Genomic DNA, 57,671 nt, shown 5'->3' with positions numbered 1-57,671 from the left:
ACCAGGGAGAAACCCAGCGCCGCACCGAGTCCGTAAAGCACCGACTCGATGAAGTTGTTGTTGCGGTTGAGGTTCAGCAGCGCCACGCCCAGCACCGCGCAGTTGGTGGTGATCAGCGGCAGGAAAATACCCAGCACCCGATAAAGCAGCGGGCTCGTCTTGCGCACCACCATTTCAGTGAACTGGACAACGACGGCAATCACCAGAATAAACGTGATGGTCTTGAGGAACGCCAGATCCAGCGGTGCCAGGAGGTAGGTGTAGACCAGGTAGCTGCAGACCGACGAGAGCGTCAGCACGAAGGTGGTGGCCAGGGACATGCCCATGGCGGTCTCCAGCTTGTTCGAGACGCCCATAAACGGGCACAGGCCCAGGAACTGGACCAGTACGAAGTTGTTGACCAGAATCGTGCTGACCAGAATCAGCAGGTAGTCTGTCATGTGATCTCTCCGCGCCTGCAGCGCTATCCCGGACGCCTTTTCGGCGTTTTCTCATGGGGGATCGCCGTGCGATGCCCCCTTATTTGTGGTCCGGACGGGTTACATCACCCGCTGGCCCGGCTGGGCGCCGGAATCCGGTGACAGGATGAAGATGTCCTTGCCGCCGGGGCCAGCCGCCAGAACCATGCCTTCGGACAGGCCGAACTTCATCTTGCGCGGCTTCAGGTTGGCGACCATGACCGTCAGACGGCCTTCCAGCTCTTCCGGCTGATAGGCGGATTTGATGCCGGCGAAGACGTTGCGCTCATTGTCGCCGATATCCAGCGTCAGGCGCAGCAGCTTGTCGGCGCCGTCCACGTGCTCGGCCTTGACGATCTTCGCCACGCGCAGGTCGACCTTGGCAAAGGCGTCGAAATCAATCTCGTCGGCCAGTGGCTCGACCTTGTCCGCCTTGTTGTCCGCCGGTTTGGTGGTCTTGTCGCCGGTAGCTGCCGGGAGTTCCTCTTTGGAAGCTTCCAGCATGGCGTCGATCTGCTTCATCTCCACGCGGCTCATCAGCGGCTTGAACTTGTTGATGCCGTGATTTTCCATCAGCTGCTCGCGGCCGTTCCAGTCCAGCTTGGCGTTCAGGAACGCTTCGGCCGCTTCCGCGGTGGCCGGCAGGATCGGCGCCAGGTACGTCATCAGCAGTCGGAACATGTTGATGGCGTTGGTGGAGATGGCTTGTACATCCGCCGCTCGCTCGGCGTCCTTGATCAGGACCCAGGGCTCTTCGTCGTTGACGTACTGGTTGGCAATATCCGCCAATTCCATGATCCGACGCATGGCGCGACCGAATTCACGATTCTCGTAATGCTCGGCAATCTCGTCACCGGCCTGGATGAACTCGGCCAGCTTCTCGCTTTCGGTGACCTGCCCCAGCTGGCCGTCGAATTTCTTGGTGACGAACCCGGCGGTCCGGCTGGCAATGTTCACGACCTTGCCCACCAGGTCGGAGTTCACACGCTGTGCAAAGTCCTCGAGATTGAGGTCCATATCGTCCACGTTGCTGGTCAGCTTGGTGGCGAAGTAGTAGCGCAGGTATTCCGGATTCAGGTGATCCAGATAGGTCCGCGCCATGATGAAGGTGCCGCGGGACTTGGACATCTTCTTGCCGTTCACGGTGATGAAGCCGTGGGCGTAGACCGCAGACGGCGTGCGGTAGCCGGCGCTGTGCAGCATGGAGGGCCAGAACAGGGCGTGGAAGTTGATGATGTCCTTGCCGATGAAGTGGTACACCTCGGCGGTGGAGTCGGCCTTCCAGAAATGATCGAAGTCCAGGTCGTCGCGACGCTCGCACAGGTTCTTGAAGCTGGCGAGGTAGCCGATCGGCGCGTCCAGCCAGACGTAGAAATACTTGCCCGGCGCGTCGGGAATCTCGAAGCCGAAGTAGGGTGCATCGCGGCTGATGTCCCATTCCTGCAGGCCGGCGTCCAGCCATTCGGCCAGCTTGTTCGCCACCTGCGGCTGGAGGGTGCCGCTGCGGGTCCACTCGCGCAGGAAGTCGGCGAACTCCGGCAGGCGGAAAAAGTAGTGCTCGGACTCTTTCTCGATCGGTGTGGCGCCGGAAACGGCCGAGCGCGGGTTGATCAGCTCCGCCGGGGTGTAGGTGGCGCCGCAGACTTCGCAATTGTCGCCGTACTGGTCCTCGGACTTGCACTTCGGGCAGGTGCCCTTGATGAAGCGGTCCGCCAGGAACATTTCCTTTTCCGGATCGTAGGACTGGGTAATGTTCCGGGTCGCGATGTGATTGTTCTTCTTCAGCTGCTCGTAGATGTAGGAAGAGAACTCGCGGTTTTCAGGCGAATGGGTGCTGTAGTAGTTGTCGAAATGGATCAGGAACCCGCTGAAATCCTGCTGGTGCTCCTGGTTGATCCGGTCGATCAGCGCTTCCGGCGTAATACCTTCGCGCTCGGCCCTTAGCATGATGGCCGTGCCGTGGGCATCGTCGGCACACACATAGACGCAGTTGTTGCCCCGCATGTTCTGGTAGCGCACCCAGATATCGGTCTGGATATATTCCAGCAGGTGGCCCAGGTGGATCGGCCCGTTGGCATAGGGCAGGGCGCTCGTGACCAGGATGTCGCGCTTGGACTGTGCGTTGGCTTGCGTCATTTGATGTCCCAAACGTTGATCGGGTGTGATGTCGCTCCGGCAGATGCCGGAATTTCGGGCCCGAATAATACCGTTCCGGCCGATTTTTTTCATCCGTTTCTTGCAGGTTGTCTTTACGCGACAGGGCCATGCGTGATGGTTCAGTGTTTGTGGTGGCTGTGGTTAAATAGCGCTACCGTAATAACATAGTATTTTACTCAGGTAATGCCCGCTTGGAGACGGATATGAGCGAAATTTCCCGTGAAGCTGTCGATGCCGCGATCCGCGAGTATCGCGATCCCTACCTGGATCAGGATCTGTTTGCACTCGACGCGATTAAATCGGTCGCGATCGACGGGGGTAAGGTCACGGTTGATGTGGAGCTGGCTTATCCATCGGAGGGTATCGCCGGCGCACTGCGTCAACTGGTCGGCAATGCCATTGAAAATGTGTCCGGCGTCGGTGATGTAACGGTCAATACCCGCCAGGCGATCCGTGCCTATCAGGCCCAAAAGGATCTCCAGTCGATTGCCGGCGTTAAAAACATCATTGCCGTGGCTTCCGGCAAGGGTGGCGTGGGGAAGTCCACCACCGCCGTCAATCTGGCGCTGGCACTGAGTCAGGAAGGCTGCCGGGTGGGTATTCTGGATGCCGACATCTACGGCCCGAGCGTGGGTATGATGTTGGGACTGCCGGAAGGCACCCGCCCGCAAACCCGCGATAATAAGTGGTTTATCCCGGTCCCCGCTCACGGTATTGAGGCCATGTCCATGGCGTTCCTGGTCACCGACAAGACACCGATGGTCTGGCGCGGGCCGATGGTCAGCGGGGCCGTGCAGCAGTTGCTCACGCAGACCCAGTGGAATGATCTGGACTACCTGATCGTCGACATGCCGCCGGGCACCGGCGACATTCAGCTCACCATGGCGCAGAAGGTGCCCGTCACGGGCGCGGTGATCGTCACCACGCCGCAGGACATTGCGCTTCTGGACTGCAAGAAAGGCATTGAGATGTTCCGCAAGGTGGATATTCCGGTGCTGGGCGTGATCGAGAACATGAGCACGCACATCTGCAGCAACTGCGGTCACCATGAGCCGTTGTTCGGCGAGGGTGGCGGTCAGCGGGTGGCCGAAGAATACGACACCGAGTTGCTGGGTCAGTTGCCGCTGCACATGACCATCCGCGAGCAGACCGACAGCGGTCAGCCGTCGGTAGTCGCTGAACCGGATTCCGAGGTGGCCCGGACCTATCGCGACGCGGCCCGCCGCATGGGGGCGTTGTTGTCCCGCCGGGAGCGCAATCTGACGTCGCCGATTCCGAGCATTTCCATCAGTGACGACTGACCGGATCGGTCCGGTTAAAAGGCCCGCCGAATTGCCGGCGCTGCTTTGTCTTAAGTGGCGCCAGGCGTTACCATAGCGGCCTTTGTGATCGCGCGGCCCGGCCGGGTCCTGCGCACGCCCAGTTTCCCGCATGAGAATCAGACGATGACGATTAAATCCGACAAGTGGATCCGGCGCATGGCGCAGGAACATGGCATGATCGAGCCGTTCGAGCACGACCAGGTGCGCGAATCTTCCAAAGGCCGTGTCATTTCCTACGGCACCTCGAGCTATGGCTACGATGTCCGATGCAGCAACGAGTTCAAGATTTTCACCAACGTCCATTCGGCGACGGTGGATCCGAAGAACTTCGACGATGACAGCTTCGTCAATGTGACCAGCGACGTCTGCATTATCCCGCCCAACTCGTTTGCCCTGGCGCGGACGGTGGAATACTTTCGCATTCCCCGCAATGTCCTGACGGTTTGCCTGGGTAAATCCACGTACGCCCGCTGCGGTATCATCGTCAATGTCACCCCGCTGGAGCCGGAATGGGAAGGCCAGGTGACGCTGGAGTTTTCCAACACCACCAACCTGCCGGCGAAGATCTACGCCAACGAAGGCGTCGCCCAGATGCTGTTCTTCGAGTCCGACGAGGTTTGTGACACCAGCTATCGGGATCGGGGCGGCAAGTATCAGGGCCAGCGTGGCGTGACTCTGCCGCGGACCTGATCCGGCCCGGCGTGTTTCTGTTCCATTGTTGACGGAGAAACGCTCTTGAACGCGAATCAGTTTATCAAGGCGCTTGAACAGCTGCGGGGATGGCGCGAATTCGTTTTCATCCTGGCGCTGGCAGAGCGTGCGTTTCCCAATTACGTGCTGTTCGACGATGCCATCGGTGCCAAGCAGGCCGCCAAGATGCGGCTGCTGCTGGATCAGGCCTGGGACATGCTCCAGGAGAAAAACGCCGATGCCCGGGTCACCCAGGCGCTGGCTCGTCTGGAGAATCTGGCGCCGGACCCGGACGCCTACGACATGTACGGCGTCTACCCTGCCGACGATTTTTGCAAGCTGCTCGAGCAGGCGCTGCTGAATCGTCTGAACAGCACCAAACAACGCGCGCTGGAGGCATCCCAATGGGCCACCGCGACCGTCGCACAGTTTATCGAGATGGCCGAGGGTGAGGATCTGGATGAGGATGCCCTGGTCCGCCTCCTCGACAAGCACGAGCTGATGAAGGCAGACAAACTGTTCCAGCGGGATTTACTGCTCTCCCTGAAGAAACAGCGAGTGCCGACGGAAGCGTTTGTGGCCCAGATGAAAGAGGACGCTGCCAATGGCGGCGTGAGCAACCTCGGCATCGCGCTGGATGATGATGAATAACCGGAGCCGCCCATGAAACTGTCCGCATTCGGTCGCAAGTTTACGGCGGAAGCCGGGATCACGTCGCTGATGGATGATCTGGGGAACGCTCTGGCGTCCGGCGATGACATGATCATGATGGGCGGTGGTAACCCGGGCCATGTACCGGCCATCCAGGACCGTTTGCGGGACATCCTGAAATCCCTCACCGACGACGAGGACGCCTTCCGTCGTCTGGTGGGTGTCTACGATCCACCCCAGGGTGAGAAGCAGTTTATCAGCGCGCTGACTGACCTGCTGAATAAGGAGTATGGCTGGGGGCTGGAACCCGAAAACATTGCGCTCACCAATGGCAGCCAGGCCGCCTTCTTCATGTTGTTCAATATGTTTGGTGGGGACGACGGCGAAGGGCATCAGCGCCACATTCTGCTGCCGTTAGCGCCGGAATACATTGGCTATGCGGATGCCGGGTTAGGGCACGACCTGTTCCGCGCGGTTAAACCGGAAATCACCGAAACGGGACCGCACGAATTCAAATACCGGGTCGATTTTGAGGCGTTGGATGTGACCGATGAGACGGGCGCGATCTGCGTCTCCCGTCCGACGAACCCGACCGGCAATGTGGTGACCGACGACGAAATGGCTCGCCTGGAGGCATTGGCGGTCAAGCACGACGTGCCGTTGATTGTGGATGGTGCCTATGGAACACCGTTTCCCAGCCTGTTGTTTGTCGACGCCACGCCGCGCTGGAACGACCAGATTATTCTCTGCCTGAGCCTCTCCAAGCTGGGCCTGCCAGCGGCCCGTACGGGCATCGTCATTGCGGCCGAGCCGGTCATTCGGGCGTTGTCGGGTATCAATGCGATCATGAATCTGGCCACGGGCAGCTTCGGTGCGATGCTGGCGGAGCCATTGGTGCGCAGTGGCGAGATCCTGTCCCTGAGTCGGGATGTGGTCTGTCCGTTCTACCGGGCCAAGATGCAGAAGGCGGTCGCCGTGTTGCACGACAAGCTGGGTGAGCGCTGCCCTTGGTTTGTGCACAAGCCCGAAGGCGCCATGTTCCTGTGGCTGTGGTTCCCGGATCTGCCGGTCAGCAGTCTGGTGCTTTATGAACGCCTGAAGCAGCGGGGCGTGCTGGTGGTGTCCGGGCATTATTTCTTCCCGGGATTGCCTGATGACGGCTGGCGTCATCGGCACGAGTGCTTGCGCGTGACTTATTCCCAGGACGATGACCGGGTCGCTGAGGGGCTGGCGATCATTGCCGACGAAGTGCTCAGGATTTGGGCGGAATCTGAATCGACTCCCCGTTGACCGTCGCCTTCTCGATGTGGATTTCGTAGCGGGTTCCATCCGGCTCGATCTGGATCAGGCGCACCAGTAGGTAATTCCAGTCCGGAGCAAACCACATCAGGGTCTTGCGTTTGTTGTCCGGATCCCGGACTTTCTCCACCTTGACGGTATTCACGCTGCCAAAGCTGCCGTCCAGGGTTTCGTCCCCGAGGACCGCAAAAGTGCTCTCTTCGACCCGGTTCTTGCCCACCACCTTGTAGTGCATTTCCTGCTCGCCATTACGGACATCCTGTTGCAGCTGGAGCTGATAGCTCAGTGGATCAAGCGCGCCCCGCGGAAAATCGACGTCGACGTCGCGGCCCTCATAATCCCCGTTGGCATGCCGGCTGGCCCAATTGAAATTGATGTCGCGCTGACGGTCGGGAATCATCAGGCCGCCGAGCTCGTAGCGATAGACGGACGGTTGAGCATGACCGCTGATCCAGTTCAGGCGGGAGCTTTCATTAATATCCGCGATAAAGGACTCGACTTTGAAGGCGTAAAGCCAGCTGCCGTCCTCTTGCTTGGTGAGCGTTCGCGTGGCTGACCCTTTGAAGGGAATGCCTTTTTCCAGAGTCGCCCGGTACGTCGCGGAGTAGGGCAGCAGGCCGGGCTGCGGCTCGCCGGCAGCCCAGGCCGGGAGTAGGCCCAGCAGGAGTAGCGCCAGAGGGCGGCATCCAGTGCAGAGTCGAAATAATGCGCTCATGGTTTTGGTGTCCGGAAGAATCGATACTGCTTGGACCGTTTCGACAGATCCCTGTCCGGTCCGGGTTCATTCCAAAACTAGAGTATGCGGGCAGAGCCCGCAACTGCATTTCCGTGACGGCGGCTTAATGCTTACTGGTAGGCATCGGCCGGGAGGGAGAGCACCTGGGGGATGGGGGCGCCGTCGAACAGGACTTCGTCGTTGCCGAGGGCGATCCGACCCTCACAGAACCAGCGCAGGATGATCGGGTAGAGCACGTGCTCGCGCGCCTTGACCCGTGCCGCCAGGGTTTCCGGGGTGTCGTTATCGAGCACGGGCACTTCGGCCTGGGCTATGACGGGGCCGCCATCAAGCTCCTCGGTCACGAAGTGAATCGAGGTGCCGTGCATGGCATCGCCGGCACCCAGGGCGCGCTGGTGAGTCTTGAGCCCCTGATACTTCGGCAGCAACGACGGATGAACGTTGATCAGTTTGCCGCGGAAATGGCGCACGAAATCCGGCGTCAGGATGCGCATGAAGCCTGCCAGAACGATGGCATCCGGGTTGAGCGCCTCCAGTTTGCGCAGCAGTTCCGCATCGAAGCTGCCGCGGTCCTTGTACGTCGTGTGATCGACGACAAAGGTCTCAATGCCCGCCTGTTCGGCAACCTCAAGGCCGCCGGCTTCCGGACGGTTGGCGCCCACGGCCACAATGCGGCCGGGATGACCCGGCGCGCGCGTGGACTCGATCAGGGCTTTCAGATTGCTGCCGGTGCCGGAGATCAGCACGACGATGCGGGGCTCCAGCGGATTCTCGTTGCCGGACGGGTCCATGGCCGCATTCATGAGCGGGCAGCACCCGGGCGATACACCACACGGTCGGTGTCGCCCGCGTCTTTGGCAGGGTGCTCGATGTGCCCCAGTCGCCAGGCGTTTTCGCCCAGGCCTGCGAGGGTGTCCAGGGCATCCTGGGCCTGGTTGGCGGGCACGCAGATGACCATGCCGATGCCACAGTTGAAGGTACGGTACATCTCACGAGCATCGACGTTGCCGGCGTCTTTCAGCCATTGGAAGACCGGCGGCAGTGTCCAGCTTTCGGTATCGACGACAGCCACTGCGCCGTCCGGCAATACGCGGGGGATGTTTTCCGGCAGGCCGCCGCCCGTAATGTGGGCCATGGCCCGCACGTCGACGGTTTTCAGCAGCTTCAGCAGGTTCTTGACGTAGATCCGGGTGGGCTCCATCAGGGCGTTGCCCAGGGTGGTGTCGCCCAGGGCCATGTCCAGGTCGGCATCGCTGACTTCCAGAATCTTGCGGATCAGGGAATAGCCGTTGGAGTGGGGGCCCGAAGAGCCCAGGGCGATCAGGGCGTCGCCAGCCCTGACGTTCAGGCCATCGATAATTTCGTTGCGCTCCACAACCCCCACGCAGAAACCGGCCAGATCGTAGTCGTCGCCCTCGTACATGCCCGGCATTTCGGCAGTCTCGCCGCCAACCAGGGCGCAGCCGGCCAGTTCACAACCGCGACCGATGCCGTCGACGACGTCGGCGGCGACGTCAACGTTGAGCTTGCCGGTGGCGTAATAGTCGAGGAACATCAGCGGTTCTGCACCGCCGACGATCAGGTCGTTGACACACATGGCCACCAGATCGATGCCGATGGTGTCGTGACGACCCAGCTGCATCGCCAGGCGCAGCTTGGTGCCGACACCGTCGGTGCCAGAGACCAGGATCGGCTCTTTATAGCCGGAGGGCAGCGCCACCATGGCACCAAAGCCACCCAGGCCGCCAAGGACCTCCGGGCGGCGAGTCCGCGATGCGGTCTGTTTGATGCGCTCCACGAGTGCATTGCCGGCATCGATATCAACACCGGCATCGCGGTAGGTGAGTCCGGGTTTCTGGTCGGTCATGGTGTGTACTGCCCTGATCAGGAAAAAGGGCGGCAATTTTAGCAGGTGGCGGGGGACCATCCAATGCCTGCAGGGCGATATGACGGAAAGCCGAAACCGCTCCAGAGCCACGCGATTAAAAAATGGTGAGACGACCAGCCTGCCGCTCGCTACTCAGTGCCGGGACCTTGGTGTATCCTATGCGCCAATCAAGCCAAGGAACCTCTGGAAAAGTCCTTTTGCGGCGAATCGCGGTGTTGTGCGTCTGTTTGCTTCGTTGATCGTCCGGGCTCTTTCAGCGTTTCCCCAACAGCAGGGTGATTAATGAAGTCAGCAGCGATGTCGCAGATCAGGATGATGCTCCTGTTGCTCGCGGTGATCATGCCCGGCATGGCGTCAGCGGTGACGGTGGAGGGGCTTTACCAGGTTCAGGTTCCGGTGGCCGATACCTCACCCGAATCCCAGCAGACGGCCTATGCCGAGGGATTGAAACAGGTGCTTGCCCGCGTGGCCGGTAACCCGGATGTCCTGCAAAGCGATCAGGTGGATGCGTTGCTGGATAGCGCCGAATCCCTGGTCCAGGCCTATCAGTATCAGACTTCGCCGGAAGGCAATGACGTGCTGACCATTACCTACGGCGCGGTGGGTGTTAACCGGGCGCTGGCTAACATGCAGGTTCCGGTGTGGGGCGCCAACCGGCCGCTGACGCTGGGATGGGTCGCGGTGGATTCCGGGCGCGACCGTTGGGTGCTGACCGCCGATGATGACAATCTCGATGCCCGCGGACGTTGGTCGCGTGCATTCCGTGAAGCGGCGGTCCAGCGGGGCTTGCCCTTTGCGCTGCCCCCGGCCGACGTGCGTGACCAGCGGGATCTGACGTCGGATATCCGGGGCCAGTTCATGGAGAGTTTGCGGACCACCTCATCTGCCTATCCGCACAATCTGATCAGTGTGGTGAATGTCAGCCGCCAGGGCTCCGGCTGGGAAGCCAGCTGGCGTCTTGATGGCCCCGCGTTCAGTGAGACCGGTGAAGTGCGTGATGCGGCGTCCTCCGAATCCCTGGCGTCGGCGGTGATCGATGCCTGGGCGGATCTGTTGGCGGCGCGCTATTCGGTGGAGGCCGGCAAGGTGTCCGATGCGCAACGGGTGGATCTGAAAATCGAGAACATCCAGTCCGTCGAGGACTACGGTCATTTGTTGGCATCGCTTCAGCACATGACGCCGGTGGTTTCCGCCGGACCGGTTCAGGCGGCCGGCAATGTGGCGACGATGCGTGTGTCTTTCTCCGGTGAGCTGTCGGTCCTGAAGGAGTACATCGCACTGGATCACCGTTTCCAGCCCGTGGAAACCGAACGCCAGACCATGGGGACCCAAAGCTCCGGAAACACGCCGGCGCCCAAGCCAGCCCCGGCGGAGTCGGCAGATCCGGGCGACTCCTCGGGCAAGGCGCCCGCGGCTGACGATATGGCGACCGCCGAGGCGGACAATCCAGCCAGTCCGGTAGGCAGTCTGGCCTATCACCCGGCAGAGGCGGAAGGTGAAGCCTCGGCAGCCGAGAGCGAGCAATCGTTTGAGGCGCTGTATCCGGTCCTGCGTTATCGCTGGACGGGCAATGGCACGCCGGTCAGTGCGTCCGAGTAAAGGGAGCTGGAGTCGCAGGTGACCGAGGCCAACCGCTGGCGCTGGATTCCCAACGCATTGACGTTCATCCGGGTGCTGTTGATCGTTCCCTTTGCACTGGCCTTGTACGAGGAACAGTATCGGGTGGCGCTGGCGGTCTTTCTGATCGCCTCGTTGTCGGACGGGTTCGACGGTTTCCTCGCTCGCCATTTCAACTGGAAATCCCGGTTGGGAGCGATTGCCGATCCGCTGGCGGACAAGGCCTTGCTGATTACGGCTTACCTGATGCTGACGCTGACCGGTGTCCTGCCGGTCTGGCTGTTTATGCTGGTACTGGGGCGCGACCTGCTGATTGTCGGCGGGGCTCTGGCGTACCATTTCTTCATCGGCCGCTTCGATATGGCTCCCAGCTGGTTGGGTAAGCTCAATACCCTGATCCAGATCCTGGTGGTCCTGGCCATTGTCATCTTCCTGGCGGGCTTGCCGATGCCGCCCTGGGTTGTTCCCCGGGGTATCTGGCTGGTTGCTGCGATGGCACTGGCGAGCGGTCTTCACTACATCTACGTCTGGGCGCGTCGTGCATGGTTGACAACACACTAGACGGTTCACAATTAACACTCGGCGTTCGCCTGCATGACGACGCTACGTTTGCCAATTTCCTGGGGCACAAGAACGCCCTGGCGGCGGAAAAGCTCCGGGCCTTGTCAGAAGATGCCAATCTTCCGGTGATTGTAGTCTGCGGGGACAGCGGCACTGGCAAGAGCCACCTGTTACAGGCAGTCTGCCACCACGCCGAACGCAGCGGTCTTTCGGCCCTGTGTCTGAATCTCCAGGAGCTGCTGCCGCTGGGGCCGGATGTTCTGCAGGGGATGGAATCCTTTGAGCGGGTCTGTCTGGACGATATCGAGGCGGTTGCCGGCGATGTGCACTGGGAAGAGGCGCTGTTCCATCTGTTTAACCGGATGCTGGATAATGGCCATCAGCTGATCCTGAGCGCGGTCGAGCCGCCGGCCCGTCTCGCCATCGGCCTGCGTGATCTGGCATCGCGCTTGCAGCACGGTATTGTGCTCCAGCTGGCTCTGCCGAGGGACGAAGATCGCCTGCTGATTCTGGGAACCCGGGCCGAACGGCGCGGTCTGGTACTGCCGGAGGACGTCAGCCGGTTCATCTTGCGACGGGCATCGCGCCATACCGGTGAATTACTGGCTATCCTTGAGCGCCTCGACGAGAGCTCGTTGCGGGAGCAGCGACGCCTGACGATACCTTTCGTCAAATCCGTGATGGGCTGGTAATGCCGGGATGGCTCTGTGAGGGGCCAACAACAAAAGGGAATGGACATCATCATGAGACGAGTCGTTTTCAATCAGAAAGGCGGGGTCGGTAAGTCCAGCATTACCTGCAACCTGGCGGCCATTGCAGCGGCCGAAGGCCAGCGCACGCTGGTGGTGGACCTGGATCCCCAGGGCAACTCCACCCAGTATCTGCTGGGCAAGCCGGCGGCGGAGCTGCGCGACACGGTTGCCGACCTGCTGGAGCAGACTGTGTCGTTTTCGGTGTTCAACCGTCGTCCGGACGAATTTGTACACGCCACGCCGTTTCCCAACCTGTTTGTGATGCCGTCCAGCCCCGAGCTTGATTTTCTGGAGCGCAAACTGGAAGCCAAGCACAAGATCTATAAACTGCGGGAAGCGCTCAAGAAACTGGGCGAGAATTTCGACACCATCTACATCGATACCGCTCCGGCACTGGATTTCTACACCCGCTCGGCTCTGATCGCCGCGCAGCGCTGCCTGATTCCGTTCGATTGCGATGATTTTTCCCGGCAGGCGCTTTACAGCATCCTGGGCGAAATCCAGGACCTCCAGGAAGACCACAACCCGGATCTGGTGGTTGAGGGCATTGTCGCCAATCAGTTCCAACCCCGCGCGTCGTTGCCACGAAAGCTGGTTCAGGAACTGGTGGAAGAAGGATTGCCGATTCTTTCCGTTCGCCTCTCGTCTTCGGTTAAAATGCGGGAATCGCACCAGGCGCGTCAGCCGCTCGTCCATCTGGCACCCAAGCACAACCTGACCCGCCAGTACGTGGATCTCTACCGTCTTCTCAATGGCGAGAAGGTGGATGTTGAACCCCTCTAGAGTTGGGAGTGACATTGACTCAAGCGAACGAAAATCAGGTTGCCTACATTGCGGACGGTTTGCTGGCGATTGAACTGGAGTTGCGTCGCCTGGAGTACTGGGAGCATGAGCCTCCCGAGCCGGAAGCCCTCCAGAGTGCGCAACCGTTTTGTGTCGATACGCTGACGTTTACCCAATGGCTGCAGTTCATCTTCCTGCCCCGCATGAAAGTCCTGATTGAAGAGGAGAGGGCGCTACCGGCCGTGTCCGGCATCGCGCCCATGGCGGAGGAGTTTTTCCGTCAGGAATCCGTATCCGGCAAGATCGTGATTAACGAGCTCGCCCGGATTGACGCGCTCTTGTCAGGGGATGCCTGAGCGGCACCCCGTCTTCCCATTTCCTTCCTGTCGATTTCCCTGACACCACGCCTTTCAGGTCAGTGGTGATTGTTGCCGGACGGGTTTTGTCGCAGTGGCAGGGAGAACTGATCTTCCGGCAGCAATTTGCGGCCCTTGCGCACCTCGTCGAACAATTCGCCGAGCCCGGAACTGGGCAGCGGCGGGCAGAACCGGTGGCCCTGGAGCAGGTGGCAGCCGGCACCGCGCAGGAAGGCGTCTTCGTCGGCAGTCTCCACCCCGGCCGCCGCCACCGTCAGGGACAGCTGACGGGCCAGGTTGATCAGGGTATGGACGATGGCTGCGGTGTTTTCCTCATGCGGGGCCTGTTGCAACAGATCCTGATCGATCTTGACCTGATCGAACGGCAAGTCACGCAACAGACGCAGGGACGACAACCCGCTGCCAAAGCGATCCAGAACCAGTCCAATGCCCAGTTTCTTGAGGCGATCCAGCGTGCGAGCGGTTTCGTCCAGCCGATCACTGAGGACCCGCTCATCGATTTCCAGGGCCAGCAAATGAGGATCGAGATTGGTTTCGTCGATGATCCGTTGCAGGCGCGTGGCCAGTTGCGGGTGGTTGTACTGCCGCGACGACAGGTTGATGTTGACCGTCACCGGCGCCGGACTCATGGCCTGGATGGCGCGGGCCTGCAGACAGGCGTTGTGACAGACCCATTCGCCCAGCTGCTGCAATTGACCGGTCTGTTCCGCCACGTCGAGGAAGTCCTGAGGCGTCAGCAGTCCCCGGCTGGGGTGATTCCAGCGTAACAGTGCTTCCAGGGCGACGACTCTGCCATCCCGAACGTTAATGATGGGCTGGTAATGCAGGTCGAGCTGGCCGCTGCGGATGGCTTCCCGCAGTTCCCGTTCCAGATCCATCTGCCGCTGCATTTCCGTGTTCATGTCGTGGCTGAAGAACTGGATGTTATTGCGGCCGGCTTTCTTCGCCCGGTACATCGCCATGTCCGCGTTTTTCAGCAAATCTTCGTAGGTGGTGCCGTCTACGGGCGCCAGCGTAATGCCGATGCTGGATGTGATGATCAACTCACCGCTGGGGACCCGGACTGGCTCCGTAATGGCCGCGAGGATGCCGCGAGCCACTTTTTCGCAGCCTTCCGCTCCGTTGACCTGATTCAGCAGGATGGCGAATTCGTCGCCACCCAGTCGGGCAATGGTGTCTTCCTGGCGCACGTTGTGTTGCAGGCGGCGCGCCAGCTCCTGTAGCAATTCGTCGCCGGCATCGTGGCCCAGGGTGTCGTTGATGCGCTTGAAGTGATCCACATCCAGGGCGATGAGGGCACAGTAATGACCGTGTCGGAGTGAGCTGGTGATCGCCTGGCGACAGCGATCCTCAAACAGCCGGCGGTTGGCGGTGTTGGTCAGCACGTCATAATGGGCCAGGTAGTGCAGCTGGTTCTGGGTTTCGCGAATCTCCGAAATATCCTGGCCGATCAGGATGATGTGCGCGGGGGCGTCGTCATCCTCCTCCTGCAGCCGGTTGATGTTCCACAGCAGCGTGTGGCTGGTGCCGTCAAAGCTGTTGACCTGGGTTTCGATCTGGTCGCGGGTCAGGCCGGTGCTCTGGACCTTCGTCATCTTCCAGGCCAGTTCGTCGCGTTGCTCCGGCGGGATGAACGCGTCCAGCAGGTTGCGGTCCAGTGCCTCATCCCGGCTGTAACCAAACAGGGCTTCGGCGGCGCTGTTCCACTGACGTATCAGTGTTTTTTCGTCCACCACGATAATCGGGTTGCTGGTGTTTTCGAACAAGGCGCGGAAATGCCGCGATGACCGTCGGAACGATTTTTCCGCCTGCTCGCGGATGAAAATTTCATCTTTCAGCTCGAAGTTGGTGATCTGCAGTTCCCGCGTGCGCTCCTCGACGGTGGTTTCCAGACTGTTCTCCACGCGTTCTCGGTCGGCCAGCAGCACCCGGACATAGCAAGAGGTACCAGTGATCGTGATGATCAGCGTTTCACTCAGCAGGGCGCCCATGCCCAGACTGATGTCCGCATCGCCCCGCAGGAATACGCAGGCCAGCGCCGCGTAAGTTGAGGTGGTAATCGCCAGCATACTGCCGCTGACGGAAAAGCGGGTGGCGGCCCACGTCATCAGGGGCAACAACAGGAACAACGCCTGCATCACGTTGTGCTGCGTCATCCCCAGGATGAATCCCAGACCGCCCAGCCAGAGAATCCACTCCAAGGGGCGCTGGAATAGGCGCGACACCATGGGTTCGCGAACCAGGCTGAGAATCAGCGGGGTTACGGTGAGGCAGCCCAGGCTGTGCGCGAACCAGCTGAAGAGCAGGACTTCGTTCAGCGGTGTCTGTCCCTCGGTCAGGTACAGCGAAGCGAGATAGGTGATGGGGAGTGCCGCACCCAGCGAGCCCAGAGTGACCGCGCCGAGGAACCAGAGGAAGCCGAGGTAGTCCGATAGAGGATTGCGGTGACTGGCCGCTTGCCGAAAGACCCAGTAGGCCGCGAAGGGCGCAATCAGATAGGAAAGCAGCACCGCCAGAAAGGTTGTCAGCGGATCCGGGGTGCCGGCCGGGGCCTGGTAAACGTACAGTAGCCCTGCGGCAAACAGACCGCCTAATATCGGCAGAACCGCTTCACGGCCCCTCAGGATAAGCAGTGCCAGGGCAAGGCCTGACGGTAGCCAGATAATGGATGCGGGGTTGACCCTCGAAGGCAGCTGGATGCTGACGCCGGCCAGAGCGGCGATCACAGCTGCGATCAGAATAGGGACAAGCACCGCCTTCCATGAATCGAGTGACTGGAATGGTGCGTTCAAATAAAACCCTTCCCTGGTCTGTTATGAAGCCCTGTTTCCCTGGGTCTGAATTCAGTCGGTCGGCTCGCCTGTGTTTCCCTGGCGGCCGAGATACCAATCACTGCCATACGTTTAACAATTGTTTGACACATTAAATAGCTTACTCCGAATTTTCGTACGGCATACCCGGTTACGGTTACCATCTGTAAATTCGCAGTCGTGTCAGACGACGTGTCGTGCTGGCCGGTCACGCCTTCCTGTCCTACATGGACAGGCGCATCGACAGGTCCACGGCTTTGACATCCTTGGTCAGCGTTCCCAGTGAAATATAGTCCACTCCTGTCTCAGCGACAGGAATCAGCGTCGATTCGTTGATGCCGCCGGAGGCTTCAATTTTGGCGCGTCCTGAATTTTCGCTGACGGCTGTGCGCATATCCTCCAGCGAGAACTCATCGAGCATGATGATGTCGGCCCCGGCGGACAGGGCTTCCCGGAATTCCGCCAGGTTCTCCGTTTCCACCTCGACCGGCTTGCCGGGCGCGATGCGGTGGGCGGTTTCGATCGCATTGCCAATGGAGCCGCAGGCGGCGATGTGGTTTTCCTTGATCAGGAACGCGTCGTACAGGCCGACCCGGTGATTTTGGCAGCCGCCGCAGGTGACTGCGTATTTCTGGGCCAGTCGCAGGCCGGGCAGCGTCTTGCGGGTATCGAGCAGCTTTACGGCGGTATGAGCCACCCGGTCGGCATAATCGCGACAACGGGTGGCGACGCCGGAGAGCGTCTGCAGCCAGTTCAGGGCGCAGCGTTCTGCCGTCAGGATGCTGCGGGCCGGGCCTTCCACGGTAAACAGGGTGGCGTCGGGCGCAACGCGGTCGCCATCGCCACAGGACCAGGTGACGCTCAGCGCCGGGTCGACCTGCCGGAACACTTCGTTAACCCAGTCGACACCGGCAACGACAGCGGATTCCCGGGTAATGACCCGGGCCGATGCGCGTAGCTCTTCGGGAATCAGCATGGCGGTAATGTCGCCGGTCCCGACATCCTCCTGCAAGCTCAGGGCTACGGCCTGTGCGCGTGACAGTTTCAGCTGGTCCTTGGAAATCGCAGTCATGACAGAGGATGGCTCCAGTGCTTGGCGTGGGTTGGCGGGTCGCGGACGCGCGGTCCGGCAGGGAGTTTACTGGCTGGCATTGCGGCCGCCAAGCGTTGTCCGTTTGGATGTGATACCCGGGTGACGTGTGCCGTCACTACAGTGTTTGTACGGCGTCACCGTTGAATTTTTAACGCACTGATTTGAAAGGAAATCGAAAAATAAAGTGTGATCCAGTTCCGCGGAACACAAACGGTGACAAAACCTGACACAAGGTGACGTGGAAACCGCCTATGATGCCATTATGGATGTAAACTAATGTGAAATTGCGCGCAGCCATCCAGGCTGTGCGCAGAGGCATCAGAGTGGAATAGCCGCCTGTTTAAAAAGCGGAAACGCTCTGGGCCACTGTCGGGGGCGCTGTAATGACCAATGACAACCGGGTAGTCAGCCTGCATGGGGGGATGCGCGAGGGAAGCTTTTCGCTGCCGTCCGCGCTGATTCGTTTGCGGGACTATTCCGGCCAGTCGCTGCGCAAGGAGCTGGGCGAGTTTTTCGACAGCGCCGACGATGCCCTGTTCAACCTCGCCGACAAGGCGGGTACCAACCAGGACCAGACGGCCTACTTCGACGCTATGCGCGAACTGCGCCTGCGCCGCAAGGCTATGTCGTTGTCGATTCTGCAATGGGTGGCCCGGGCCTTTAACGATATCGGCACGTTCGATCCGCAGTCCCGTTCCGGCGATCTTACGGAAATCGATCAGGACAGCCTCAGTCTGGTGGATCACGGCGACCACGAGCAGCAGGTGGCCATCGACAACCTGGTGAACAAGCTCCGCAATCGCTATGCCGACTCCATCCGGATGCTGGCGACCCGCATCGCTCACCTGATTCCCAAGGCCAACCTGGCCGACCGCCAGATGCCGCTAAGTCCCGAAGTGATCTGCGGTGGTCTGCAGGAGGCCTGCAATGACCTGGATATCGATATCCGGGCCAAGCTGGTGGTGCTCAAACTCTTCGACAAGCTCTTCATCGACCGTCTCGATCGCCTCTACCGGGACGCCAACACGCTGCTGGTAAAAGACGGTGTCCTGCCAGATATGAAGCGCCCGCCAATCGGTGGGCGTGCCGAGCCCCGGCAGCCGGTGGCGCGACGTCCGGTACCGCCCTCCACGTCAGCGCCCTCCGACGACGTCTATACGCCGGTTGATCAGGACAGCGCGGCTCAGCCGACGTTTTCTGAACTGTCCGCCCTGCTGCATACCCAGGGCGGACAGGGGAGCGCCTCAAGCTCGGCTGGCGGGCAGCAGCATGGGGGCATCGATACGGTTGAGCTGATGCGTCGGCTTGCCCAATTGCAGGGCCAGTCTGATGTGCTGAACGCTGACCACCATTTTGTCGAATCGGACATCGCAGGTGGCAACCTGACGCGCCAGGTGGAGGCTATGCTCGCGGGGCACAACCAGAGTATGGGTGCTCTCAACCAGGTGGACGCGGATGTCGTCAACCTGGTAACCATGTTGTTCGATTTCATCCTGGAAGACCGCCAGCTGCCGCTGCCGATGAAGAACGTCATTGGGCGCTTGCAGATCCCTATTCTCAAGGTGGCGCTGCTGGATCGCAGCTTCTTCAACCGGGGCGGCCATCCGGCGCGGAAACTGCTGAACGAGCTGGCCATGGCGGGCATCGGCTGGAACGAGAAACCGGCCGGTCAGCGCGATCCGTTGCGGGAGAAAATCGAGTCGGTGGTGGATCGTTTGATCAGTGACTTCACCGATAACGTCGACATCTTTGGCGAACTGCTTACGGAATTCAGCCATTTCATGGACCTGGATCGCCGCCGTCGGGAGCTGGTTGAACAACGACTGCGTGATGCCGAGGAAGGCCGTGCCCGCCAGGAGCGGGCGCGTGAGGCCGCGAGTGAGGTCCTTGAGCCACTGCGAAACGGTCGCAACCTGCCGCCAGTGGTGGAATCGATTCTGGATGAACCCTGGTCCAAGGTGTTGCAGTTCCTGTACCTGCGGGAAGGGGAGGCCAGCGACGCCTGGAAGCAATCGGTAGCGTTGGCCGGGGAGCTGGTCTGGAGCGTCGACCCGCAGGAAGTGACCGACGAGACGCGCAGCGAGCTGTTGCGGCGGATCCCATCGATTGTCGACAGTCTGCGGAAGGGACTGCATTCCATCTCCTGGGACCCCTTTGCCAGCGACGCCATGATGCGCGACCTGGAACTGGCTCACGTGGACACGCTGCAACAGTTGGCCGTGCAGGCTCCCGAAGCTCGCCAGGTTGCGCCGGAGCCCGTTGAGGCATCGGATACGCCGGACGATGCGGCGCTGGCCAGCGCGGTGGCCGAATTCAGTCAGCCGCAACCCGCCAAGCCGGTTGAGCCCAGTGCGGAGGTCGAAGAACCACCCCGGGCGCCGGAGGCGATTGGAACGGAAAGCGCACCGGTGTCTCAAGAAGACGGCGTCGATAGCCGCTGGCTGGAAATGGCGCAGAAACTGCGGGTGGGCTCCTGGGTCGAATTGCAGTCTGACGGCCAGAAGCTCCGATGCAAGCTGGCCGCGGTGATCAAAGCAACCGGCAAATACATCTTCGTCAACCGTAATGGCGCCAAGGTGGCCGAGTACGCGCAGGCTGATGTGGCCAAGGCCCTGTCGACCGGCGAGGTGTCCATGCTGGATGACGGCCTGATCTTCGACCGGGCCCTCGAGTCGATTATCGACAATCTGCGACACAGCCGTCGCGACTGAATCGGGCCAGCGTGCGGGTGGGTTTTTGGCCCGGCACGTTGCTTTGTGCTTCAATCACCGTAGAATTGCTGACCACTTTCAGGTCCCGTAACGCGGTAGCGGTGGAAGCATTTTGAACTCCCAACCCCGAGACTCATCTTACAACATCGACGGGGCCGGCTGGCTTCGTCAGGCCCGTCATTGCCGGTCGCCCAATTTTGGACCCCGTCCGGAAGGCGCCGCCATCTCCCTGCTTGTGGTGCACAACATCAGCCTGCCTCCGGGGCAGTTCGGTGGTGATGCCATTGAACGGTTTTTCTGTAACCGTCTCGATCCCGACGCCCATCCATACTTTCAGGAAATCCGGGATTTACAGGTCTCCGCCCATGCCTTGATCCGTCGCGACGGCGAATGCGTGCAGTTCGTCTCCTTCCTGGACCGGGCCTGGCATGCCGGTCGCTCCTCGTTCAACGGTGAGGAAGAGTGCAACGACTTCGGCATCGGAATCGAGCTGGAGGGGACCGACGACGTGCCTTACGAAGCAGCCCAGTACCGGACTCTGGCGCGACTGACCCAGGCCATCATGCGACGCTGGCCCTCGGTGACACTCGAGCGACTGACAGGCCACTGCGACATTGCACCGGGGCGCAAGACAGATCCGGGGCCCGCCTTCGACTGGTCGCATTTTTTCGCGTTGGTTGAGGATGCGCACAGGCAGGGAGACGTCTGATGGGATTCCTGATCCTACTGCTCGCCTACATCGTCCGCCGCCTGTTGGATGGATCGGTCGACGAGGGGCTGGATGCCCGCTTTCGCCAGCGACTGGCCCGGCTTTCCGGCGCTGAGGCCGGGCGCGAAGGCCGCCCGACCGCCGGGTTTGTCATTCTGTTAAGTGCCGTCGTTCTGGTCGGCGCGCTTGATGTCTGGTTGAGTCGCGGCAGTCTCTGGATCCTGACCTGGCCGCTGGACCTGGTCGTGCTGATCGCCATGCTGGGCGTTCCCGGCTGGCGCAACCCGCTACGGGCCTATGGCGAGGCCTGGCGTCGAGGCGATGCGTCGGCGGCCTGGTATCACGTCAATCATCTGCTGCCTGCCGAAGCGCGGGGGTTGGCCAGTGAACCCCGTGAACTGCATGTGCTGCTGTCCAAGCGCTTTATCCAGGTGATTTTCGAACACTATTTCCTGGTGATCTTCTGGTACGTGCTGCTGGGTCCGGCTGGCGCCATCGGTGCCCGGCTGTCGGTGGCACTGCGCGATCACTGGCCACACCCCGCCGGCCGAGAACCCTTTTCCCGCCTGGTGTATCTGCTGGCCTGGGTGCCCGCGCGGCTGCTGAGCATCACGTTTGGCATCGCCGGCGATTTGGCCGGCTGGATGGGCGGCGCGCGTAAACGGTTGCTGCATCACACCCGCCTGAACGCATCAGAACTGCTCTTCGAGAGTGCCAACGGGGCGCTGTCCAGTTATTCGCTGGATCCGCAACGGTTTGCTGAGAGTCATCCCGACGAGTGGCCGGATTACGGCGAACGAAGTCTGCGCGCCGTCCGGGATTTGCTGAACCGCAGCATGTTTGTCTGGATCTGCGGGCTTGCGCTGCTCGCGATCATGGGACTCTTTACGTGATTTTCCGGAGCAATTTCCGTATTCTTCCTGCCGCTTATTACACGATAAGGCCAGAAATTTGATCTGGTTTAACATTATCGGAACAAAAATAAATTCAAGATTTTTAGCATCTTGACGACAATATAAATAGGGATGCTCTGATCTCGCCGTCGGGCGGAGACGATGGCGCGGCGGTGCTGCCCACGTATTGGGCGACGCCATTCAACATAAAAACAATGAATTAACACGAGCACCACATGTTTGAGGGGGTTGAGTGAACCAGCTTCTGTATCCTGCTGTCGCGCTGATGAACCGGCTGCCGATGATTTACAAGTTCGGCTTGATCAGCGTTCTATTCCTGCTTCCGATCGGGGGCTTGTCCTACCTGCTGGTGAGCCAGCTCAACCAATCCATCGAAGGCATCAGTCACGAAGCCCAGGGCCTCGTTCAGGTCCGGCAGGTGAATCAGCTGATTCAGGCCGCTTACGACTACCGGGATTTCCGCGCCGTTGGCAAGATGAAGAATGACGATGCCTTCCTGTCCCGCAGTGAAGAGGCGGCGGACGTTATCGACGCGCAGCTGTCCAGTCTGATCGAGACCCAGGCTTCCTTTGATTCGGCGGGCGGCTGGAAGGCCCAGGTCGAGGCTCTGGACAATGCCTGGAAGACGTTGCGGAGCGAAGACATCTTCCAGAGCAACATCGATCCCCAGGTGACCTATTACCAGGAGTTCGTGCAGAAGGCGCGGGCCCTGCTGGAATCGACCCTCAAACTGTCCGGCCTGGCTAACGATCCGCAGGCCGAGAACCAGATGCTGCTGCAACTGGCGACCACATCGCTGCACGACGCCGCCAGTCGTGAGGGGATAGCCCGGGCCTTCGGTATGTTCAGCCTGGACCAGGGGACTGTAGGCTACGCGATGGCAGATGTCATGAACGGCGTTTTCGACAACCTGACCACCCTGCACAGCCGTTTGAAGTCGGAATTCGAGGTGGCGCAGGGTTCCTCGCAAGCCTTGGGCCGGCAGTCGGACCTGGCGGATGCGGTTGTGCAGAACGTGATCAAGGTGCGTGACGCGTTGGACGCCAACGTCATTACGCCATACCGGCTGGAGATGTCCTGGCAGGAATTCGACAAGCTGATATCGCCGCTGATGGCGCCGAACTTTGAGCTGATGGACCAGATTTTCCAGGTGGTGGACAACAATCTGGCGGAGCGACTGAACAGCGAAACCAACCAGCGAATGGTGATTTTCCTGGTGCTGGGGATCGTGCTGCTGATTGTGGTGTATCTCTACCTGGGGTTCTTCGTTTCCGTTAAGAAGGCGATTTCCCGCTTTGGTAAAGCCGCGCGGCAGGTGGCGGATGGCGATATGACGGTCCGCATCGAGCTGGCCAATCGCGACGAGCTGGGTGCGCTGACCGACGAGTTCAACAACATGACCTCGAAAATGGCCGAGCTGATCCGCTCGGTCAGCCGGACCACCGGGGACGTCGATACCCAGGCGACACGGGTGAACGACAGCGCTTCGGCCAATAGTGAAGCCGTCGAGCGCCAGATGTCCGAGACCGATCAGATTTCGGAAGCCATGCACCAGATGGTGGATACCGTTCAGGAAGTGGCCGAGAGCGCGCAGCGCGCCTCCGATTCTGCGAGCTCGGCAGAGAAGGATGCCGAGCAGGGCCGGCAGGTCGTCACCGAAACGGTGGACACCATTCACCGGCTGGCTAACGAAATTCGTGGCGCGGTGGACACCATCAACCGCGTCAGCCAGGACAGCGACAGCATCAGTCAGGTTCTGGTGGAGATCAAGGCGATTGCCGAGCAGACCAACCTGCTGGCACTGAATGCCGCCATCGAGGCTGCGCGCGCCGGCGAGCAGGGCCGTGGGTTTGCGGTGGTTGCGGACGAGGTTCGCTCGCTATCCCAGCGCACGCATAAGTCGACGGAAGACATCGAGGAGATGGTTGGTCGTTTGCAAGGCGGCGTGAAAGCGGCGGTGAAAGCGATGACCAACAGCCATGAGGTTACCGATGCGACCGTCGAGAAATCTTCGGAAGTGACTGCGGCGTTGGAAAAAATCCTGGCGGGCATTTCCACCATCGTGGATATGAGTCACCAAATCGCGCAGGCTTCGGAAGAGCAGTCCGCAGTGGCCAAGAACATCAACACCAATGTCGAGCAGATTACCGAACTGGGGCACGCGACGGCGGGTAACGCGGATGAGACGCTGGCTGCCTCCCGTGAAATGTCGGATGTCACCGCCGAACTGCGGCGTCTGGTGGCGTCGTTCCGGGTGTAACGAAAAAGGCCGCTCACCATGTGGGCGGCCTTGTAGTCATGTCGCTCTGCGTTGCGTCAAACGGTCAGTTTTTGCCGGCCGGCGGCGTTGGCGACCAGAGCACTTCCTCTCCGCCATCCCGCCGCGCCAGTACGCGCGCAATCACGAACAGCAGGTCCGACAGCCGGTTCAGGTAACGGCGGGACGATTCGTTGATGGAATCCTCGTGGCCCAGCGCCACCACCACCCGCTCGCCGCGTCGGCAGATGGCCCGGGCCAGGTGACAGTGAGCCGCATCCCGACGACCACCGGGCAGGATGAAGTTCTCCAGCGGCGGCAAGTCCTCATTCCACTGATCCAGCGTGCTTTCCAGCCAGTCGATGTGGCCTTCGCCGATGACGTGACTGCCCGGAATGGCGAATTCGCCGCCCAGGTCGAACAAGTGGTGCTGGATCTTGCGCAGAAGCTCTGCCAGTTCGGGCTCGTTATCGAGGTATTCGATGAGGACACCAATCTGGCAGTTCAGCTCATCGACAGTGCCCATGGCGTCGACGCGCTGGGCATTCTTGGCAATCCGGCTGCCGTCGGCCAGGCCGGTAGAGCCATCGTCGCCGGTTCGGGTGTAGATCTTGGAAAGTCGGTATCCCATGATTCAGTCCTGTTTCAGGTGTGTCACGGCGTCAGTGAGTTCACAATTTACGGGTGCATCAAGGCCATGGATGACCGAAGCCTGCACCACGAAGCCATTCATCATATCGATCTCAGTGGTTCTGCCGGCTCGTACGTCCTGACGCATGGAGGAGCTGTTGGCGGCCGTGCGTCGGGCGACGTCGCGGACGTGTGCTTCCAGCGACTGGGCTTCCACAGGGCGCCCCGACGCCTGCATCAACGCCGCCACTTCCCGGCAGACATCTGCAATGCGTTCTTCGAAATAAGGATGCCCCAGGATCTCTCCGTTGGGGCAATCGATTAAGGCCGTGAAGGGATTGATACCGGCATTGATGGCGAGTTTCTGCCAGAGCCGGCCTTCGATATCGGGATCGCTCTGGATATCCAGTTCGCTCAATCTCAGCGTGATCATCGTCTGGTCAAGCCGGGTGTGGGCCGTTGTCGTCAAGGGGCCCAGCCATGTGGTACCACGGCCGGCATGGATGACGCGGCCGCCGTCATCGATATAGGCGCCTTCGGTGGTCGAGGCGGCAAACACCGGGCGTTGGGAAAACCGCTTGGCAATGTCCTGCTGGCTGCCCATGCCGTTCTGGAAGAGGATGATCGGCACGTCGGGCGGAATGTGGCTGGAAACGGCGGTCAGGGCCGATTCGGCATCGGGCGCCTTGGTCATGACCAGCACGCTCCCGGGCGGCGCGTTACTTGACGGGCCAATCTCGATGCGTTCTGAATGACCCTCGAGATGAACCAGCGTGTATTGCAGGGTTGCGCTCGTGGTTGAGCGCGTGGCCAGTCGAACCGATACTCGGGGGGAAAGAAGGCCGGCCCAGAGCCGGCCCATGGCACCGGCACCGATGATCAGGATCGGGGCGCGTTCCTTTTCGGTCATCGGTGCGGTACCCGGATTACATGGCTTCGATCTTGCCACGTTGGTCCTGAAGTCGGGTCAGGCTGCTCTGGGCATCGGTCAATTTTGCCTTTTCCTTCTCAACCACCTCGGCCGGGGCCTTGGCGGTGAAGTTCTCGTTACCCAACTTGCCTTCAAGGCGTTTGATCTCCTTGCCGATCCGCTCCAGCTCCTTGTCCAGGCGGTCCAGCTCGGCAGTCTTATCGATCAGGCCGGCCATTGGCACAAGCACTTCCATCTCGCCGACGAGCTGGGTGGCGGACATGGGGGCTTCTTCGTCACCCAGCCACTGCAGGCTTTCCAATTTGGCCAGGGACACCAGGAAGCTGCGGTTTTTCTCCAGTCGCTGGCGGTCGGACTCGGGGCCTCGCATCAGCACCGGAATCTGCTTGGCCGGGGAGATGTTCATTTCACCACGGATGTTGCGCACGGCAACGATGGCACCCTTGAGCCATTCGATGTCGGTCTCGGCGCTCGCGTCGATCTTGCCTTCCTCGGCTGCCGGGTAGGGCTGCAGCATAATCGAGTCGCCGGATTGGCCGGCTAGCGGCGCGACACGCTGCCAGATTTCCTCGGTAATGAACGGAATGATCGGGTGCGCCAGACGCAACACGGCTTCCAGCACACGAACCAGCGTGCGGCGGGTGCCGCGCTTGGCTTCGGCCGACGCGCTCTCGTCCGTCAGGACCGGTTTGGACAGCTCCAGGTACCAGTCGCAGTATTCGTTCCAGATGAATTCATAGATGGCATAAGCCGCCAGGTCGAAGCGGTACTGGTCGAAGTGACGCGTCACTTCCTTCTCGCAGCGCTGCAGCGCGCTGATGATCCAGCGATCAGCCAGGGACAGCTCGACCGGTTCGTCGTTGGCGCCGCAGTCCTCGCCCTCGGTGTTCATCAGTACATAGCGGGCCGCGTTCCAGAGCTTGTTGCAGAAGTTGCGGTAGCCCTCCAGGCGTTTCATGTCCCAGTTGATGTCTCGGCCGGTCGTGGCCAGCGAGGTGAGGGTGAAGCGCAGGGCGTCGGTGCCGTGGGCGCTGATGCCTTCCGGGAACTCCTTCTGGGTGCGCTTGGCGATCTTCTGCGCCAGCTGCGGTTGCATCAGGTTGCCGGTGCGTTTCTCCAGCAGGTCGTCCAGGGAGATGCCATCCATCATGTCCAGCGGGTCCAGCACGTTGCCCTTGGACTTGGACATCTTGTTACCCTGCTCGTCGCGGATCAGGCCGGTGACGTACACGGTCTTGAACGGCACCTGCGGGTTGCCGTTTTCGTCTTTCATAAAGTGCATGGTCATCATGATCATCCGGGCGACCCAGAAGAAGATGATGTCGAAGCCGGTGACCAGCACGTCCGTCGGATGGAAGGTGGCCAGCCGCTCGGTCTCTTCCGGCCAGCCCAAAGTACCGAAAGTCCAGAGCGCTGAGCTGAACCAGGTGTCGAGGACGTCCGCGTCCTGTTCCAGCTTGAGATCGTCGGCGAGGTTGTACTTCTCGCGAACCGAGGCTTCGTCGCGGCCCACGTAAATGTTGCCCTCGGCGTCGTACCAGGCCGGGATGCGATGCCCCCACCACAGCTGGCGGGAGATACACCAGTCCTGGATGTCGCGCATCCAGGAGAAATACATGTTCTCGTAATTCTTGGGCACGAACTCGATGCGGCCGTCTTCGACCGCTTCGATGGCCGGCTTGGCCAGCGTCTTGGCATCGGCGAACCACTGGTCGGTCAGCATAGGCTCGATGATCAGGCCGGAACGGTCACCACGGGGTACGCTCAGCACGTGGTCCTCCACTCGATGCAGCAGCCCGGCGGCTTCCATGTCGGCGACGATCTGCTTACGGGCGTCTTCCCGGGTGAGCCCGGCATAGGCCGCGGGGAGGGTGCCATCGATGTCCGCGTTCGGCGTGCCGTCGCTGTCGAAAGTTTCGGCTTCGCTGCGGATGTTCGCGTCCTGGGTCATGACATTGATCATCGGCAGCTGGTGGCGTTTGCCGACGGCGTAGTCATTGAAATCGTGGGCCGGGGTGATCTTGACGCAGCCGGAGCCTTTCTCCGGATCGGCGTGCTCGTCCGCCACGATGGGAATTTCACGGTTCACCAGCGGCAGCAGGATGGTCTTGCCGATCAGGTGCTGGTAGCGCTCGTCACTCGGGTGAACGGCAACGGCGGTATCGCCCAGCATGGTTTCCGGGCGGGTGGTGGCCACCACCAGATAGTTCTTGCCATCCTGGGTGGTTTCGCCATTCGTGAGCGGATAGCGCAGGTGCCAGAAGTGGCCCTTCTCTTCCTTATTCTCCACTTCCAGATCGGATATGGCGGTGTGCAGTTTCGGGTCCCAGTTGACCAGGCGTTTGCCGCGGTAGATCAGGCCTTCGTCGTAGAGACGAATGAAGACTTCCTGCACGGCCCGGTAGAAGCCGTCGTCCATGGTGAAGCGTTCGTGATCCCAGTCCACGGAATTGCCCAACCGGCGCATCTGGCGGGTGATGGTGCCGCCGGATTCCTGCTTCCAGTCCCAGATCCGGTCGATGAACGCGTCCCGACCCAGATCGTGACGGCTCTTGCCTTCTTCATTGGCCAGCTTGCGCTCGACGACCATCTGTGTGGCGATGCCCGCATGGTCCGAGCCGACCTGCCAGAGGGCATTGCGGCCCTGCATGCGGCGGAAGCGGGTGAGGGTGTCCATGATGGTGTGCTGGAACGCGTGCCCCATGTGCAGACTGCCGGTGACATTGGGCGGTGGGATCATGATGCAGAATGGGTCGCCTTCGCCCCGCGGGCGGAAGTAGCCGTTCTGTTCCCAGGTCTGGTACCACTGACGCTCAATATTCTCGGGCTGGTAAGTCTTTTCCATGGAGGTTTCTGCTTCGTACCGGGTTGAAAATGGTTGGGAATCCCGGGAAAGCAGTCCGTCTGGCAGGCAAGCAGAGTGCCGATGCCGGTACCGGATGGTTTCGGGATTCCATCAATTACGTTGAGGCACGTGATTATACATGGCGTGCCAGTCGCGGGCGAACCGTGTTGGCGCGGCAATGCAAAGGTTGTCAGGCCCGTTGGGCACCCTTTCTGGCATCGTGTACACGCGGTTCGATACCCAGCTCACGAAGCTGACGGAAATGTGAGCGCGCGCGACTGAGAATCTGGGGATCGCTGCTGGCGATCAGGGCCAGCCGGCGAAAGCGATCGGCGTCGGTGGGCAGGGTGTCGCCGAGTACGATGACGGTGTCCCAATCGGCCGGCGCTGGGTGACCGGCCAGTAGCCCGACCCGCTCGGGGCAGGCGTCGCTGGCTTCGGCCAGTTGCCGGTGCGGCAGGAAACTCTCCGGGCTGTATTGCCAGAGCAGGTTATCCAACGCCTGCATCTGTTCACCGGCATTGCAGACCAGGCAGACGCGATCCCCCTGGCTCCAGGCTTTTTCCGTGAGGCGCGCCGCGTGGAGCAGGCGCGCCGACTCGGTATCCTGCGGGAGCAGGTAGAACCAGTGCCGGCCTTCCGGCCGGCCTGCGGCATCAGCTGACATAGGACAGCAGGTAGTCCACCAGCAGCGGAACCGGGCGGCCGGTAGCCCCTTTCTCCTTGCCGGAAAGCCAGGCCGTGCCGGCGATATCCAGGTGGGCCCAGTTGTAGTCTTTGGTGAAGCGGGACAGGAAGCACGCCGCCGTGATCGATCCGGCCGGACGACCGCCGATGTTCTGCATGTCCGCGAAGTTGCTGTCGAGCTGGGCCTGATACTCGTCCCAGATCGGCAGCTGCCAGGCACGGTCACAGGTCTTTTGTCCCGACGTCAGCAGGCGGTCGGCCACTTCCTCGTTGTTGCTGAACAGGCCGGATGCCTCCTTGCCCAGGGCGATAATGCACGCGCCCGTCAGGGTGGCGATGTCAACCACCGTTTCCGGCTCGTACTTGCCGGCGTAGGTGAGGGCGTCACAAAGCACCAGGCGACCTTCAGCGTCGGTATTCAGGATCTCGATGGTCTGGCCTGACATGGAGGTGACGATATCCCCCGGGCGTGTCGCGCTGCCGCCGGGCATGTTCTCAGCAGACGCCACAATACCCACGACATTGATGGCCGGCTTGATTTCGGCGATGGCGCGCATGGCACCGAACACGCTGGCGGCGCCGCACATGTCGTACTTCATCTCGTCCATCGCCTCGCCCGGTTTCAGGCTGATGCCGCCGGTATCGAACGTGATGCCTTTGCCTACGAGGACGTGCGGTTTGTCCTTCGCCTTGCCACCGCGGTATTCCATAATGATCAGCTTGGCCGGCTGGGCACTGCCTGCGGACACGGAGAGCAGGCTGTTCATGCCCAGCTTCTTCATCTGCTTCTCATCCAGCACTTCGGTCTTGATGACGTCGTGCTCTTTGGCGAGGGCCTGGGCCTGTTCGGCCAGCCAGGTCGGATGGCAGACGTTGGGGGGCGTGTTGCCCAGGTCGCGGGTAAAGCTCATGCCGTGGCCGACCGCTTCACCGGTGGCCAGGGCGGCTTTCAGCGTCTTGTCGTTGGCGGAGGCAGCGACGGTGATCTTGTCCAGGGGTAGCTTCGGTGCCGCCTTGCTCTTGAAACCGCCGAAGCTGTATTGCTGTTCTTCGGTCACCCGTGCGATCAACGACACATTCCAGGCTTCGTCGCGGTCTTTTACCTCATTATCAGCCAGTGCGATCAGGGCGTGTTTGGTCGGGCTGTCTTTCAGTCGCCCAATGGCGCCGTTCAGCATCTTGCGGAACGCCGCCGGCTGCTGCGGGGATTCGCTGCCACTGCCGACAACGAGCAGGCGTTTCCAGGGCTGATCGGCCAGCGGGAGCATGAGGCTGCTGCCCGCCTTGCCTGAGATATCACCGTTTTTTTGCAAATCCTTGAGCATGCCGTTGAGAGCGGCATCGGCCGCGGATGTGGAAGCCGGCCAGTCGCCTTTCTCGGGGACGGACACGACCAGGCAGTCGGCTTTGATATCGGTCAGGGACTTGCTGTTCAGGGTGTATTTCATGGCAGCTCCGTTGATTGATTCCGTATCGGTGGTCCGGGCCGTAGGGTGGCCCGGAGCCGGGGCATCCGGCCGTAGCCGGCGTCTGCAGTGAGTGAGCCAAGTGTACGTTAAGCCGAATGTTGTTGGCTATGATGGACTTATCCGGCCTCAGGTGCCTGTCATTCACTGGCAAGGTCCAATAGAATAGCGGCGGTCTGTGGACGATCCACCATCCGTCTGTTTGGGAAGGGACATTTTGTACATCATCTTCCGCTATCTGACCCGTCAGGTCCTTGTCAGCATGCTGGCGGTGTCCGGGGTTCTGCTGCTCGTGTTCATGAGTGGCCGCTTCATCAAGTATCTGGCCGATGCCGCTGCGGGCAAGATTGCCGGCGACGTGCTGTTTACCATCATGGCCTACCGTTTTCCGGGCTTTCTGGAGCTGATCCTGCCGCTGGGGCTGTTTATCGGCATCCTGTTGGCTTATGGACGGATGTACCTGGAAAGCGAGATGACGGTTCTGTTTGCCTGCGGGGTCAGCGATCGTCAGGTGCTGGCCCAGACGATGGTAGCCAGTCTGGTGGTGATGATTGTGGTCGGTTCGATGAGTCTTTACCTCTCGCCATGGGGGATGCAGAAAGTCCAGGACATCATCAATCAGCAGAAGAAAGCGACGGAATTCGAACTCCTGTCGCCCGGCCGGTTCCAGAGCCTCTCTTCGGGCGATCGCGTGACCTACGTCGAAGGTTTGAGCGACGACAAGCAGAAATTGCTCGGTGTTTTCATCGCCGAATTCAAAAAGGATGGTTCCGGTCTGTCCATGACGACATCGGATGCGGGCTCCCAGTTTGTCGATCCGGACACCGGCAGCCGATTCCTGGTACTTGAGGACGGACAGCGCTATGAAGGGCGCCCCGGCGATCTGGATTACAAAGTCACGCACTTCAAAGCCTATGGCCTGAAGATACAGGGCCCGGATTCCGTCAACGAGCGGGCCGATGAGGATGCCATTCCGACCTTGTCGCTGATGCGATCCGATGATCCGGAAATGCGGGCGCTATTCCACTGGCGTTTGTCGCTGCCGCTGATCGTGCCCGTGGTGACACTGCTGGCGGTCCGGCTAAGCCGTGTAAATCCTCGGCAGGGGCGCTTCTTCCATCTGCTTCCGGCCATGATGATTTACATCACTTATCTGGGGCTGCTGATCGTGGCGCGGGATGCGCTGGCCCGGCAACAGGTTCCGGAGTGGTTGGGGCTGACCTGGGTTCACGTGTTGTTCCTGGCGGTCGGAGCATGGTTGCAGTTCGGCACGGCCTGGTGGCGCAAACGCAAGCTGATCAGGGAAGGACGCGGCCATGCAAAAGCTTGATCGGTATATCATCAAGACAGTCGGTGGGGCGACGCTGCTGGTCATGCTGGTGGTGCTGTCCCTGGACCTGATCTTCGCGTTTATCCACGAACTGGATAACATCGAGAAGAATTACCAGACCCTGCAGGTGCTCGCCTATATCTTTCTGACGCTGCCGAGGCGCATCTATGATTACCTGCCATTGGGCGCCTTCATGGGGTGTCTGATCGGTCTCGGGAGCCTGGCCAGCACCTCAGAGCTGGTCGTCATACGGGCGGCCGGGGTATCGATTCGCCGAATCGTCTGGTCTGCCATGAAGCCGACCATTGTGGTCGTGATCATCGGACTGATTCTTGGGGAGTTTGTGGCGCCCCATTTTGAGAAAATGGCCCAGAGTGAGCGGGAAATCGCGCGGGGCGGCGAGAGCAATGTGGCGTCCTCGGAGGGTCTTTGGCATCGCGAGGGAAACACGTTTATTCACGTTAACGTGGTTCAGCCCAGCGGCGTTCTGCTGGGGGTCTCGCTGTTCCATTTCAACGATAAGCGCGATCTGACCAGCGCCAGCTTTGCCCGGAAGGCAACGTACGAGAAAGACCACTGGATGCTGGAGCGGGTGATCACGACCGAGCTTTCCAAACAGGGCACCATTCGCAAGACAGCCGACCAAATGCGGTGGGATTCGCAGCTGTCGCCGTCTGTCCTGAGCGTTCTGATCGTCGATCCCGAGAACCTGTCCATCAGCGGTCTGTACACCTACGGTTCCTATCTCGACAAGCAGGGGCTCAGCTCCACCAGCTATTGGCTGGCCTTCTGGAAAAAAGTGCTGGGGCCTGTCGCTATTGCGGTCCTGGTGCTCGTCGCGATTTCCTTCGTCTTTGGGCCATTGCGCTCGGTCACCATGGGGTTTCGGGTCTTTACCGGGATTATCGTGGGGCTGATCTTCAAGTACATGCAGGATCTGCTGGGGCCGATGAGCGTGGTCTTCGGCTTCAGCCCGGTGATCGCCATTGCCGCACCCATCGTGCTGAGCGCCATCGTGGGGGCTGTTCTGATGCGGCGAGCGGGTTAGGGAGCCTTGGGCACCCGGACCACCTGGCTCTCGGAAATGCGATCGGTCCAGGAACGTTTTTCGCTATCCCAGATCATCCACACATAGCCCAATCCGCCGGTCAGCCAGCTCACCCAGCCGATCAGGTAACGCAGCAACGCCTGGTACCAGCGGATGGGCGTCCCGTCCGGATTTTCGATCCGTATCCGCCAGACCTGCATCCCCAGTGTTTGCCCTGACTTTGTCCAGAAATACCCAAAAAACACAAACAGGACAACAAACAGGACCGAGGTCAGTAGCGGGTCGGGCGACAGTTTGCCCGACGCGGCCAGCGCCTTGTACTGCTCGAACCCGATGATCCAGGCCGCCAACATGGTGTAGATCCACGTGGTGACAATCAGCACCGCGATACAGATCAGTCCGTCGTAAATCATCGCCAACAGGCGTTTGATCAACGTGGCGGGTGGCAACAGCTCATCGGCAGGATGAAAAGGCTGGGGCATCGACAGCTCCGTTGCGCATGGGCGATTGGGATATTCAGGCGGGGCCTGAAATACGCTCCCAGTATATCGAAACATTCCTAAAGATTGTGGCCGATCGGCCGTCATAACGATCATCATGTCGGTCATTGTTGTGGCTGTTACCAAACTGTGAGGTCTGCGCCATGGTTTCTCCGGTTTCGATCCCCGGCTCCGATGCCAACTACCGAAATCATTCGGATCGCCCGTCCAGTGCGTCGTCGGCGCGCGGTAAACCGGCCGCCGACCAAAGCGCTGAGGGGCAGGGGCGGATTCGCACTGCGGACGATGCCATTGGCGTGTTGCGTGCCCGGCTTGAGCAGCGTCTTCAGCAGGGGCTGGGCCAGGGCGGCGGCCAGGTGTCGAAACCGGCTGCGGATGCGTTTGAACCGCCCAGTGCGTCGGATGTCGCCAGTCGCGTCCTGGGGTTTGTGCAGAATCGCCTGGAGCAGGAAGCACGCAACGGGGCTGACAGCGAACGTCTGTCCAATCTGCTGGAACAGGCGCGTAAAGGCGTCAGCCAGGGCTTCTCCGAGGCCCGGGACCAGATCGAGGCCCTGGGCATGATGAATGATGACCTCTCGGCCGATATCGATGACAGCTTCTCCCGGATCCAGGATGGACTCGATGGTTTGCAGCAACGCTACCTGGGTGACGGAGGCGCTGGTGAAACCTCTTCGGTTTCCGGTTACAGCGTCGAGGCGTCGTCGCGTAATCAATTGTCGTTCGAGGTGCGCACCGCCGATGGCGATATCGTCACGGTGGCTATGGATGAAACCCGCTACGCCGGCGCCAGTAGCCGAACCGAGCAGGGCAATGGCGGTACATCCGGCGAGAGTGCCAGCGCCAGTCTGTTCGCCGGGCGATACCGGTTTTCGGTGCAGGGCGAGCTGGATGACGGCGAACGGCAGGCATTGACCGCGTTGTTCGAGGATGTCCAGCAGGTCGCCGGTCGGTTCTTCGACGGGGATGTGCAGTCGGCGTTCTCGGCAGCAGGCCAGCTGGGTCTGGATGGCGAAGAGTTGGCCAGCTTCAGTCTGAACCTGTCCTCTGTTCGCACAGTGCGGGCGTCGGCGTATGAGGCCGTGTCAGGCAAACCCTCGACCAACAGCCAACTGCGGCCGCTGGCGGGGTTGGCCCAGGGTGTCCAGTCCCTGGCGGGCAAAGCTGCCGGGCAGGGTCTCGATTCCGGCTCATTGGAAAGTTTAATGGACCGTATGATATCCGATTTACAGGATGGCCGCCCCGATGCGCTTGAATCCGACAACGCCGGCCTTATGACGGACTTCTGGAAGGCCATTATCGGCGCGCTCGAACCTACCGGAAGCGAGACGGATCAGGAGGGGCAGGGAGCCTCCGATTAACGACTGAGTCCCTGCGCATCCGTCAAATTGCCGGAAATGCCGTCAGCGCCGCCTACTGGGCGGCGTTTCTCGTTTTTTACCCCTGGTGGCTGTGCTAGAGTAGCGCCCTTATCCTTGGCGATTGTGCCGGATTGGGCAAGGTCCCCAATCCTGTGGCTCGACTCACTTTTTTGAACTGAATTTCTGACGAGGCGATCAGGACACGGCTATGAAAACCGCAGTATTGCGCCAGACATTTCTGGAATATTTCCAGCAGCGGGGGCACGAAATCGTACCCAGCAGCTCACTGGTTCCACACGACGATCCGACCCTGCTGTTCACCAATGCGGGGATGAACCAGTTCAAGGACGTATTCCTGGGCCGTGAAAAACGCGACTACACCCGAGCCACCAGCTCCCAGCGTTGCGTCCGCGCCGGCGGCAAGCACAACGACCTGGAAAATGTCGGTTACACCGCTCGCCATCACACGTTCTTCGAGATGCTGGGCAACTTCAGCTTCGGGGACTACTTCAAGAAGGAAGCCATCGAGTTCGCCTGGACCTTCCTGACCGGTGATGAGTGGTTGGGTTTGCCCAAGGACAAGCTGTTGGTGACCGTCTACGCCTCGGACGAAGAAGCCTACGACCTCTGGCACAACGGCATGGGCGTGCCAGCCGACCGGATTATCCGCATCGGCGACAACAAGGGCGCGCAGTATGCTTCAGATAACTTCTGGCAGATGGGCGATACCGGTCCCTGCGGTCCCTGCACCGAAATTTTCTACGACCATGGCCCCGACATCGCCGGTGGCCCGCCCGGATCTCCCGACGAGGACGGCGATCGTTTCATCGAGATCTGGAACGTGGTCTTCATGCAGTTCAACCGCACGGCGGACGGCGAAATGCAACCGCTGCCCAAACCGTCGGTGGATACCGGTATGGGGCTAGAGCGGATTTCGGCGGTGCTGCAGGGCGTTCACAGCAACTATGAAATCGACCTGTTCCAGGATCTCCTGAAAGCGGCATCCGACATCCTCGGCGGTGTCGATACCGAGGAAGCATCTCTGCGGGTGGTCGCCGACCATATCCGTTCCTGCGCGTTCCTGATTGCCGACGGCGTGATGCCGTCCAATGAGGGGCGTGGTTTCGTGCTGCGCCGGATCATCCGTCGCGCGGCCCGTCACGGTAACAAGCTGGGCGCCCGCGAGCCGTTCTTCTACAAGTTGACGGCTGCTTTGGTGGCGCTGATGGGGGACGCTTATCCCGAGTTGGTGCGCACCCAGGCGCAGATCGAGAAAGTCCTCCAGCAGGAGGAAGAGCAGTTTGCCCGCACGCTGGATAAAGGCCTGCGGTTGCTGGAGCAGGACATCGCCGAGCTCAAGGGCACCCAGATTCCCGGCGAGACCATTTTCACCCTGTACGACACCTTTGGATTCCCGGTGGACCTGACCAACGACATCGCCCGGGAGCGCGGTCTGACGCTGGATTACGATGGCTACGAAAAAGCGATGGAAGCCCAGCGTGAGCGTGCCCGCGCCGCCTCCAAGTTCGGTATCGACTACAACGCGACGGCCGGGCTGGGTGGTAGTACCGAATTTACCGGCTATGAAAAAATCGATGGACATGAAACGATCCGCACCGTGCTGGTGAATGGCGAAGAAGCCAATGCGGAGACGGGTGACGAGGCCGTCGTCGTACTGGAGCGGACACCGTTTTACGCCGAGTCCGGTGGCCAGGTGGGGGACACCGGTCTGCTGACCTGGAGTGGTGGCCGCTTCCAGGTGACGGATACCAAGAAAGACGGTGCCAATCACCTGCACATCGGCACCGTCATTGAAGGCGAGCTGTTTCCGGGGCTGGAGGTGGATGCGCGCATCGATCACGCCCGCCGCCAGGCCATTGCCCTGAACCATTCCGCAACGCACCTGCTGCACGCGGCGTTGCGCAAGATCCTGGGCGATCACGTCACCCAGAAAGGCTCCCTGGTGGAAGCCGACCGTCTGCGTTTCGACTTCTCCCATTTCGAGCCGGTGACGCCGGAGCAGTTGAAGGACATCGAAGCTCTGGTCAATGACGAGATCCTCGCCAACGAGCCGGTTGGTGTGGAAATCACCGACATGGAAGACGCCAAGGAGAAAGGCGCCATGGCCCTGTTTGGTGAGAAATATGGCGATGAAGTCCGTGTCCTGACGATGGGGCGTGACCGTTACTCGGTGGAGCTGTGCGGGGGGACGCACGTCTCCCGGACTGGTGACATCGGTGCCTTCCGCATTACCTCGGAAAGCGGCATTTCCTCTGGTGTCCGTCGTATCGAAGCGGTCACCGGTAAGGGCGCGCTGGCCTGGATGGACGATACCGAATCACGTTTGCGTCAGGTGGCCGGTCTGGTCCGTGGCACGCGTGACAGCGTGATCGAAAAAGTGGAGGCCACTCTGGACCGGAATCGCCAACTGGAGAAAGAGCTGGAGCAGCTCAAAGCCAAGCTGGCCAGCTCGGCCGGTGCCGACCTCGCTGGATCCGCTATCGAGGTAAACGGCCTGAAAGTCGTGGCGTCCGAACTGCCGGGTGCCGACCGCAAGGCGTTGATGGATACGGCGGATCAGCTCAAGAACAAGCTGGGTTCTGGCGTCGTGGTCCTGGCTGCCGTCGATGATGGCAAGGTTACCCTGGTGGCCGGTGTGACCAAGGACGCGACTGCCCGCGTCCGTGCCGGCGACATCATGAAGAAACTGGCCGCGGCCGTGGACGGAAAAGGTGGTGGCCGACCGGATATGGCTCAGGGGGGTGGAACGGATCCGTCGAAACTGCCGGATGCGCTTTCCCAGGTGAGCGGATGGGTTGAAGAGGCGACGCGCTGAGACGGTATCCAGCGCCCGGAACTCCCTTTATAATCGCCGCGCTGCGCCAGCGTGGCGAGCTGGGGGTAGACCCGACTGACAGGTGGAAATAAGGACGACGATGGCACTTCTGGTCCAGAAATTTGGCGGTACATCCGTCGGCACGATTGAGCGTATCAACGCCGTGGCCGACCGGGTTGCACGGGGCCGTGCGGATGGGCACGACCTGGTAGTGGTTGTTTCAGCAATGAGTGGTGAGACCAATCGCCTGATTGGCCTGGCCAACGAGATTATGGACGAGCCGACCCCGCGCGAGATGGACGTTCTGGTCTCAACCGGCGAGCAGGTGACGATCGCGCTACTGTCCATGGCGTTGCAGAAGCGGGGTGTTGATGCCCGTTCCTACACGGGTTCCCAGGTTCGTATCCTGACGGATAACGCCCACACCAAAGCGCGCATTCAACAGATCGACGAGCAGAATATGCGCGGGGATCTTGATGCCGGCCGGGTTGTCGTCGTTGCCGGTTTCCAGGGCGTTGACGAGCGCGGCAATATCACCACGCTCGGCCGCGGCGGTTCGGACACCACCGCGGTTGCGCTGGCGGCCGCCCTGAAAGCTGATGAGTGCCAGATCTATACAGATGTTGATGGTGTGTACACCACGGATCCGCGTGTCGTCGACGGTGCCCGTCGGCTGGACAAGATCACCTTCGAGGAGATGATCGAAATGGCCAGCCTGGGCTCCAAGGTGCTGCAGATCCGGGCGGTCGAATTTGCGGGTAAGTACAATGTGCCACTGCGGGTCCTCTCTAGCTTTGGTGAAGGCGAGGGCACCCTGATTACGCTTGATGATGAGGCTGATATGGAACAACCGGTGGTATCCGGCATTGCGTTTAACCGGGACGAAGCAAAACTGACGATTTCCGGCGTACCTGATACACCGGGCAGTGCACTACGTATATTGAAGCCAATCAGCGACGCCAACATCGAAGTGGACATGATCGTCCAGAATGTGGGCGCGGATAACCGGACCGACTTCACCTTCACTGTACACCGCAATGACTACAAGCGTGCGCGGGCGGTATTGGACAAGGTGGCTGCGGAGCTGTCGGCCCGTGAAGTCAGCGGTGATGGGCGCATTGCCAAGGTCAGTATTGTGGGCGTCGGTATGCGCTCCCATGCGGGTGTGGCTACCCGGATGTTCGAATCGCTCTCGAATGAGGGTATTAACATCGAGATGATTTCCACATCCGAGATCAAGATCTCTGTGGTGATCGATGAAAAGTATCTGGAACTGGCTGTTCGGGCACTGCACAGTGCCTTTGAATTGCAAGGACCGGTAAACGAGGCATAGGGTCGAAGGCAGGGTGTAAACGTGCCCTGTTAAAGCCTTTCGCAACGGATGACGGGCGTCATGTCACTCCGTCCGGGCCTCGTGCAACAAGGGAACGATTCAGCGTTTCGGGCATCTCAGGGATTATCCTTACGGATAATTGCGGGTTACGAACGCTGCGTCTCCCCACTATAAATAAAGATAGTTGATTAATTATTAATCGTCGGAACAGGTAGCTCTGGACATAAGGAGTAAAGGACATGTTGATTCTAACCCGTCGCGTAGGCGAGACCCTGATGGTCGGTGATGAAGTCACCGTCACGGTTCTGGGTGTTAAAGGGAACCAGGTGCGCATTGGTGTGAACGCCCCGAAAGAGGTGGCCGTACACCGCGAAGAGATTTATCAGCGGATTCAGAAAGAAAAGACGGACCCGGACAGTGATCATGAGCCCGGGAACATCTGAATCCATAAAACCCGCCGCTTCAAACCGGCGGGTTTTTTGTGCCTGCTGGTTGATAACTGAACGATAGTAAGGGGCTGATCGGCTTATAAAACCGGGATAAAAGAAAACGTGAAAATCCATCCCGAAAAAAGTGGTGTCAACCCTATGAAAACAGAAAAATTATGGTACTATACGCCGCGTTCTCAAGGAGAGGTGGGTGAGTGGCTGAAACCAGCTCCCTGCTAAGGAGCCATACGCATTGCGCGTATCGAGGGTTCGAATCCCTCCCTCTCCGCCATTTTCTCTCGGAGAGAATTTTGAGAGCAGCTATCCTTAGCAAGATAGCGATTAAGTGAAAATGAGATTCGCGGCTGTAGCTCACCGGAGCGCCGGCCGGCTGGATAAAGTACCTGGCTTCAAACCAGGTGGTCGGAAGTCCGACCTAAAACAATTGCGCGGCTGTAGCTCAGCTGGATAGAGTACCTGGCTACGAACCAGGCGGTCGGAGGTTCGAATCCTCCCAGCCGCGCCACTTATTCAAAACTGATGTCTCGTCTATTCAGAGTTTCTGGTGTCGAGAGGTCAGACGGGATTCGAGCCGAAAGAGGTTCGACCGAAGCACGCCAAGCGTGCTGAGGAACGCCGGCGTAAGGTGACGGCGGCCCCGAAGGGGTGAGGGCCTGCGGCCCGAATAATCCTCCCTTGGCAGTCACTGCTAAACTGGATAACAAGTTTTACGCGGCTGTAGCTCACCGGAGCGCCGGCCGGCTGGATAAAGTACCTGGCTACGAACCAGGCGGTCGAAGGAAAGGCCAAACACAAGTTTTACGCGGCTGTAGCTCAGCTGGATAGAGTACCTGGCTACGAACCAGGCGGTCGGAGGTTCGAATCCTCCCAGCCGCGCCATATCAAACAAAATACCCCGCCTCGTGCGGGGTTTTTTGTGCCTGCCTACTTTACATCCCGTGCTCGTGCGTCTCCATCAGCTGGCCGCGGATGGCACCCTTGGGGTGTTCCGGATTGTGGACGTTGATGTAGAACTGCTCGGGGTTTTTCAGGATACGCTGCACGATGCCGGCTTCTCCCGTCGGAAATTTTCCTTTCTCGCCTTCCGTCAGACAGTCCCCGGCGTTGCCATCTTCCGGGCCGGCCAGGTTAGCCACAACCTCGCCATCTTTGCCTTTTCCTGCCTCGTGGATATGGGCAGCCATGCCGTCTTTGACTGGAACGAGTTTAATGTCATGGACGACCAGGACGTAGCAGAGTGTCTTGGGGTCGCCGTCGACCCCAAACACGTAGCCTGTGCCTTTGCCATCACTGTCTCCCATCCCGGTTTCTGCATCACCGGACAGGTGGGTCATCAGAACGGGGTTGGTGTGGCCCGCGAGAGCGAACTGGGGTGTGGCCAGGGTGAGGGTGGCGACGGTCATTGTTGCAAGTGTCAAAGATCGAAGAATCGGCATAGTGCCTCCAATGGCAGTTATGGTTGGGAGCGGTCCAAGGGTGGGCCGTCTGAAGGCAAAACGGATGAAGGGGTGTTCTGGATGCAAAATGCATATAAAAATTAGGGCGCGTGACCGGCAAAGGCGTTCAAGAGACGTTCGGGTTGGGTGGCCGTCAAAGGTTGTAGAGCGATGGGTCGGACAGCGGGAGTCGCTGTTTTGCGATGTTGGAAGAGGTTTGTGCGTCTGAGCGGCCGTCAGTAATTCTACGGATGGTGCTGGTTGCTGGCCTGTCGGCAAACGGGTAAATTACAAAAGATTTTGCCTTCCGAATGCGATTGATTCTATGGGGAATCGATAGGGAGTGTCGGAGAAGAAAACCGAATAAAAAACAGGTATTTATCCATGAATGACCTAATGACCAAAGCTGTCGAGCTGATGGTCGCAGGCATGGGCTTTGTCTTTGTTTTTCTGATAATTCTCGTGTTTGCAACCACCTTGATGTCGAAGGTTGTGGCCCGCTTTGCGCCACCTGAACCTGCAATTCCGGCGCGAACTTCCCGCGCCAGATCCTCTGTACCGCCTTCAGTGGACGCTGATACGGCAGAGGCGATCAAACTGGCGATCACAAAATTCCGCGCTCGACACAAAAAATAAGGCGGATGGATTTCTACTTCCGACAACAAGGCTGACACGATGACAGAAACAAAAAAACCGCTGGGGATTACCGATGTCATCTTGCGTGATGCGCATCAATCCCTGCTGGCGACGCGCATGCGCCTCGACGACATGCTCCCGATTGCGGAAAAGCTCGACAAGGTAGGGTTCTGGTCTGTGGAATCCTGGGGTGGTGCGACGTTTGACGCCTGTATTCGCTACCTGGGTGAAGATCCCTGGGAACGCATCCGAGAACTGAAAAAGGCCATGCCCAACACGCCGCAGCAAATGCTGCTGCGCGGCCAGAACCTGCTGGGCTACCGTCACTACGCCGACGATGTGGTGGAGCGCTTTGTGGAGCGCGCCGCGGACAATGGCGTGGACGTGTTCCGTATTTTCGACGCAATGAATGATCCACGAAATCTGGACACGGCCATCAAGGCGGTGCGCAAGGTCGGTAAGCACGCCCAGGGCACGATCGCTTACACCATCAGCCCGGTGCACACCATCGATATGTGGGTCGATCTGGCCAAGGAAATCGAGTCCATGGGTGCCGAGTCGATTGCCATCAAGGATATGGCCGGTCTGTTGAAGCCCTATGTGGCCTTTGAGCTGGTTACCAAGCTCAAGAGGGCTCTCTCCGTGCCGGTACACATGCAATGTCATGCCACCACGGGCATGTCCACGGCGACGGCCATCAAGGCGGCGGAAGCCGGAATCGATAACGTCGATACGGCGATTTCGTCCATGAGCATGACCTATGGGCATTCGCCGACGGAATCGGTGGTTGCCATTCTCGAAGGCACTGAGCGCGACACCGGCCTGGATATCCATCTGCTGGAAGACATCGCTGGATATTTTCGGGAAGTGCGCAAGAAATACGCAAAGTTCGAGGGCAGCCTCCGCGGCGTCGATTCTCGCATACTGACGGCTCAGGTGCCGGGCGGCATGCTCACCAACATGGAAAACCAGTTGCGCGAGCAGAATGCGTCCGACAAGTTTGACGCCGTCCTGGAAGAAATCCCCAAGGTTCGCGAAGACCTGGGTTATATCCCGCTGGTCACACCCACCTCCCAGATCGTTGGCACCCAGGCCGTGTTGAATATCCTGACCGGTGAGCGTTACAAGTCGATTTCCAAGGAAACGGCCGCCGTCCTGAAAGGTGAATACGGTGCGGCGCCAGCCGCATTCAACAAGCCGTTGCAAGAACGGGTTCTGGATGGCAAGGAACAGATTACCTGCCGCCCCGCCGACCTGCTGGAACCGGAGATGGACAAGTTGTCCGCCGAGTTGAAAAAGCTGTCGGAAGAAAAGGGCTTCAAACTGGCGGCCGAATCGGTCGACGACGTGCTGACCTATGCGCTGTTTCCGCAGATTGGCCTGAAGTTTCTGGAAAACCGGGGCAATCCGAGCGCTTTCGAACCCGCGCCAACGGTTGAAGAGGCTACCGCAGCACCGGCCAGGGCAAGTGGGCCGGAAACCTACACCGTATCGGTCAATGGCAAGGATTACGTGGTGGCGGTCAGTGAAGGCGGTGAGATCAGCCAGATCCAGCCTCACGGCACGGCAACCGCAACCGTGTCCCACGCCGAAACGCCGGCACCGGCTGCCGGGGAGGGGGAGCCGGTCAACGCTCCGCTAGGTGGCAACATCTTCAAAGTGCTGGTTTCTCCGGGGCAGCAGGTTGAAGAAGGGGATGTGTTGATCATTCTCGAGGCCATGAAGATGGAAACCGAGGTCCGATCGCCCAAGGTCGGGACTGTTGGTGAGGTCTTCATTAAGGTCGGTGACGCGGTCGCCGTCGGCGATGAAATGCTGACTATCGGATAAGGGCCGCTATCATGGACAAGATGATGACGTTGTGGACGGGCAGTGGCCTGTTCAATCTGAGTATCGGCCAGGCGGTGATGATTGCCGTCGGCCTGTTGTTGCTGTTCCTGGCCATTCGAAAGGGCTTTGAGCCGCTGCTGCTGATCCCCATCGGGTTCGGTGGCATTCTGGCCAATATCCCGGAGGCGGGGCTCGCTCTGTCGGCGGCGGAAAATGCCATTCACATGGCCGAACCCCAGGTGCTGGCGGCATTGGGGCAGATCCTGAGTGTGCCGTATGACGCCAGCCAGGCGGTCACGCCGGATGTCATGCATGCCTTCAAGGAGGCCTACAAAGCAGGTGGTGTGGAAACCATTGCGGCGGTGAACGCTTACGCCGTGGATCATGGCTACGCCAATGGCATGCTGTACAACTTCTACACGGTGGCCATTGCCAGTGGTGCCGCGCCGCTGATCATCTTTATGGGGGTCGGTGCAATGACGGATTTCGGGCCGCTGCTGGCGAACCCGAAAACGTTGCTGCTGGGGGCAGCTGCGCAATTTGGCATCTTTGGCACCATCATTGGTGCCGCCTTGTTGGATGCCAGCGGCACGATGGATTTCACCATTCTCGAAGCGGCCGCCGTGGGGATCATTGGCGGTGCCGACGGGCCGACCTCCATTTACGTCTCCAGCATTCTGGCGCCGCACCTGTTGGGCGCGATTGCCGTGGCGGCCTATTCGTACATGGCGCTGGTGCCGATGATTCAGCCCCCCATCATGCGTGGGCTGACGTCGGCCAAAGAGCGGGCGATCAAGATGAACCAGCTGCGTCACGTCAGCAAGCAGGAGAAGATCATCTTCCCGATTGTGGTGCTGATGCTGGTGGTGCTGTTCCTGCCGGACGCAGCGCCGCTGTTGGGGATGTTCTGCTTCGGTAACCTGATGCGTGAGTGCGGGGTTGTCGAGCGGTTGAGCGATACGTCCCAGAATGCGTTGATTAATACGGTCACCATTTTCCTGGGCCTGTCGGTGGGTTCCAAGCTCAGTGCGGACAAGTTCCTGGACCTGCAGACCCTGGGCATCCTGGCGCTGGGGATGGCGGCTTTCTGCGTCGGTACGGCCTGCGGTGTGTTGATGGCCAAGCTGATGAATGTGTTCACCAAGGAGCAGATCAACCCGTTGATCGGATCGGCCGGTGTCTCTGCAGTGCCGATGGCGGCGCGGGTCTCCAACAAGGTGGGCCTGGATGCGAATCCGCACAACTTCCTGCTGATGCATGCGATGGGGCCGAATGTCGCCGGCGTCATCGGTTCGGCGGTAGCGGCGGGGGTGATGATCAAGCTGCTGGGCTGAAATGACAGGCTATTAAAGACAAGCCCCGCCAATGCGGGGCTTTTTTAGGTTGGCCATACCGTGCCGGCTTGGTTGAAAGTGGTGTCGCCAATAGGTCTTCAGGTCATGACGAGCACGCCAGCTTTGAGGCTGTCTGCACTCTCTCGGCCTTGGCAGGCTGTGATAGACCGTTACGCTCAGGAGAATGCCCGGTTTCGGGTGGCATGGACCCGTCCCGGTTTGCTGGATCGGCGCAAAGTCAGTGCACCATCACCAAGTAGCGTTTGCGCCAGAGCGGCTACCGTAAGGAGCAGCGGGTATTCCCAGCCGCCGCCCTCATTGGTGAATAGCCAGCCGTTAGCCGAGTGGGCCCAGGTGGCGCCAGCCAAAACAGGCACGACGATCAACGCTGCCCACCGGCTTTCTATTCCCAGCACCAAGGCGATACCGGCCACGGCTTCGACCAGGAAAACGACGTAGGCCGCGTAACCGGGGAGCCCGATGCTCTCAAAGAAGGAAGCCGTACCGGGCAGGGTGAAGACGATCAGTTTGAGCCACAGGCTGTGCGTGATCAGGACGATCCCCAGGCTGATCCTCAGGGTGGTGATGCCATAGTTTTGCAGGGTTTGCTCGTTCATGTCCGTGCCCTCGTTGTCTCGTTGACGCGATTCAGGGTCGGCTTAGCCGCCCTCGATGGAGCTACTCTAAGATTGCGTATTAGCAAATTGAATGGCAGATTTCGCATTGTCGTATTGCAATAATGCAAAACACTTGAGGCGTCGCTTCAGGGGAGGGCGGGTGTTATGGATTGGGGGCTTTTACCGGATTTTCTGATGGTTGCCCGGACCCGTTCGCTAACGGCTGCGGCGGACCGGTTGGGCGTGAATCACAGCACGATCTATCGCCGGCTGAATCAACTGGAGTCGCAGCTCAACTGCCGTTTGTTCGAGCGCTTGAGCACCGGTTATCGCCTGACAGTCGAGGGCGAGGCGTTACGGTCTCATGCGGAGTTTATGGAAGCCGAAGTTTTTCGGGCGGAACGGCTGCTCGGTGGCGCGGACGTCACGTTGCGAGGTGAGGTGCGTCTGACGGCACCGGAAAATCTGGTCTACGAATTCCTCCCGAATTATTTGGAGAGATTTCACCAGCAATACCCGGAGATCCGGGTCAGTGTGCTGGTGACCAATACCGATCTCGATCTCAATCGACGTGAAGCCGATCTTGCGTTGCGAGCGACGTCGAGTCCACCGGATTATCTGGTGGGACGCAAGCTGACGGACATCGGCTGGGCGGTCTTCGCAGCACCGAAGTTCCTTGAGGAGAGGGGGAGGCCTGCCAATCTTAAAGCGGCTGGTGATTATCCATGGGTCGGTCCGGAAGCGGCCCTGATGCACATTCCGGGCTATCGCTGGGTCGTCGGTCAGATTCCGGAAAAACGCATCGTCATGCGCGGCAGTACGTTGAATGCCATTGCGCGTCTGGCCCAATCCGGATTGGGGCTGGCGGCCTTGCCGATGGATCAGGCGAGGCCTGAGCTGCAGCCCTTGCTTGAGCTGCCGACCACGCCCATGAGTGCTCTCTGGCTGCTGACCCACGCCGACCTGCGCCATGTCGCCCGAATCCGTGTGCTCATGGATTTCCTGGCAGAAGCGTTTCGTGAGGATCCACGCTGGCCGGCCTTCCGTGGAATGAACCCAGGCTGACGGGGCCGCGCTTCAGCGGAAATCCCTTGAGCGAATCTTCAGCGAGCCCAGCAGATGGCTGAGATCGGTCATCTTTCCCGCCATCACATGCACGATATCGCCCTCTCGCTCCAGGATGCCCTTGACGTGGAGCAGGCGCGACTTGATCAGCGGCTGGCGTTGCTGGCGAGCCGTCGCCAGCCAGACCACCACGTTGGTGTTGCCGGTTTCGTCTTCCAGAGTGACGAAGGTGACGCCTTTGCCTGACCCCGGTCGCTGGCGTCCGGTCACCAGCCCGGCAACATGCACCAGTTGGCCGCTGCTGCAGGCCTTCAGGCTTTCAGACGTCTGGCAATGCCGCAGCTGGCCTTGCTCCCGAAGCAGCGCCAGTGGGTGGCGTTGCAGGGTCAACCCCTGGCTGGCGTAATCTTCCAGGATGTCCTCGCCTTCGGACGGTACGGGCATGCGGATAGCTTCATCTTCCCGGGAGCGGCGGACGGCATACTGTGAGGGTTCTTCCTGCGCAAAAATCGGCGCCGGGGTATCGTGGTCCAGAATGTCCCAGCGGGCCTGGTGCCGGTTGTCGCTGAACGTGCGCAGGGCGCCCGCGCTGGCCAGGCATTCCAGATCCCGGTTGTCGAGTGCCGCCCGTTGGCGGAGCTGCTCGATCGAGTTGTAGCCGGTTGTCGGGCGGGCGGCGACAAGCCGCTCCGCGCCGCCCTGGCTGAGCCCTTTGACCAGCCGCAGCCCTAATCGCAACTCTTCGTATCGATTCTCCAGGGTGTGGTCCCAGAGGCTGTGATTGACGTCGATGGGGTGGATGACCACGTGATGGCGCCGGGCGTCCTGCACCAGTTGTGACGGCGAATAGAACCCCATGGGCTGGCTGTTCAGCAGGGCGCAGTAAAAGGCTGGTGCGTAGTGGCGCTTGATCCAGGCCGAGACGTAGACCAGCAGGGCAAAGCTGGCGGCGTGAGACTCCGGGAAACCATAACCGCCGAAGCCGCTGAGCTGCGTGTAGATTCTTTCGGCAAAGGCTTCGCTGTGGCCTTTTGCGAGCATCCCATCGATCAACTTGCCCCTGAACGGCGTGAGATCCCCGTCGGATTTCCAGGCGGCCATGGCCCGTCGCAGCTTGTCGGCCTCGCTGCCGGTAAAGTCGGCCGCGACCATGGCGAGCTTGATGGCCTGCTCCTGAAAGATCGGGACACCCTTGGTGCGTTTGAGGACGGCTTCGATCTCCGGGTCGCCGCCATAATCCGGCTCTTCCTTGCCGTCCCGCCGTTTCAGGTAAGGGTGGACCATGTCCCCCTGGATGGGCCCCGGTCGCACGATGGCCACTTCGATCACCAGGTCGTAATACTGCTGCGGTTTGAGCCGGGGCAGCATGTTGATCTGGGCCCGGGATTCCACCTGGAAAACGCCGATGCTGTCGCCGGTACAGAGCATGTCGTAGACCCGGCTGTCCTCCCGGATGACGTCCGGCATGCCGAAAGGCCGTCCTTCTTTCAGGGCAATCCATTCGAAAGCCTTGCGGATAGCGGACAGCATGCCCAGGGCCAGGACGTCCACTTTCATCAGGTTCAGGCTTTCCAGGTCTTCCTTGTCCCACTGGATCACGGTGCGGTCCGCCATGCTGGCATTCTCGACCGGCACCAGCTCGGCCAGCGGACCTTCACTGATCACGAAGCCGCCCACGTGCTGGGACAGGTGTCGGGGAAAGCCGTACAGCGTGTTCACCAGGCTGATGAACTGGCCGACGGCCCGCTCGCTGCGGGTAATGCCTTTCTCCAGCATCTGCTCGCGCCAGTCCTGCTGCTTGTCGCGCCAGTCCACCTTGTCGATCAGCTGCTCCAGCAGGTTCAGGTCAAAGCCCAGGGCCTTGCCCACATCCCGGATGGCGCTGCGGTGGCGGTAGCGGATCACCGTGGCGGCGAGGGCGGCCCGTTCCCGGCCATAGCGCCGGTAGATGTACTGGATGACTTCCTCGCGCCGCTCGTGTTCGAAATCCACGTCGATATCCGGTGGTTCGTCCCGGTCGGCGGAAATGAAACGCTCGAACAGCAGTTCCACCTTGCCGGGGTCGACTTCGGTGATGCCCAGGCAGTAGCAGACGATGGAGTTGGCGGAGGAGCCGCGGCCCTGGCACAGGATGTTCTCGCGCCGGGCAAATTCGACGATGTCGTGGATGGTCAGGAAGTAGGGCTCGTAGTCCTTCTCCCGGATCAATGTGAGTTCCTTCTCCACCAGCGCGCGTTTGTCCGCCGGGATGCCGTCCGGGAAGCGCCAGCGGATGCCGTTTTCCACCAGTTCGCGCAGATAGCTGCCCGGTGTATGGCCTTCTGGGACCACTTCCGGTGGATAGCGATAGCGCAGCTCACTGGGACAGAAAACGCACTGGTCGGCAATCACCAGGCTCTGGTGGATCCAGTCGGCGGGGAACAGCTTGCGTAGCGTATCGACCGGGCGCAGATAGCGCTCGCCGTTGGCAAACAGGTGATGGCCGGCCTCGGCGACCGTGCAGCCCTGGCGGATGGCCGTCAGTACGTCCTGCAGGGGCTGGCGGTTGCGCTGGTGCATGTGGACATGGCCGGTGGCCACGATAGGGAGCCCCAGTTGCTGGCCGAGCCGGCGCCAGTGCGCCAGGTTGTCGTCGTCCTGGTCGCCCAGGGTGCGTTCGGCCATGATCCAGAGTCGCCCCGGGAACCGGGTTTTCAACCACTGGCCCGTTTCTTCCTGTGTGGCTGCCGATGTTGGAACGGTCTGCCAGAGGGCCAGGCATTCGTCCAGGGCATGGGTTTCCAGGTCTTCGCCAAACAGGGTGTAGTGGCCTTTCTCGGCGCGGCGCCGACCGGTGGTGATCAGCTGGCAGAGTTGGCCATAGCCCTTGCGGCTGCGGGCCAGCAGGACCAGTTGCAGATCCGGAGACTGAATGCGGAATTCACTGCCGGTGATCAGTTTGACCGGACTGTCCTTCAGGGCGGCATAGGCCCGGGGCATACCGGCGACGGAGCATTCGTCGGTGATGGCCAGAGCGTGATAGCCCTGGCGGGCCGCTTCCTCGGCCAGCTCCTGGGGGTGAGAGGCACCCCGCAGGAACGAGAAATTGCTCAGGCAGTGCAGTTCGGCGTATGACATAAGGCTTTATCCAAACCAGCCGTGAATAAACCAGCCACCGGTCACATCCCGGAACAGCCAGCCGGTCTGGCCGCTGTGCAGCCGGGCAATGTAGTAGTCCCGCTGGACCCGTTCCCCGTCCCACCAGCCGGCGCTGATGCGTTCGGGGCCGGCCAGCCAGGTGCAGGGCATTTCCCGGAGCGGCTGGGGTTGGCGTAACAGCCAGAGCGGGCGACGTGGCGCCGTCCGGGCCGGAGAAGAGCGGCCGCTGGACACCGGTGTGGCCCGCCAGGCCTGCTCCGGCCGATGATCGGGGTTCAGGGCCAGGCTGTGCAGGGCCTCTTCTCCGAGTCGGGCCTGGAGCCGGCTGAGCAGGTGCTGGCGGGCCTCTTCCTGATGTTGGCCTGTGTCGCCGAACAGGTCGTCGCCCCGGGGCGTGTGTCGATCAAGGAAGCGGCGAACCTTGAGGGACAGGCCGGTGGCCGGAGCTTCCAGCTGATGACGATCCAGTTTCAGGCGTGCCAGTTCCAGGAACGCATTCGCCCGGTGCTCCGGCGCCGTCGAGCGGATCTGCAGGGGCGTCACCGGCCGCCGGCGGTGGCGGATTTCCAGTTGCAGGGTATCGGTCTGTTGCTGGCGCCAGCAGAGTTCGGCATCCAGCTCCTGCAATGCCCGCTGCAACGGAAAGAGCAGGCCGCTGCTGTGTTCCACGTCTTCGGCGAAATCCAGGCGCCGGTGGAAGTAGGGTGGCGGCTGCCAGTCGGTCTGGGGATCGGCGGCGCGGCCCTCGATCTGCTGCAGGTGCAGGGCGGTTTCCGGTCCCAGGCGCCGGGCCAGTTCGCGATCGGGCAGGGCCAGGACGGGGCCCAGGGTATGCAGGCCCATGCGTTGCAGGCGCTCGGTGGTCTTTTCATCCAGGTCGGCGGCTTCAATGGGAAGTGCGTCGAGGGACTGGCGCAGGGTCTGGGTATCGTCCGTGCAGTGACCGCGACGATCCCGGGCCAGGATGCGCGCCGCCCGGGGCGTCGGGCCGCAGGCGAGATGGGCGGTCAGGCGACGCTGGTCCAGTTCGCCCCGAAGCTTTTTCCAGAGGCCTTGCAGGCCGCCATGCAGTCGTCGCAGGCTGCCTGCTTCGGCCAGGATGCCATCTGGTGGGTACAGGATGATGCGGGCCGCATGCCGGTACAGCCAGACGGCCTGCTGGTCCAGTACACCGGTCTGCTCTTCCATATCGGCTGCAATCAGGTGCAGGTTGTCGGCCAGAGCTGACGCCGTCTGGGGGCTTTGCCCTTCGGCCACGCCGGCCCGGGCCGCTTCCGGGTTGAGCTGGATGATCCGGGGCGGGTGCCCGCCGATCAGCGCCATGGGGCGGGACGCGGTCTCGCTCTGCTGGAAGTGCTCCAGCAGCAGATAGGGGAAGTGCAGGTAAAGCCACAGCATGGATCGCCTCAGCGCGCCTGTGACCAGGGGCCCTGGATCACGTTACCGGCCGGCTCCGGGCGCTGCGTCACGACGGGTGGTATGGCCAGTTGCAGGTCGCTGACGGGCCAGCCCCCGCGGCGCTTGAGGATATCCGGGCAGAGCTGGCCGTCATTCTCGCCGGGGGTGAGTTGCAGTCGCAGGGCCGCCGGTGACTGCTGGTCGGCGTGACGGCTGTGGCGGAACAGGATGCAGAGGCTGTTACCGGCTTCGGCGGCCAGCTGGATGCGGCGGATGTCGCTGCGCCTGGCGCTGTCCAGCCAGACCATGGCGAGCCCCGTGCCGGGGGAGCGCAGGCAGTTCTCGAGGGTCCAGAGTTGGTCCTCGCGGCTCTGTGTCTGAATCGTGATGAGTTGGCGGATGTCCACATCGGCCCGGGCCAGGGCCGGCGCATAGGGTATGTGGGGGGCATCAATCCAGAAAACGGTCTGGCCGGCCCGGGTCATTCGCTGCAGGGCCGGCAGCATGAGGCGCAGCTCGCCGATGCCGGGGGCATCGGTCAGGCATTCGATCATCGCGCCCCGCGGCCAGCCGCCGCCGGGGAGATAGGCATCCAGGGCGGCGTAGCCGGTGCTTTCGGCGCCCGGGCGGACGGCCTGTCTCTGGCGGCTGGCTTGCCAGACCTGAGCGTTGTCGATCAATTTGTCGAGAAGGTCACTCATTGCGTTGCTCGTCACGATACTGTTTATTTATACAGTATATTGGGCGCTGACGGATTTGCAAAGGGTTGACCCGGTTGCCAGCCGGGCGCAGTGTGTGAACAGGATGCTGAGAAACATTCGCAAACCAAGGAGGACGCTATGTCAGATCTGAAATCTGAATCCTGCGAAGCCTGCCGCGCCGATGCGCCCGAGGTGACCGAGCAGGAGATCAATACCCTCAGTGGCCATTTGCCGGACTGGTTTGTCGTGAAGATGGAGGGCGAACGCCGGCTGGAGCGGGTGTTCCGGTTCAAGGATTTCGCCCAGGCCCTGGCCTTTACCAACAAAGTCGGGGAGTTGGCCGAGTCGGAAGGTCATCACCCGGCCCTGCTTACGGAGTACGGCAAGGTGACCGTGTACTGGTGGACCCACAAGATTGGCGGGCTGCACCGCAATGATTTCATCATGGCGGCCCGGACCGATGAGTTGACACACGCTTAGCCGTCTCGGTATTCCCCGTCGGGCCGGTGGCTTACGCCGGCCCGGACAATCCGTTATCATGCAGCGTTTCGTTGGAGGCCTGTGCCTCCGGACCTGATTTCGAACGAGGGGCCGTGCTGCAACGCTCGCGAGCACCGTCCTTCCGCATGGCTGTGATAACGCATGGAACATACATATCGTCTGGTGATTTCCTGTCCTGACCGGGTCGGCATCGTGGCCAAGGTCAGTAACTTCCTGACTACCTACAACGGCTGGATCACCGAAGCCAGCCACCACGCCGACAATCAGGCCGGCTGGTTCTTTATGCGGCACGAGATCAAGGCCAGTTCCATTCCGTTCGGTCTTGACCAGTTCCGCGCGGCGTTCGAGCCGATCGCCCGGGAGTTCGACATGACCTGGCACATCGCCGATTCCGCATCACCCAAGAAAGTGGTGCTGATGTGCTCGAAGGAATCCCATTGCCTGGCGGATCTGCTGCATCGCTGGCACAGCAAGGAGCTCAATGCGGAAATTGCCGCGGTCATCTCCAATCACGACGATCTGCGCCGGATGGTCGAGTGGCACGACATTCCCTATCACCATGTGCCGGTGACCAAAGACAACAAGCCGGAAGCGTTTGCCGAGATCAGCGAGCTGTTTGCCCGCTATCAGGCCGATGTCATCGTGCTCGCCCGTTACATGCAGATCCTGCCGCCGGAAGTGTGCGAGCAGTACGCGGGTAAGGTGATCAATATTCACCACAGCTTCCTGCCGTCGTTCGCCGGTGCGCGCCCCTATCACCAGGCCTACAGCCGCGGTGTGAAGCTGATCGGGGCAACCTGCCACTACGTGACCCAGGACCTGGACGAAGGGCCGATCATCGAGCAGGACGTGATCCGGGTGAACCACAGCGACACCATCGACGATATGGTGCGCCTGGGTAAGGACGTTGAGAAAAACGTGCTGGCCCGGGGACTGCGTGCCCACATCGAAGACCGGGTCATCACCCACGAAAACAAGACCGTCGTCTTCAGCTGATCCGCGTCCTCTCCGGAGGTCGTCCGACCTCCGGAAATTTCCCCCTCCTGCTTCATTTAGACGTCATTTCCCTGTCACCCTGAGCCCCCGATTGTGGTATGATCGACGGCTTATAAATGCGCCCGAGGAAGCCTCTCACGTGCGAAAGAGGTGATTCATCCCGGGAGACAAAGACAGCGTCGAGTATGGCGCCCCTGCAGAACGCCTTTCGCGTCCCCGCGCACCTGATGCCCGAGGATGACCCGTTCGCAATTCCATACAGTGACGACTTCCAGCAAACGCAAAGGAACCTTTCTCGATGGGTGAATTAGCCAAAGAGATCCTGCCCGTAAATATTGAAGAAGAGCTGAAACAGTCCTACCTCGACTACGCCATGAGCGTTATCGTCGGGCGGGCTCTGCCGGACGTCCGGGACGGCCTGAAGCCGGTTCACCGTCGCACCCTGTTCGCGATGTCGGAGCTGGGTAACGACTGGAACAAGGCCTACAAGAAATCCGCCCGTGTGGTAGGTGACGTCATCGGTAAATACCACCCGCACGGTGACTCAGCGGTTTACGACACCATCGTCCGGATGGCTCAGCCTTTTTCGCTGCGCTACCCGCTGGTGGATGGCCAGGGCAACTTTGGCTCTATCGACGGTGATAACGCGGCCGCCATGCGTTACACCGAAATCCGCATGGAGAAAATCTCCCATTCGCTGCTGGCGGACCTGGACAAGGAAACCGTCGATTTCGTCCCCAACTACGATGGCACTGAGCACATTCCGGATGTCCTGCCGACGCGCGTACCCAACCTGCTGGTTAACGGTTCCTCGGGTATCGCCGTGGGCATGGCGACCAACATCCCGCCGCACAACCTGACCGAAGTGGTCAGTGGCTGTCTGGCGCTGATCGACAACCAGGACATCACCATCGATGAGCTGATGGAGTACATTCCCGGTCCGGACTTCCCGACAGAGGGCATCATCAGCGGCCGTGCCGGCATTATCGAGGCCTATCGCACAGGCCGGGGGCGCATCTATATCCGCGCCCGCCACGAGATCGAGGTCGACAAGAAGACCGGTCGCGAGTCCATCATCATTACCGAACTGCCGTATCAGCTGAACAAGGCGCGTCTGATCGAGAAGATCGCCGAGCTGGTCAAGGAAAAGCGGATCGAAGGCATCTCCGAGCTGCGTGACGAGTCGAATAAGGAAGGCATTCGCGTCGTCATCGAGCTGCGTCGGGGCGAGAACGCCGAAGTCGTGGTCAACAACCTGTTTGCCCACACCCAGCTGGAAACCGTCTTCGGCATCAATATGGTCGCCCTGATCAACGGCGAGCCGAAGATCCTCAACCTGAAGGAAATCCTCGACGCGTTCGTCCGTCACCGCCGCGAAGTGGTGACCCGCCGGACCATCTACGAGCTGCGCAAGGCCCGTGAACGCGGCCATATCCTGGAAGGTCTGACAGTCGCGCTGGCCAACATCGATGAAGTCATCGAGCTGATCAAGCAGTCACCGTCCGCAGCGGAAGCGAAAGAGAAGCTGATCGCCAAAGGCTGGGAGCCGGGCCAGGTTTCCGACATGCTGGAACGCGCCGGCCAGGACGCCTGCCGCCCTGACGACCTGCCGGAAATCTTCGGCATGCGCGACGGGCTCTATCACCTGTCACCGGAGCAGGCCCAGGCAATCCTGGATCTGCGTCTGCATCGCCTGACCGGTCTGGAGACCGAGAAGCTGCAGAACGAGTACAAGGAAATTCTCGACAAGATCGCCGAGCTGATTCATATCCTGAGCGAGCCGGCGCGTCTGATGGAGGTCATCCGCGAAGAACTGGAAGCCGTGGTCAGGGATTTCGGTGACGAACGCCGTACCGAGATCACCACTTCCCGCCGCGACCTGACCATCGCGGACCTGATCGACGAAGAAGACCTGGTGGTGACCATTTCCCACAACGGCTACGCCAAGACCCAGCCGGTGGAAGCCTACCAGGCGCAGCGTCGCGGTGGCCGCGGCCGTTCCTCGACCGCCATGAAGGAAGAGGATTTCATCGAGAAGCTGCTGGTCGCCAACTCCCACGACACCATCCTGTGCTTTACCAATAAGGGTAAGGTGTACTGGCTGCGGGTTTTCGAAATTCCCCAGGCCAGCCGTGCGGCACGTGGACGACCGATGGTCAATATCCTGCCGTTGGACGACGATGAGCGCATCACCACCTTCCTGCCGGTGCGGGACTACCCGGAAGACCATTACGTCCTGATGGCAACGTCGGCTGGTGTGGTCAAGAAAACGCCGCTGCCGAATTTCTCGCGTCCGCGGAGCAGTGGTTTGATTGCCCTGTCGCTGGATGAGGGCGATACCCTGATTGGTGCTGCGATCACGGCCGGTCAGTCCGAAGTCATGCTGTTCTCCTCTGCCGGCAAGGCCGTGCGCTTCCAGGAAGAGCAGGTGCGTGCCATGGGCCGGACTGCACGCGGTGTCCGGGGCATCAAGATGCCGGCAGGTCACACGGTGGTCTCCCTGATCATTCCGGAAGAAAACGGCATGATCCTGACGGCCAGTGAAAACGGCTACGGCAAACGGACCCAACTGGACGAGTTCCCGGCCTACAGTCGCGGCAGCCAGGGGGTTATCGCCATGCAGTGCTCCGACCGGAACGGTAATCTGGTTGCGGCAACCCAGGTGTTCGAAGGTGACGAGATGATGCTCATCTCCGACAAAGGCACACTGGTGCGCTCCAGCACAGAAGAGGTTTCCCTGCTGAGCCGGAACACTCAGGGCGTGCGCCTGATCCGGCTGACCCAGGAAGACGAGCGTCTGGTCGCGGTCCAGCGGATTGCGGAGAGCGACGACGAAGACGAAGAGATCGACGGTGACGGTGAAGGCGGTACGGAAGCGACCGATGCGCCGGAAACCGGAGGTGATGCGGACTGAGAGGTCCGCTTCCCCAAGCAACGAGGAGAGAACAGGCGGTAATGAGCAGAGCGTATAATTTCTGTGCCGGTCCGGCGACCCTGCCGACCGAGGTGCTGCAACAGGCCCGCGAGGAAATGCTGGATTGGCGCGGCACGGGCATGTCGGTGATGGAAATGAGTCATCGCAGCGACGAGTTTGTGGCGATCGCCAAAGAGGCGGAGCAGGACCTGCGTGAACTGGCGGGCATCTCCGACGACTACGCGGTCCTGTTCATGCAGGGCGGGGCCAGCAGTCAGTTCGCGACCGTGCCGCTGAACCTCCTCGGAGACAAAACGTCGGCGGATTACATCAACACCGGGATCTGGTCCAAGAAGGCCATTGCCGAAGCCAAGCGCTTTGCTGATGTGAACGTGGCCGCCTCAAGCGAAGCCGACGGTTTTACCACCATTCCGGATCAGTCCGCCTGGCGGACCAATCCCGAGGCGGCCTACCTGCACTACACGCCGAACGAGACCATTGGCGGCCTGGAGTACGACTTCATTCCGGACAGCGGGTCGGTGCCGCTGGTGGCGGACATGTCCTCCACCATGCTGTCGCGTCCGCTGGATATTTCCCGCTTCGGGCTGATCTACGCCGGCGCCCAGAAGAACATCGGGCCGTCCGGTCTGGTGGTGGTGATCATTCGCAAGGATCTGCTGGGTCACGCCCGCGCGCAGACGCCGACCATGCTGGATTACCGGGTGATCGCCGACAACGATTCCATGTACAACACGCCGGCGACCTATTCCTGGTACCTGGCGGGACTCGTGTTCAAGTGGCTCAAGGCGCGCGGTGGCGTGCAGGCCATGGGTGAGATCAACAAGCGTAAGGCCGACAAACTCTACGGCTACATCGACGCCAGCGGCTTCTACGCCAATCCGATCGAGCCGCGCTTCCGGTCCTGGATGAACGTGCCATTCACCCTGGCGGACGACAGCCTGAACAGTGCCTTCCTGAAAGGCGCCGAAGAGCGCAACCTGCTCAATCTCAAGGGCCATCGCACCGTGGGTGGGATGCGCGCGTCGATCTACAACGCCATGCCGGAAGAGGGTATCGATGCGCTGATCGATTACATGCAAACCTTCGAGAAGGAGCGGGCCTGACCATGAGCGACGAACAGACCCGCCTGGCGGAGCTGCGCGACCGGATCGACAGCCTCGACAAGCAGATCATGGACCTGATCAGTGCGCGGGCCCAGTGTGCCCAGGAAGTGGCGCACGTCAAAATGGCATCGCGCCCCAACGAAGATGTGTTTTTCTATCGTCCGGAGCGTGAAGCCCAGGTCCTGAGGCGCATCAAGGCTGAGAATCCGGGGCCGCTGTCCGGCGAGGAAATGGCGCGTCTGTTCCGTGAAATCATGTCGGCCTGCCTGGCCCTGGAAAAGCCGATGCACATCGCGTTCCTCGGCCCGGAAGGCACCTTTACGCAGGCGGCTGCGCTCAAGCATTTCGGGCACTCGGTGATCAGCGTGCCGCTGCCGGCCATCGATGACGTGTTCCGGGAAGTTGAGTCCGGCGCGGCCCATTACGGCGTGGTGCCGGTGGAGAACTCCACCGAGGGCATGATCAATCACACCCTGGATATGTTCATCGGCTCGCCGCTCAAGATCTGCGGGGAGGTCCAGTTGCGCATCCACCACCACTTGCTGGCGGCGGAAGGCACCGATGACCAGGCGATTACCCGCATTTATTCCCACCAGCAGTCGTTCGCCCAGTGCCGTCAATGGCTCGATGCCCACTGGCATGGCGTTGAACGCGTGGCGGTGAGCAGTAACGCCGAGGCGGCCCGACGGGCTGCGAGCGAGCCGGGGGCGGCGGCGATCGCCGGCGATATGGCAGCCGAGCTGTACGGCCTGCGTAAACTGGCGGCCACGATTGAGGATC

The 57,671-nt window shown here is 60.6% G+C and carries 46 protein-coding genes and 3 tRNA genes (2 of these 49 cut by a window edge); 31 read left to right on the top strand and 18 right to left on the bottom strand.

All coding sequences use genetic code 11. From position 1 onward, the window contains the following. Together rsxA and metG are read right to left on the bottom strand one after the other, a co-directional pair. Positions 1 to 440: the 5' portion of an electron transport complex subunit RsxA gene (gene rsxA / locus J3364_RS19120; RefSeq protein ID WP_123635527.1), read on the bottom strand. 142 nt of this gene lie to the left of the window's left edge; 440 of the gene's 582 nt are visible here — the first part of the coding sequence; the start codon lies at positions 438 to 440; its stop codon lies off the left edge, out of view. A gap of 99 nt (positions 441 to 539) precedes the next feature. Continuing rightward, positions 540 to 2,594 carry a methionine--tRNA ligase gene (gene metG, locus J3364_RS19115; RefSeq protein WP_349559758.1) on the bottom strand — a complete coding sequence of 685 codons (2,055 nt, stop codon included), beginning with the start codon at positions 2,592 to 2,594 and terminating at the stop codon, positions 540 to 542. 224 nt (positions 2,595 to 2,818) lie between these two features. Here metG and apbC point away from each other — a divergent pair, with 224 nt between their 5' ends. The 4 genes from apbC (at position 2,819) to J3364_RS19095 (ending at position 6,568) form a co-directional block, all read left to right on the top strand. Then, positions 2,819 to 3,916, top strand: a complete 1,098-nt coding sequence (apbC, locus tag J3364_RS19110; RefSeq protein WP_349559757.1) for an iron-sulfur cluster carrier protein ApbC — start codon at positions 2,819 to 2,821, stop codon at positions 3,914 to 3,916. A gap of 144 nt (positions 3,917 to 4,060) precedes the next feature. After that, positions 4,061 to 4,627, top strand: a complete 567-nt coding sequence (gene dcd / locus J3364_RS19105) for a dCTP deaminase (protein ID WP_123635530.1) — start codon at positions 4,061 to 4,063, stop codon at positions 4,625 to 4,627. 45 nt (positions 4,628 to 4,672) lie between these two features. Further along, positions 4,673 to 5,278: a YjaG family protein gene (locus J3364_RS19100; protein WP_349559756.1), complete on the top strand. Its 606-nt coding sequence runs from the start codon at positions 4,673 to 4,675 to the stop codon at positions 5,276 to 5,278. A 12-nt stretch (positions 5,279 to 5,290) separates the two neighbouring features. Continuing rightward, entirely contained in the window at positions 5,291 to 6,568 is a 1,278-nt protein-coding gene (locus J3364_RS19095; protein WP_349559755.1) for a valine--pyruvate transaminase, read from the top strand. Here J3364_RS19095 and J3364_RS19090 read toward each other — a convergent pair. The 3 genes from J3364_RS19090 to purM form a co-directional block, all read right to left on the bottom strand. Beyond that, a complete protein-coding gene (locus J3364_RS19090; RefSeq protein ID WP_349559754.1) occupies positions 6,531 to 7,292 on the bottom strand; it encodes a DUF3108 domain-containing protein in 762 nt (253 codons plus the stop codon). The genes J3364_RS19095 and J3364_RS19090 overlap by 38 nt on opposite strands. A 131-nt stretch (positions 7,293 to 7,423) precedes the next feature. Beyond that, on the bottom strand, positions 7,424 to 8,116 hold the full coding sequence (gene purN, locus J3364_RS19085) for a phosphoribosylglycinamide formyltransferase (protein ID WP_349559753.1): 693 nt from the start codon (positions 8,114 to 8,116) through the stop codon (positions 7,424 to 7,426). Continuing rightward, positions 8,113 to 9,180, bottom strand: a complete 1,068-nt coding sequence (gene purM / locus J3364_RS19080; protein ID WP_349559752.1) for a phosphoribosylformylglycinamidine cyclo-ligase — start codon at positions 9,178 to 9,180, stop codon at positions 8,113 to 8,115. Before purM ends, purN begins: the two co-directional genes overlap by 4 nt. 303 nt (positions 9,181 to 9,483) lie before the next feature. On the opposite strand from purM, the gene J3364_RS19075 reads away from it, so the two are divergent. From J3364_RS19075 to J3364_RS19055, 5 genes are read left to right on the top strand one after another with little or no spacing between them, the layout of a single operon-like run. Next, complete coding sequence (locus J3364_RS19075; protein ID WP_349559751.1) at positions 9,484 to 10,800, top strand: DUF8605 domain-containing protein; 1,317 nt, start codon at positions 9,484 to 9,486, stop codon at positions 10,798 to 10,800. 18 nt (positions 10,801 to 10,818) lie between these two features. After that, positions 10,819 to 11,379 carry a CDP-alcohol phosphatidyltransferase family protein gene (locus J3364_RS19070; RefSeq protein ID WP_349559750.1) on the top strand — a complete coding sequence of 187 codons (561 nt, stop codon included), beginning with the start codon at positions 10,819 to 10,821 and terminating at the stop codon, positions 11,377 to 11,379. Further along, positions 11,361 to 12,071, top strand: a complete 711-nt coding sequence (hda, locus tag J3364_RS19065; RefSeq protein WP_349559749.1) for a DnaA regulatory inactivator Hda — start codon at positions 11,361 to 11,363, stop codon at positions 12,069 to 12,071. The genes J3364_RS19070 and hda overlap by 19 nt, the downstream gene beginning before the upstream one ends. Positions 12,072 to 12,122: 51 nt before the next feature. Continuing rightward, the gene (locus J3364_RS19060; protein WP_203141225.1) at positions 12,123 to 12,914 is read left to right on the top strand and encodes a ParA family protein; all 792 of its coding nucleotides are present in this window, start codon (positions 12,123 to 12,125) and stop codon (positions 12,912 to 12,914) included. Positions 12,915 to 12,928: 14 nt separating this feature from the next. Then, positions 12,929 to 13,270, top strand: coding sequence for a YqcC family protein (locus J3364_RS19055; protein WP_123635540.1), 342 nt, complete (start codon positions 12,929 to 12,931; stop codon positions 13,268 to 13,270). A 59-nt stretch (positions 13,271 to 13,329) separates the two neighbouring features. Here the strand turns inward: J3364_RS19055 and J3364_RS19050 are convergent, their stop codons facing one another. Both J3364_RS19050 and nadC read right to left on the bottom strand, forming a co-directional pair. Beyond that, a complete protein-coding gene (locus J3364_RS19050; protein WP_349559748.1) occupies positions 13,330 to 16,083 on the bottom strand; it encodes a bifunctional diguanylate cyclase/phosphodiesterase in 2,754 nt (917 codons plus the stop codon). A 241-nt stretch (positions 16,084 to 16,324) separates the two neighbouring features. Next, entirely contained in the window at positions 16,325 to 17,173 is an 849-nt protein-coding gene (gene nadC, locus J3364_RS19045; protein WP_349559747.1) for a carboxylating nicotinate-nucleotide diphosphorylase, read from the bottom strand. 404 nt (positions 17,174 to 17,577) lie between these two features. On the opposite strand from nadC, the gene J3364_RS19040 reads away from it, so the two are divergent. The 4 genes from J3364_RS19040 (at position 17,578) to J3364_RS19025 (ending at position 23,788) form a co-directional block, all read left to right on the top strand. Further along, the gene (locus tag J3364_RS19040) at positions 17,578 to 19,905 is read left to right on the top strand and encodes a DUF1631 domain-containing protein (protein WP_349559746.1); all 2,328 of its coding nucleotides are present in this window, start codon (positions 17,578 to 17,580) and stop codon (positions 19,903 to 19,905) included. 145 nt (positions 19,906 to 20,050) lie between these two features. Next, a complete protein-coding gene (ampD, locus tag J3364_RS19035; RefSeq protein WP_349559767.1) occupies positions 20,051 to 20,614 on the top strand; it encodes a 1,6-anhydro-N-acetylmuramyl-L-alanine amidase AmpD in 564 nt (187 codons plus the stop codon). Further along, positions 20,614 to 21,507, top strand: a complete 894-nt coding sequence (gene ampE / locus J3364_RS19030) for a regulatory signaling modulator protein AmpE (protein WP_349559745.1) — start codon at positions 20,614 to 20,616, stop codon at positions 21,505 to 21,507. The genes ampD and ampE overlap by 1 nt, the downstream gene beginning before the upstream one ends. Positions 21,508 to 21,760: 253 nt before the next feature. Then, positions 21,761 to 23,788 carry a methyl-accepting chemotaxis protein gene (locus J3364_RS19025; RefSeq protein WP_349559744.1) on the top strand — a complete coding sequence of 676 codons (2,028 nt, stop codon included), beginning with the start codon at positions 21,761 to 21,763 and terminating at the stop codon, positions 23,786 to 23,788. A gap of 64 nt (positions 23,789 to 23,852) precedes the next feature. Here the strand turns inward: J3364_RS19025 and J3364_RS19020 are convergent, their stop codons facing one another. The 5 genes from J3364_RS19020 to J3364_RS19000 form a co-directional block, all read right to left on the bottom strand. After that, a complete protein-coding gene (locus tag J3364_RS19020) occupies positions 23,853 to 24,416 on the bottom strand; it encodes a cob(I)yrinic acid a,c-diamide adenosyltransferase (protein WP_349559743.1) in 564 nt (187 codons plus the stop codon). Positions 24,417 to 24,419: 3 nt separating this feature from the next. Continuing rightward, a complete protein-coding gene (locus tag J3364_RS19015; protein WP_349559742.1) occupies positions 24,420 to 25,325 on the bottom strand; it encodes a ketopantoate reductase family protein in 906 nt (301 codons plus the stop codon). Between the two features lie 16 nt (positions 25,326 to 25,341). Next, on the bottom strand, positions 25,342 to 28,191 hold the full coding sequence (locus tag J3364_RS19010; RefSeq protein WP_349559741.1) for a valine--tRNA ligase: 2,850 nt from the start codon (positions 28,189 to 28,191) through the stop codon (positions 25,342 to 25,344). A 190-nt stretch (positions 28,192 to 28,381) separates the two neighbouring features. Then, positions 28,382 to 28,858, bottom strand: coding sequence for a DNA polymerase III subunit chi (locus tag J3364_RS19005; RefSeq protein WP_349559740.1), 477 nt, complete (start codon positions 28,856 to 28,858; stop codon positions 28,382 to 28,384). Then, positions 28,848 to 30,326 carry a leucyl aminopeptidase gene (locus J3364_RS19000; protein WP_349559739.1) on the bottom strand — a complete coding sequence of 493 codons (1,479 nt, stop codon included), beginning with the start codon at positions 30,324 to 30,326 and terminating at the stop codon, positions 28,848 to 28,850. Before J3364_RS19000 ends, J3364_RS19005 begins: the two co-directional genes overlap by 11 nt. A 235-nt stretch (positions 30,327 to 30,561) precedes the next feature. Between J3364_RS19000 and lptF the strand changes: the two genes are divergently transcribed. Beyond that, on the top strand, positions 30,562 to 31,674 hold the full coding sequence (lptF, locus tag J3364_RS18995) for an LPS export ABC transporter permease LptF (RefSeq protein ID WP_349559738.1): 1,113 nt from the start codon (positions 30,562 to 30,564) through the stop codon (positions 31,672 to 31,674). Beyond that, on the top strand, positions 31,661 to 32,722 hold the full coding sequence (lptG, locus tag J3364_RS18990; RefSeq protein WP_349559737.1) for an LPS export ABC transporter permease LptG: 1,062 nt from the start codon (positions 31,661 to 31,663) through the stop codon (positions 32,720 to 32,722). The genes lptF and lptG overlap by 14 nt, the downstream gene beginning before the upstream one ends. On the opposite strand, the gene J3364_RS18985 is transcribed toward lptG, so the two are convergent. After that, positions 32,719 to 33,204 carry an RDD family protein gene (locus tag J3364_RS18985; RefSeq protein WP_349559736.1) on the bottom strand — a complete coding sequence of 162 codons (486 nt, stop codon included), beginning with the start codon at positions 33,202 to 33,204 and terminating at the stop codon, positions 32,719 to 32,721. The two genes, lptG and J3364_RS18985, sit on opposite strands and share 4 nt — an antisense overlap. 161 nt (positions 33,205 to 33,365) lie before the next feature. On the opposite strand from J3364_RS18985, the gene J3364_RS18980 reads away from it, so the two are divergent. The 7 genes from J3364_RS18980 to J3364_RS18950 all read left to right on the top strand — a co-directional run bounded on the left by J3364_RS18980 (position 33,366) and on the right by J3364_RS18950 (position 40,080). Next, a complete protein-coding gene (locus tag J3364_RS18980) occupies positions 33,366 to 34,583 on the top strand; it encodes a DUF5610 domain-containing protein (protein WP_349559735.1) in 1,218 nt (405 codons plus the stop codon). A gap of 208 nt (positions 34,584 to 34,791) precedes the next feature. Further along, positions 34,792 to 37,419: an alanine--tRNA ligase gene (alaS, locus tag J3364_RS18975; protein WP_349559734.1), complete on the top strand. Its 2,628-nt coding sequence runs from the start codon at positions 34,792 to 34,794 to the stop codon at positions 37,417 to 37,419. 100 nt (positions 37,420 to 37,519) lie between these two features. Next, positions 37,520 to 38,752, top strand: a complete 1,233-nt coding sequence (locus J3364_RS18970) for an aspartate kinase (protein ID WP_123635557.1) — start codon at positions 37,520 to 37,522, stop codon at positions 38,750 to 38,752. A 239-nt stretch (positions 38,753 to 38,991) separates the two neighbouring features. Further along, entirely contained in the window at positions 38,992 to 39,195 is a 204-nt protein-coding gene (csrA, locus tag J3364_RS18965; RefSeq protein ID WP_123635558.1) for a carbon storage regulator CsrA, read from the top strand. Positions 39,196 to 39,381: 186 nt separating this feature from the next. Next, positions 39,382 to 39,472: transfer RNA gene (locus J3364_RS18960), tRNA-Ser, on the top strand. Positions 39,473 to 39,629: 157 nt separating this feature from the next. After that, positions 39,630 to 39,706: transfer RNA gene (locus J3364_RS18955), tRNA-Arg, on the top strand. A 297-nt stretch (positions 39,707 to 40,003) separates the two neighbouring features. Next, positions 40,004 to 40,080 (top strand) — tRNA-Arg (locus J3364_RS18950). A 50-nt stretch (positions 40,081 to 40,130) separates the two neighbouring features. On the opposite strand, the gene J3364_RS18945 is transcribed toward J3364_RS18950, so the two are convergent. Next, entirely contained in the window at positions 40,131 to 40,637 is a 507-nt protein-coding gene (locus tag J3364_RS18945) for a CHRD domain-containing protein (protein WP_349559733.1), read from the bottom strand. A 384-nt stretch (positions 40,638 to 41,021) separates the two neighbouring features. Here J3364_RS18945 and J3364_RS18940 point away from each other — a divergent pair, with 384 nt between their 5' ends. From J3364_RS18940 to J3364_RS18930, 3 genes are read left to right on the top strand one after another with little or no spacing between them, the layout of a single operon-like run. After that, positions 41,022 to 41,273 (top strand): OadG family protein, encoded by a 252-nt coding sequence (locus tag J3364_RS18940; RefSeq protein WP_123634825.1) that lies wholly within the window; start codon positions 41,022 to 41,024, stop codon positions 41,271 to 41,273. A 39-nt stretch (positions 41,274 to 41,312) separates the two neighbouring features. After that, the gene (oadA, locus tag J3364_RS18935) at positions 41,313 to 43,103 is read left to right on the top strand and encodes a sodium-extruding oxaloacetate decarboxylase subunit alpha (protein WP_349559732.1); all 1,791 of its coding nucleotides are present in this window, start codon (positions 41,313 to 41,315) and stop codon (positions 43,101 to 43,103) included. An 11-nt stretch (positions 43,104 to 43,114) separates the two neighbouring features. After that, positions 43,115 to 44,437, top strand: a complete 1,323-nt coding sequence (locus J3364_RS18930) for a sodium ion-translocating decarboxylase subunit beta (RefSeq protein ID WP_349559731.1) — start codon at positions 43,115 to 43,117, stop codon at positions 44,435 to 44,437. Between the two features lie 176 nt (positions 44,438 to 44,613). Here J3364_RS18930 and J3364_RS18925 read toward each other — a convergent pair whose 3' ends face one another. Further along, the gene (locus tag J3364_RS18925; protein WP_349559730.1) at positions 44,614 to 45,054 is read right to left on the bottom strand and encodes a DoxX family protein; all 441 of its coding nucleotides are present in this window, start codon (positions 45,052 to 45,054) and stop codon (positions 44,614 to 44,616) included. 195 nt (positions 45,055 to 45,249) lie between these two features. On the opposite strand from J3364_RS18925, the gene J3364_RS18920 reads away from it, so the two are divergent. Continuing rightward, a complete protein-coding gene (locus tag J3364_RS18920) occupies positions 45,250 to 46,119 on the top strand; it encodes a LysR family transcriptional regulator (RefSeq protein WP_349559729.1) in 870 nt (289 codons plus the stop codon). A 12-nt stretch (positions 46,120 to 46,131) separates the two neighbouring features. Here J3364_RS18920 and J3364_RS18915 read toward each other — a convergent pair whose 3' ends face one another. The 3 genes from J3364_RS18915 to imuA are packed head-to-tail and all read right to left on the bottom strand — an operon-like array spanning position 46,132 to position 51,356. Then, entirely contained in the window at positions 46,132 to 49,236 is a 3,105-nt protein-coding gene (locus tag J3364_RS18915; RefSeq protein ID WP_349559728.1) for an error-prone DNA polymerase, read from the bottom strand. A 6-nt stretch (positions 49,237 to 49,242) separates the two neighbouring features. Then, positions 49,243 to 50,655 carry a Y-family DNA polymerase gene (locus J3364_RS18910; protein ID WP_349559727.1) on the bottom strand — a complete coding sequence of 471 codons (1,413 nt, stop codon included), beginning with the start codon at positions 50,653 to 50,655 and terminating at the stop codon, positions 49,243 to 49,245. 8 nt (positions 50,656 to 50,663) lie between these two features. Next, complete coding sequence (gene imuA / locus J3364_RS18905) at positions 50,664 to 51,356, bottom strand: translesion DNA synthesis-associated protein ImuA (RefSeq protein ID WP_349559726.1); 693 nt, start codon at positions 51,354 to 51,356, stop codon at positions 50,664 to 50,666. 138 nt (positions 51,357 to 51,494) lie between these two features. Between imuA and J3364_RS18900 the strand changes: the two genes are divergently transcribed. From J3364_RS18900 to pheA, 5 genes are all read left to right on the top strand, one after another. Beyond that, positions 51,495 to 51,836 (top strand): 4a-hydroxytetrahydrobiopterin dehydratase, encoded by a 342-nt coding sequence (locus J3364_RS18900; protein ID WP_123634832.1) that lies wholly within the window; start codon positions 51,495 to 51,497, stop codon positions 51,834 to 51,836. Between the two features lie 162 nt (positions 51,837 to 51,998). Then, positions 51,999 to 52,853: a formyltetrahydrofolate deformylase gene (purU, locus tag J3364_RS18895; protein WP_123634833.1), complete on the top strand. Its 855-nt coding sequence runs from the start codon at positions 51,999 to 52,001 to the stop codon at positions 52,851 to 52,853. Positions 52,854 to 53,151: 298 nt separating this feature from the next. Beyond that, positions 53,152 to 55,767 carry a DNA gyrase subunit A gene (gyrA, locus tag J3364_RS18890; protein ID WP_349559725.1) on the top strand — a complete coding sequence of 872 codons (2,616 nt, stop codon included), beginning with the start codon at positions 53,152 to 53,154 and terminating at the stop codon, positions 55,765 to 55,767. A 41-nt stretch (positions 55,768 to 55,808) separates the two neighbouring features. After that, on the top strand, positions 55,809 to 56,891 hold the full coding sequence (serC, locus tag J3364_RS18885) for a 3-phosphoserine/phosphohydroxythreonine transaminase (protein WP_349559724.1): 1,083 nt from the start codon (positions 55,809 to 55,811) through the stop codon (positions 56,889 to 56,891). A gap of 2 nt (positions 56,892 to 56,893) precedes the next feature. Then, positions 56,894 to 57,671, top strand: partial view of a prephenate dehydratase gene (gene pheA / locus J3364_RS18880; protein ID WP_349559723.1) — the 5' portion only. It continues 320 nt past the right edge of the window; 778 of the gene's 1,098 nt are visible here — the first part of the coding sequence; it begins with the start codon at positions 56,894 to 56,896; the stop codon falls past the right edge of the window.

Source organism: Marinobacter sp. NFXS9 (genome assembly GCF_040148665.1).
Taxonomy (GTDB): domain Bacteria; phylum Pseudomonadota; class Gammaproteobacteria; order Pseudomonadales; family Oleiphilaceae; genus Marinobacter_A; species Marinobacter_A mangrovi.
The sequence above is the reverse complement of the archived record's forward strand: the minus strand, read 5'-3'. Positions and strand labels throughout refer to the sequence as shown.

Coding starts and splice junctions, on each gene's coding strand:
- metG (WP_349559758.1), bottom strand. CDS start 2,594: ATGACGCAAGCCAACGCACAGTCCAAGCGCGACATCCTGGTCACGAGC.
- apbC (WP_349559757.1), top strand. CDS start 2,819: ATGAGCGAAATTTCCCGTGAAGCTGTCGATGCCGCGATCCGCGAGTAT.
- dcd (WP_123635530.1), top strand. CDS start 4,061: ATGACGATTAAATCCGACAAGTGGATCCGGCGCATGGCGCAGGAACAT.
- J3364_RS19095 (WP_349559755.1), top strand. CDS start 5,291: ATGAAACTGTCCGCATTCGGTCGCAAGTTTACGGCGGAAGCCGGGATC.
- J3364_RS19090 (WP_349559754.1), bottom strand. CDS start 7,292: ATGAGCGCATTATTTCGACTCTGCACTGGATGCCGCCCTCTGGCGCTA.
- purN (WP_349559753.1), bottom strand. CDS start 8,116: ATGAATGCGGCCATGGACCCGTCCGGCAACGAGAATCCGCTGGAGCCC.
- purM (WP_349559752.1), bottom strand. CDS start 9,180: ATGACCGACCAGAAACCCGGACTCACCTACCGCGATGCCGGTGTTGAT.
- J3364_RS19075 (WP_349559751.1), top strand. CDS start 9,484: ATGAAGTCAGCAGCGATGTCGCAGATCAGGATGATGCTCCTGTTGCTC.
- hda (WP_349559749.1), top strand. CDS start 11,361: ATGGTTGACAACACACTAGACGGTTCACAATTAACACTCGGCGTTCGC.
- J3364_RS19060 (WP_203141225.1), top strand. CDS start 12,123: ATGAGACGAGTCGTTTTCAATCAGAAAGGCGGGGTCGGTAAGTCCAGC.
- nadC (WP_349559747.1), bottom strand. CDS start 17,173: ATGACTGCGATTTCCAAGGACCAGCTGAAACTGTCACGCGCACAGGCC.
- J3364_RS19040 (WP_349559746.1), top strand. CDS start 17,578: ATGACCAATGACAACCGGGTAGTCAGCCTGCATGGGGGGATGCGCGAG.
- ampE (WP_349559745.1), top strand. CDS start 20,614: ATGGGATTCCTGATCCTACTGCTCGCCTACATCGTCCGCCGCCTGTTG.
- J3364_RS19020 (WP_349559743.1), bottom strand. CDS start 24,416: ATGGGATACCGACTTTCCAAGATCTACACCCGAACCGGCGACGATGGC.
- J3364_RS19015 (WP_349559742.1), bottom strand. CDS start 25,325: ATGACCGAAAAGGAACGCGCCCCGATCCTGATCATCGGTGCCGGTGCC.
- J3364_RS19010 (WP_349559741.1), bottom strand. CDS start 28,191: ATGGAAAAGACTTACCAGCCCGAGAATATTGAGCGTCAGTGGTACCAG.
- J3364_RS19005 (WP_349559740.1), bottom strand. CDS start 28,858: ATGTCAGCTGATGCCGCAGGCCGGCCGGAAGGCCGGCACTGGTTCTAC.
- J3364_RS19000 (WP_349559739.1), bottom strand. CDS start 30,326: ATGAAATACACCCTGAACAGCAAGTCCCTGACCGATATCAAAGCCGAC.
- lptG (WP_349559737.1), top strand. CDS start 31,661: ATGCAAAAGCTTGATCGGTATATCATCAAGACAGTCGGTGGGGCGACG.
- J3364_RS18985 (WP_349559736.1), bottom strand. CDS start 33,204: ATGCCCCAGCCTTTTCATCCTGCCGATGAGCTGTTGCCACCCGCCACG.
- J3364_RS18980 (WP_349559735.1), top strand. CDS start 33,366: ATGGTTTCTCCGGTTTCGATCCCCGGCTCCGATGCCAACTACCGAAAT.
- alaS (WP_349559734.1), top strand. CDS start 34,792: ATGAAAACCGCAGTATTGCGCCAGACATTTCTGGAATATTTCCAGCAG.
- J3364_RS18970 (WP_123635557.1), top strand. CDS start 37,520: ATGGCACTTCTGGTCCAGAAATTTGGCGGTACATCCGTCGGCACGATT.
- csrA (WP_123635558.1), top strand. CDS start 38,992: ATGTTGATTCTAACCCGTCGCGTAGGCGAGACCCTGATGGTCGGTGAT.
- J3364_RS18945 (WP_349559733.1), bottom strand. CDS start 40,637: ATGCCGATTCTTCGATCTTTGACACTTGCAACAATGACCGTCGCCACC.
- J3364_RS18940 (WP_123634825.1), top strand. CDS start 41,022: ATGAATGACCTAATGACCAAAGCTGTCGAGCTGATGGTCGCAGGCATG.
- oadA (WP_349559732.1), top strand. CDS start 41,313: ATGACAGAAACAAAAAAACCGCTGGGGATTACCGATGTCATCTTGCGT.
- J3364_RS18930 (WP_349559731.1), top strand. CDS start 43,115: ATGGACAAGATGATGACGTTGTGGACGGGCAGTGGCCTGTTCAATCTG.
- J3364_RS18925 (WP_349559730.1), bottom strand. CDS start 45,054: ATGAACGAGCAAACCCTGCAAAACTATGGCATCACCACCCTGAGGATC.
- J3364_RS18920 (WP_349559729.1), top strand. CDS start 45,250: ATGGTTGCCCGGACCCGTTCGCTAACGGCTGCGGCGGACCGGTTGGGC.
- J3364_RS18915 (WP_349559728.1), bottom strand. CDS start 49,236: ATGTCATACGCCGAACTGCACTGCCTGAGCAATTTCTCGTTCCTGCGG.
- J3364_RS18910 (WP_349559727.1), bottom strand. CDS start 50,655: ATGCTGTGGCTTTACCTGCACTTCCCCTATCTGCTGCTGGAGCACTTC.
- imuA (WP_349559726.1), bottom strand. CDS start 51,356: ATGAGTGACCTTCTCGACAAATTGATCGACAACGCTCAGGTCTGGCAA.
- J3364_RS18900 (WP_123634832.1), top strand. CDS start 51,495: ATGTCAGATCTGAAATCTGAATCCTGCGAAGCCTGCCGCGCCGATGCG.
- purU (WP_123634833.1), top strand. CDS start 51,999: ATGGAACATACATATCGTCTGGTGATTTCCTGTCCTGACCGGGTCGGC.
- gyrA (WP_349559725.1), top strand. CDS start 53,152: ATGGGTGAATTAGCCAAAGAGATCCTGCCCGTAAATATTGAAGAAGAG.
- serC (WP_349559724.1), top strand. CDS start 55,809: ATGAGCAGAGCGTATAATTTCTGTGCCGGTCCGGCGACCCTGCCGACC.